The organism is Atlantibacter sp. (assembly GCF_032062175.1).
In the GTDB taxonomy this organism is placed as follows: domain Bacteria; phylum Pseudomonadota; class Gammaproteobacteria; order Enterobacterales; family Enterobacteriaceae; genus Atlantibacter.
Map to the genome: position 1 here is coordinate 1 of NZ_DAMBQK010000009.1, position 57,671 is coordinate 57,671.

At 54.5% G+C, this 57,671-nt stretch carries 57 protein-coding genes and 1 tRNA gene (1 of these 58 running past the window's edge); 40 read left to right on the plus strand and 18 right to left on the minus strand.

What is annotated here, in order from left to right; all coding sequences use genetic code 11:
• Positions 1–85: 85 nt before the first annotated feature.
• On the minus strand, positions 86–1,126 hold the full coding sequence (locus RT120_RS10150; protein ID WP_312982321.1) for an oxidoreductase: 1,041 nt from the start codon (positions 1,124–1,126) through the stop codon (positions 86–88).
• Between the two features lie 583 nt (positions 1,127–1,709).
• Between RT120_RS10150 and ydgT the strand changes: the two genes are divergently transcribed.
• From ydgT to gstA, 11 genes are all read left to right on the plus strand, one after another.
• Positions 1,710–1,925, plus strand: coding sequence for a transcription modulator YdgT (ydgT, locus tag RT120_RS10155; RefSeq protein ID WP_312982324.1), 216 nt, complete (start codon positions 1,710–1,712; stop codon positions 1,923–1,925).
• A 93-nt stretch (positions 1,926–2,018) separates the two neighbouring features.
• Positions 2,019–2,459 (plus strand): DUF2569 domain-containing protein, encoded by a 441-nt coding sequence (locus RT120_RS10160; RefSeq protein ID WP_312982325.1) that lies wholly within the window; start codon positions 2,019–2,021, stop codon positions 2,457–2,459.
• Between the two features lie 77 nt (positions 2,460–2,536).
• Positions 2,537–3,121, plus strand: a complete 585-nt coding sequence (gene rsxA / locus RT120_RS10165; RefSeq protein ID WP_312982326.1) for an electron transport complex subunit RsxA — start codon at positions 2,537–2,539, stop codon at positions 3,119–3,121.
• Entirely contained in the window at positions 3,118–3,696 is a 579-nt protein-coding gene (rsxB, locus tag RT120_RS10170) for an electron transport complex subunit RsxB (RefSeq protein WP_312982328.1), read from the plus strand. Before rsxA ends, rsxB begins: the two co-directional genes overlap by 4 nt.
• Positions 3,689–5,833: an electron transport complex subunit RsxC gene (gene rsxC, locus RT120_RS10175; RefSeq protein WP_312982330.1), complete on the plus strand. Its 2,145-nt coding sequence runs from the start codon at positions 3,689–3,691 to the stop codon at positions 5,831–5,833. The genes rsxB and rsxC overlap by 8 nt, the downstream gene beginning before the upstream one ends.
• Positions 5,834–6,886 (plus strand): electron transport complex subunit RsxD, encoded by a 1,053-nt coding sequence (gene rsxD, locus RT120_RS10180; protein ID WP_312982331.1) that lies wholly within the window; start codon positions 5,834–5,836, stop codon positions 6,884–6,886.
• 9 nt (positions 6,887–6,895) lie between these two features.
• Positions 6,896–7,519: an electron transport complex subunit RsxG gene (gene rsxG, locus RT120_RS10185; protein WP_312982333.1), complete on the plus strand. Its 624-nt coding sequence runs from the start codon at positions 6,896–6,898 to the stop codon at positions 7,517–7,519.
• Positions 7,519–8,208: an electron transport complex subunit E gene (locus RT120_RS10190; RefSeq protein WP_312982336.1), complete on the plus strand. Its 690-nt coding sequence runs from the start codon at positions 7,519–7,521 to the stop codon at positions 8,206–8,208. The genes rsxG and RT120_RS10190 overlap by 1 nt, the downstream gene beginning before the upstream one ends.
• The gene (gene nth, locus RT120_RS10195; protein WP_312982338.1) at positions 8,205–8,840 is read left to right on the plus strand and encodes an endonuclease III; all 636 of its coding nucleotides are present in this window, start codon (positions 8,205–8,207) and stop codon (positions 8,838–8,840) included. The genes RT120_RS10190 and nth overlap by 4 nt, the downstream gene beginning before the upstream one ends.
• A gap of 575 nt (positions 8,841–9,415) precedes the next feature.
• Positions 9,416–10,921, plus strand: a complete 1,506-nt coding sequence (dtpA, locus tag RT120_RS10200; RefSeq protein WP_312982340.1) for a dipeptide/tripeptide permease DtpA — start codon at positions 9,416–9,418, stop codon at positions 10,919–10,921.
• Between the two features lie 146 nt (positions 10,922–11,067).
• Positions 11,068–11,673, plus strand: a complete 606-nt coding sequence (gstA, locus tag RT120_RS10205; RefSeq protein WP_312982343.1) for a glutathione transferase GstA — start codon at positions 11,068–11,070, stop codon at positions 11,671–11,673.
• Positions 11,674–11,714: 41 nt separating this feature from the next.
• Here the strand turns inward: gstA and pdxY are convergent, their stop codons facing one another.
• The 5 genes from pdxY to anmK form a co-directional block, all read right to left on the minus strand.
• Positions 11,715–12,575 (minus strand): pyridoxal kinase PdxY, encoded by an 861-nt coding sequence (gene pdxY / locus RT120_RS10210; protein WP_312982345.1) that lies wholly within the window; start codon positions 12,573–12,575, stop codon positions 11,715–11,717.
• Positions 12,576–12,665: 90 nt separating this feature from the next.
• On the minus strand, positions 12,666–13,940 hold the full coding sequence (gene tyrS / locus RT120_RS10215; protein ID WP_312982346.1) for a tyrosine--tRNA ligase: 1,275 nt from the start codon (positions 13,938–13,940) through the stop codon (positions 12,666–12,668).
• Positions 13,941–14,196: 256 nt separating this feature from the next.
• Complete coding sequence (gene pdxH, locus RT120_RS10220; RefSeq protein ID WP_312982348.1) at positions 14,197–14,853, minus strand: pyridoxamine 5'-phosphate oxidase; 657 nt, start codon at positions 14,851–14,853, stop codon at positions 14,197–14,199.
• Positions 14,854–14,910: 57 nt separating this feature from the next.
• Positions 14,911–15,234: a C-type lysozyme inhibitor gene (gene mliC / locus RT120_RS10225; protein ID WP_312982351.1), complete on the minus strand. Its 324-nt coding sequence runs from the start codon at positions 15,232–15,234 to the stop codon at positions 14,911–14,913.
• 89 nt (positions 15,235–15,323) lie between these two features.
• Positions 15,324–16,448, minus strand: a complete 1,125-nt coding sequence (gene anmK / locus RT120_RS10230; RefSeq protein WP_312982353.1) for an anhydro-N-acetylmuramic acid kinase — start codon at positions 16,446–16,448, stop codon at positions 15,324–15,326.
• 276 nt (positions 16,449–16,724) lie between these two features.
• Here anmK and slyB point away from each other — a divergent pair, with 276 nt between their 5' ends.
• Together slyB and RT120_RS10240 are read left to right on the plus strand one after the other, a co-directional pair.
• Positions 16,725–17,192, plus strand: coding sequence for an outer membrane lipoprotein SlyB (gene slyB, locus RT120_RS10235; RefSeq protein WP_312982356.1), 468 nt, complete (start codon positions 16,725–16,727; stop codon positions 17,190–17,192).
• 307 nt (positions 17,193–17,499) lie between these two features.
• On the plus strand, positions 17,500–18,861 hold the full coding sequence (locus tag RT120_RS10240; RefSeq protein ID WP_312982357.1) for a GGDEF domain-containing protein: 1,362 nt from the start codon (positions 17,500–17,502) through the stop codon (positions 18,859–18,861).
• A 48-nt stretch (positions 18,862–18,909) separates the two neighbouring features.
• Here RT120_RS10240 and slyA read toward each other — a convergent pair whose 3' ends face one another.
• Entirely contained in the window at positions 18,910–19,350 is a 441-nt protein-coding gene (gene slyA / locus RT120_RS10245; protein WP_312982359.1) for a transcriptional regulator SlyA, read from the minus strand.
• A gap of 203 nt (positions 19,351–19,553) precedes the next feature.
• Here slyA and RT120_RS10250 point away from each other — a divergent pair, with 203 nt between their 5' ends.
• From RT120_RS10250 to RT120_RS10260, 3 genes are read left to right on the plus strand one after another with little or no spacing between them, the layout of a single operon-like run.
• Complete coding sequence (locus RT120_RS10250) at positions 19,554–19,769, plus strand: DUF1656 domain-containing protein (protein WP_312982567.1); 216 nt, start codon at positions 19,554–19,556, stop codon at positions 19,767–19,769.
• Positions 19,766–20,623: an HlyD family secretion protein gene (locus tag RT120_RS10255; protein WP_312982361.1), complete on the plus strand. Its 858-nt coding sequence runs from the start codon at positions 19,766–19,768 to the stop codon at positions 20,621–20,623. The genes RT120_RS10250 and RT120_RS10255 overlap by 4 nt, the downstream gene beginning before the upstream one ends.
• 3 nt (positions 20,624–20,626) lie before the next feature.
• A complete protein-coding gene (locus RT120_RS10260) occupies positions 20,627–22,663 on the plus strand; it encodes an FUSC family protein (protein WP_312982362.1) in 2,037 nt (678 codons plus the stop codon).
• Here the strand turns inward: RT120_RS10260 and sodC are convergent.
• From sodC to RT120_RS10275, 3 genes are all read right to left on the minus strand, one after another.
• Positions 22,653–23,174, minus strand: a complete 522-nt coding sequence (sodC, locus tag RT120_RS10265) for a superoxide dismutase [Cu-Zn] SodC (RefSeq protein ID WP_312982364.1) — start codon at positions 23,172–23,174, stop codon at positions 22,653–22,655. The two genes, RT120_RS10260 and sodC, sit on opposite strands and share 11 nt — an antisense overlap.
• An 80-nt stretch (positions 23,175–23,254) precedes the next feature.
• Entirely contained in the window at positions 23,255–24,151 is an 897-nt protein-coding gene (locus RT120_RS10270) for an aldo/keto reductase family oxidoreductase (RefSeq protein WP_312982366.1), read from the minus strand.
• 51 nt (positions 24,152–24,202) lie between these two features.
• Positions 24,203–24,442, minus strand: coding sequence for a DUF1289 domain-containing protein (locus RT120_RS10275; RefSeq protein WP_312982368.1), 240 nt, complete (start codon positions 24,440–24,442; stop codon positions 24,203–24,205).
• 154 nt (positions 24,443–24,596) lie between these two features.
• Here RT120_RS10275 and RT120_RS10280 point away from each other — a divergent pair, with 154 nt between their 5' ends.
• The 4 genes from RT120_RS10280 to rnt all read left to right on the plus strand — a co-directional run bounded on the left by RT120_RS10280 (position 24,597) and on the right by rnt (position 27,580).
• Positions 24,597–25,193, plus strand: coding sequence for a TetR/AcrR family transcriptional regulator (locus tag RT120_RS10280; protein ID WP_312982369.1), 597 nt, complete (start codon positions 24,597–24,599; stop codon positions 25,191–25,193).
• A gap of 54 nt (positions 25,194–25,247) precedes the next feature.
• A complete protein-coding gene (locus tag RT120_RS10285; RefSeq protein WP_312982371.1) occupies positions 25,248–26,351 on the plus strand; it encodes an alkene reductase in 1,104 nt (367 codons plus the stop codon).
• Positions 26,352–26,425: 74 nt separating this feature from the next.
• Complete coding sequence (gloA, locus tag RT120_RS10290) at positions 26,426–26,833, plus strand: lactoylglutathione lyase (protein WP_002433542.1); 408 nt, start codon at positions 26,426–26,428, stop codon at positions 26,831–26,833.
• Between the two features lie 96 nt (positions 26,834–26,929).
• Positions 26,930–27,580 (plus strand): ribonuclease T, encoded by a 651-nt coding sequence (gene rnt / locus RT120_RS10295; protein ID WP_312982372.1) that lies wholly within the window; start codon positions 26,930–26,932, stop codon positions 27,578–27,580.
• A 44-nt stretch (positions 27,581–27,624) separates the two neighbouring features.
• Here the strand turns inward: rnt and RT120_RS10300 are convergent, their stop codons facing one another.
• On the minus strand, positions 27,625–27,966 hold the full coding sequence (locus RT120_RS10300) for a Grx4 family monothiol glutaredoxin (protein WP_125293445.1): 342 nt from the start codon (positions 27,964–27,966) through the stop codon (positions 27,625–27,627).
• Positions 27,967–28,298: 332 nt separating this feature from the next.
• Here RT120_RS10300 and RT120_RS10305 point away from each other — a divergent pair, with 332 nt between their 5' ends.
• Together RT120_RS10305 and sodB are read left to right on the plus strand one after the other, a co-directional pair.
• Positions 28,299–29,147, plus strand: a complete 849-nt coding sequence (locus RT120_RS10305) for a C40 family peptidase (RefSeq protein ID WP_312982569.1) — start codon at positions 28,299–28,301, stop codon at positions 29,145–29,147.
• 119 nt (positions 29,148–29,266) lie between these two features.
• Entirely contained in the window at positions 29,267–29,848 is a 582-nt protein-coding gene (gene sodB, locus RT120_RS10310; protein WP_312982373.1) for a superoxide dismutase [Fe], read from the plus strand.
• A gap of 36 nt (positions 29,849–29,884) precedes the next feature.
• On the opposite strand, the gene RT120_RS10315 is transcribed toward sodB, so the two are convergent.
• Together RT120_RS10315 and RT120_RS10320 are read right to left on the minus strand one after the other, a co-directional pair.
• Complete coding sequence (locus RT120_RS10315; protein ID WP_312982375.1) at positions 29,885–31,051, minus strand: MFS transporter; 1,167 nt, start codon at positions 31,049–31,051, stop codon at positions 29,885–29,887.
• Between the two features lie 245 nt (positions 31,052–31,296).
• Positions 31,297–31,386: a YnhF family membrane protein gene (locus RT120_RS10320; protein WP_125293449.1), complete on the minus strand. Its 90-nt coding sequence runs from the start codon at positions 31,384–31,386 to the stop codon at positions 31,297–31,299.
• A 287-nt stretch (positions 31,387–31,673) separates the two neighbouring features.
• Here RT120_RS10320 and purR point away from each other — a divergent pair, with 287 nt between their 5' ends.
• Entirely contained in the window at positions 31,674–32,699 is a 1,026-nt protein-coding gene (purR, locus tag RT120_RS10325) for an HTH-type transcriptional repressor PurR (RefSeq protein WP_312982377.1), read from the plus strand.
• Positions 32,700–32,714: 15 nt separating this feature from the next.
• Here purR and punR read toward each other — a convergent pair whose 3' ends face one another.
• Positions 32,715–33,626 carry a DNA-binding transcriptional activator PunR gene (gene punR, locus RT120_RS10330; RefSeq protein WP_312982380.1) on the minus strand — a complete coding sequence of 304 codons (912 nt, stop codon included), beginning with the start codon at positions 33,624–33,626 and terminating at the stop codon, positions 32,715–32,717.
• A 123-nt stretch (positions 33,627–33,749) separates the two neighbouring features.
• Here punR and punC point away from each other — a divergent pair, with 123 nt between their 5' ends.
• On the plus strand, positions 33,750–34,952 hold the full coding sequence (gene punC / locus RT120_RS10335) for a purine nucleoside transporter PunC (protein ID WP_312982383.1): 1,203 nt from the start codon (positions 33,750–33,752) through the stop codon (positions 34,950–34,952).
• Between the two features lie 251 nt (positions 34,953–35,203).
• Positions 35,204–36,352: a cyclopropane fatty acyl phospholipid synthase gene (cfa, locus tag RT120_RS10340; RefSeq protein WP_312982385.1), complete on the plus strand. Its 1,149-nt coding sequence runs from the start codon at positions 35,204–35,206 to the stop codon at positions 36,350–36,352.
• A gap of 33 nt (positions 36,353–36,385) precedes the next feature.
• Here cfa and RT120_RS10345 read toward each other — a convergent pair whose 3' ends face one another.
• Positions 36,386–37,021, minus strand: coding sequence for a riboflavin synthase subunit alpha (locus RT120_RS10345; protein ID WP_312982387.1), 636 nt, complete (start codon positions 37,019–37,021; stop codon positions 36,386–36,388).
• A 220-nt stretch (positions 37,022–37,241) separates the two neighbouring features.
• On the opposite strand from RT120_RS10345, the gene mdtK reads away from it, so the two are divergent.
• Entirely contained in the window at positions 37,242–38,615 is a 1,374-nt protein-coding gene (gene mdtK, locus RT120_RS10350) for an MdtK family multidrug efflux MATE transporter (protein WP_312982389.1), read from the plus strand.
• A 175-nt stretch (positions 38,616–38,790) separates the two neighbouring features.
• A tRNA-Val gene (locus RT120_RS10355) sits at positions 38,791–38,867 on the plus strand.
• 35 nt (positions 38,868–38,902) lie between these two features.
• Here the strand turns inward: RT120_RS10355 and RT120_RS10360 are convergent.
• The 3 genes from RT120_RS10360 to RT120_RS10370 are packed head-to-tail and all read right to left on the minus strand — an operon-like array spanning position 38,903 to position 41,850.
• Positions 38,903–39,424: a hypothetical protein gene (locus tag RT120_RS10360; protein WP_312982392.1), complete on the minus strand. Its 522-nt coding sequence runs from the start codon at positions 39,422–39,424 to the stop codon at positions 38,903–38,905.
• Between the two features lie 46 nt (positions 39,425–39,470).
• On the minus strand, positions 39,471–40,256 hold the full coding sequence (locus RT120_RS10365; protein WP_312982396.1) for a general secretion pathway protein GspB: 786 nt from the start codon (positions 40,254–40,256) through the stop codon (positions 39,471–39,473).
• Between the two features lie 10 nt (positions 40,257–40,266).
• On the minus strand, positions 40,267–41,850 hold the full coding sequence (locus RT120_RS10370) for a peptidoglycan-binding domain-containing protein (RefSeq protein ID WP_312982399.1): 1,584 nt from the start codon (positions 41,848–41,850) through the stop codon (positions 40,267–40,269).
• Positions 41,851–42,585: 735 nt separating this feature from the next.
• Between RT120_RS10370 and gspD the strand changes: the two genes are divergently transcribed.
• The 13 genes from gspD to RT120_RS10435 form a co-directional block, all read left to right on the plus strand.
• Positions 42,586–44,565: a type II secretion system secretin GspD gene (gspD, locus tag RT120_RS10375; RefSeq protein ID WP_312982571.1), complete on the plus strand. Its 1,980-nt coding sequence runs from the start codon at positions 42,586–42,588 to the stop codon at positions 44,563–44,565.
• Positions 44,566–44,580: 15 nt separating this feature from the next.
• Positions 44,581–46,062, plus strand: a complete 1,482-nt coding sequence (gene gspE, locus RT120_RS10380; RefSeq protein WP_312982401.1) for a type II secretion system ATPase GspE — start codon at positions 44,581–44,583, stop codon at positions 46,060–46,062.
• On the plus strand, positions 46,062–47,267 hold the full coding sequence (gene gspF / locus RT120_RS10385) for a type II secretion system inner membrane protein GspF (RefSeq protein WP_312982403.1): 1,206 nt from the start codon (positions 46,062–46,064) through the stop codon (positions 47,265–47,267). Before gspE ends, gspF begins: the two co-directional genes overlap by 1 nt.
• 8 nt (positions 47,268–47,275) lie before the next feature.
• A complete protein-coding gene (gene gspG / locus RT120_RS10390; protein ID WP_312982406.1) occupies positions 47,276–47,752 on the plus strand; it encodes a type II secretion system major pseudopilin GspG in 477 nt (158 codons plus the stop codon).
• Positions 47,749–48,252: a GspH/FimT family pseudopilin gene (locus RT120_RS10395; RefSeq protein WP_312982409.1), complete on the plus strand. Its 504-nt coding sequence runs from the start codon at positions 47,749–47,751 to the stop codon at positions 48,250–48,252. The genes gspG and RT120_RS10395 overlap by 4 nt, the downstream gene beginning before the upstream one ends.
• Before the next feature lie 2 nt (positions 48,253–48,254).
• On the plus strand, positions 48,255–48,629 hold the full coding sequence (gspI, locus tag RT120_RS10400; protein WP_312982412.1) for a type II secretion system minor pseudopilin GspI: 375 nt from the start codon (positions 48,255–48,257) through the stop codon (positions 48,627–48,629).
• Positions 48,622–49,365: a type II secretion system minor pseudopilin GspJ gene (gspJ, locus tag RT120_RS10405; RefSeq protein WP_312982416.1), complete on the plus strand. Its 744-nt coding sequence runs from the start codon at positions 48,622–48,624 to the stop codon at positions 49,363–49,365. Before gspI ends, gspJ begins: the two co-directional genes overlap by 8 nt.
• A complete protein-coding gene (gene gspK / locus RT120_RS10410; protein ID WP_312982418.1) occupies positions 49,362–50,420 on the plus strand; it encodes a type II secretion system minor pseudopilin GspK in 1,059 nt (352 codons plus the stop codon). Before gspJ ends, gspK begins: the two co-directional genes overlap by 4 nt.
• A 13-nt stretch (positions 50,421–50,433) precedes the next feature.
• On the plus strand, positions 50,434–51,600 hold the full coding sequence (gene gspL, locus RT120_RS10415; RefSeq protein WP_312982421.1) for a type II secretion system protein GspL: 1,167 nt from the start codon (positions 50,434–50,436) through the stop codon (positions 51,598–51,600).
• On the plus strand, positions 51,597–52,076 hold the full coding sequence (gspM, locus tag RT120_RS10420; RefSeq protein WP_312982423.1) for a type II secretion system protein GspM: 480 nt from the start codon (positions 51,597–51,599) through the stop codon (positions 52,074–52,076). The genes gspL and gspM overlap by 4 nt, the downstream gene beginning before the upstream one ends.
• On the plus strand, positions 52,073–52,876 hold the full coding sequence (locus RT120_RS10425) for an A24 family peptidase (protein WP_312982425.1): 804 nt from the start codon (positions 52,073–52,075) through the stop codon (positions 52,874–52,876). The genes gspM and RT120_RS10425 overlap by 4 nt, the downstream gene beginning before the upstream one ends.
• A 217-nt stretch (positions 52,877–53,093) precedes the next feature.
• The gene (locus tag RT120_RS10430; protein WP_312982426.1) at positions 53,094–55,820 is read left to right on the plus strand and encodes a glycosyl hydrolase family 18 protein; all 2,727 of its coding nucleotides are present in this window, start codon (positions 53,094–53,096) and stop codon (positions 55,818–55,820) included.
• Between the two features lie 224 nt (positions 55,821–56,044).
• Positions 56,045–57,671, plus strand: partial view of a PKD domain-containing protein gene (locus RT120_RS10435; RefSeq protein ID WP_312982427.1) — the 5' portion only. 980 nt of this gene lie beyond the right edge of the window; only the first 1,627 of its 2,607 coding nucleotides appear in the window; the start codon lies at positions 56,045–56,047; its stop codon lies beyond the right edge, outside the window.

Sequence of the window (57,671 nt, forward strand, 5' to 3'; positions counted from 1 at the left end):
TTTTTGCACAACTGCCGGATCGGTCAACCGATCCTTAACTGATCGGCATTACGCCGAACGGCGCGTTTTTTATGGGTGATGCCAATCAGGTCAGGCAAAGCGTTGAGCGATGTTTGGCGGATTCAATCCCCAGTTCAATCAACTCCATGACGCGGATCGCCTGGCTGGCTGGCACAGGGTTTTCGCCCTGGCCGTTGAGCGCATCGCGGATCGCCGCATAGTATGCTGGATAGTTGCCCGGTACTGTCAGTAACGTTTGCGCATTCAGTTCATCGCCGGAAGCCAGCGTCAGGACGCCGTCGCGCATATCGTAGCCCCAGTCTTCTTGCGGCAGACGCTCACCCGCTTTCAGACGGTCTTCCTGCGGGTCGAGCCCAAATTTCACATAGCTGCCACGGGTGCCGTGAACGATATAACGCGCCGACTCCGCCGCCGCCAGCATGGTGCCATGCAGCACAACGCGGCGTTGCGGATAGGCCAGCACCGCATGGAAGTAGTCGGTAGTTTGCGCATCAGGACGCAGCTGCGCCATATCGACAGTAATACTGACAGGCACGCCAAACAGCACCAGCGCCTGGTCGATAAGGTGCGGCCCCAAATCGTACCAAATGCCGCTACCCGGGCCCGCCTGCTCGCGCCAGCGATTGCGAACCTGCGGACGGTAGCGATCAAAGTGAGATTCGAAATAGCTGACTTCGCCCAGTTTGCCCTCGGCAATCAGGCCCTTCAGGGTCAGAAAGTCGCTATCCCAGCGGCGGTTATGAAACACCGACAGCACCAGGCCACGGCTTTTGGCCAGCGCTTCCAGTTCACGGGCTTGTGACAATGTCACGGTAAAGGGTTTATCCACCACCACGTGTTTACCCGCTTCCATCGCGGCGCGGGCCAGCGGGAAGTGCGTATCGTTGGGCGTGGGAATCACAATGAGATCGATCTCAGGATTGTTGAAAAGCTGTTTAGGGTCGGAGACTACGGTTACGCCAGGCCAGTCAGCATGCACTTTCGTTGCGTCGCTACTTGAAACCGCCGCCAGGGTCATACCCGGCGTGCCGACAATCAGCGGGGCATGGAACGTTTTACTGGCATAGCCATATCCAATTAATCCAACACGGACGTTGTCGCTCATTTACATTCCTCTCGTCTATGGACAACGGTATTTCACACCATTCGCCATCCGGTAACAACTGCTAATACCGTTTACTCTGAGAGTGTAGCCTGTCCGGAACGCCTCAAACGTACCGCCGCAGGAACGTGGATTTTTAGCCAGGAAGGCAATACGGTAATAAGAATATCCTCCTTTCCTGCGCTATTTAAAGTTTTACCGATAGCAACGATTTGCGAAATTAACGCCAAAGTCATTTATCATTAATGTATGCATCAGGATTAAATAGCCGTCCCGCACCATTTAGTCAGTATTCTTTTTTAACTCCCGTTTACTTCCGGCAGCAGACTCAACGCCGACGGAATACAGTGCTGCCTCGTTCAGTCAAAAAAGTTTCTATTACTATCATGCGCTTATTGCCAGAAAAGCCTAACAAGGTTAATCTGACATGGTACGCGTTGCGCAGTGCCTTTTACGCTTTCCCGAAGAAAAGTCTTAAATACATGATATACGCCTGCCGATGACGGAATGTGACTCGACTTCGTTTTATTATTGACGTGTGCCATCACGGGACTATTTCAAATTATATTTAAGGACAGGACCGACCATGACCGTTCAGGATTATTTATTTAAATTTCGTAAAATCAATTCGCTTGAAAGCCTGGAAAAATTGTTTGATCACCTCAACTATTCCCTTGCCGATAATGAGGAGATTATCAACATGTACCGGGCAGCCGATCACCGCCGCGCGGAAATTGTCTCGGGTGGGCGATTATTTGACCTCGGCCAGGTGCCCAAGACCGTCTGGCGCTTCGTTCAATAAGCCTGAGTAGCTTTTAGCGCGAAAATCCTTATAATTCTTGCGCTGAAATTCACACAGTGAATAGTGCTAACGATATACCCCGCCGGAGGTAATATGACCGCCACGCCTGCAATGCGTATCGGGGGATGGCTACTTGCCCCTCTCGCCTGGCTTCTGCTGACTTTATTGAGCACGTCATTAGTCGTGGTAATGTATTTTACCGCGCTGCTCTCGCCGGAAACGCGCCAGGCCTTAGGCCAGCAAGCCGGACAGGACGCCCTGTGGGTGTATGTCTCGCTGATATCGGCGGTAGTAATGTGGAGTTATACCCTGTGGCTGACTATTGGGTTTTTTAAGCGCCAGTCGAAAGTGCCAAAGCACTATATTATCTGGCTACTTATTTCGGTGTTGCTGGTGCTGAAATCCTTCGCGTTTTCACCGGTGTCAGATGGCGCGATTGTACGCCAGTTGGTGTTTCAACTGATCGCCGCTGCGCTGTTTGTTCCCTATTTTAAACGCGCGGAGCGCGTAAAACTGACTTTCGTCAATCCTTAATAACCTTACAGATTCTCTGTTGTCGCCATGTGATCCATGTCCGATAATAGGCGGCTATTTTTGTTTCAGGTCGGATAATGACTGATTACTTGCTGTTATTTGTTGGTACTGTGCTGGTCAATAACTTCGTGCTGGTGAAGTTTCTTGGCCTGTGCCCGTTTATGGGGGTTTCCAAAAAACTGGAGACCGCCATTGGTATGGGCCTGGCGACCACGTTCGTGATGACCCTGGCGTCGGTTTGCGCCTGGCTTATCGACAACTTTATTTTGATCCCCCTCGACCTTATTTATCTGCGTACCCTCGCCTTCATTCTGGTGATTGCGGTCGTGGTGCAGTTTACTGAGATGGTGGTACGCAAAACCAGCCCGGCGCTGTATCGCCTGCTGGGTATATTCCTGCCGTTGATTACCACCAACTGCGCGGTGTTAGGGGTCGCGTTGCTGAATATCAACCTCGGCCATAACTTTCTCCAGTCTGCGCTTTACGGCTTTTCAGCGGCGGTCGGGTTCTCCTTTGTTATGGTGCTGTTTGCGGCGATTCGCGAACGGCTGGCGGTTGCCGATGTGCCTGCACCGTTTCGCGGCAATGCCATCGCGCTGATCACCGCCGGGCTGATGTCGCTGGCGTTTATGGGCTTTAGCGGGCTGGTAAAAGTGTCATGAGTACCGTCTGGATCGCCATTTTATCCCTGAGCGCGCTGGGCCTGGTGTTTGGCCTGCTGCTGGGTTTTGCTTCCCGCCGTTTTGCCGTGGAAGAAGACCCGATTGTCGACAAAATCGATGCGATTTTGCCCCAGAGCCAGTGCGGCCAGTGCGGATACCCGGGCTGTCGTCCTTATGCCGAAGCGGTAGGTAATCAGGGTGAAAACATCAACCGCTGCGCCCCCGGCGGCGAGGCGGTGATGCACAAGATCGCGACCTTATTGAACGTCGAGCCGCAGCCCATCGGTGGCGATGATGCCGCCCCGGAACCGGTGCGGATGCTGGCCGTAATCGACGAAAACAACTGTATCGGCTGCACCAAATGTATTCAGGCATGCCCGGTTGACGCCATTGTGGGCGCCACCCGCGCGATGCATACCGTAATGAGCGACCTGTGTACCGGATGCAATCTCTGCGTTGACCCGTGCCCGACACGCTGTATTGAATTGCGGCCTGTCACCACCACGACGGAAAACTGGAAATGGAATCTGGACAGTATTCCGGTTCGAATCATTCCTGTGGAACAACATGCTTAAGTTATTTTCTGCTTTCAGAAAAGAAAAAATCTGGGATTTCGATGGCGGCATTCATCCGCCTGAAATGAAAACCCAGTCCAGCGGCACCCCGCTGCGCCACGTGCCGTTACCTGGCCGTTTTGTTATCCCGTTGAAGCAGCATATCGGCGCTGAGGGCGAACTGTGCGTTCAGCCTGGCGATCGCGTGCTACGCGGTCAGCCGCTGACCCGCGGTTGGGGCCGAATGTTGCCGGTACATGCGCCGACGTCCGGTACCGTGGTAGCGATTGCGCCGCACAGCACCGCCCACCCTTCCGCACTGGCGGAACTCAGCGTGATTATCGAGCCTGACGGCGACGACCGCTGGATCGATCGCGACGGCTGGCAGGATTATCAACAGCGCACCCGCGAAGCGTTAATCGAGCGAATCCACCAGTTTGGCGTAGCCGGCCTGGGCGGCGCGGGCTTCCCTACCGGCGTCAAGCTACAGGGCGGCGGCGATAAAATCGAAACCCTGATCATTAACGCGGCGGAATGCGAGCCGTACATCACGGCGGATGACCGTCTGATGCAGGAGTGCGCGGCGCAAATTGTTGAAGGCATTCGCATTCTGGCGTGGATCCTTAAACCGCGTGAAGTGTTGATCGGTGTAGAAGATAACAAACCTCAGGCGATTTCCATGCTGCGGGCGGTACTGAGTCAGGAGCACGGCATCTCCCTGCGTGTGATCCCTACCAAGTACCCGTCCGGCGGCGCAAAGCAACTAACCCAGATCCTGACCGGCAAACAGGTGCCCCACGGCGGCCGTTCATCCGACATCGGCGTGCTGATGCACAACGTCGGCACGGCTTATGCGGTTAAACGCGCGGTTATCGACGGCGAGCCGCTGACGGAACGCGTAGTGACCCTGACGGGCGAATCCATTTCACGGCCCGGCAACGTTTGGGCGCGTCTCGGTACGCCGGTGCGCCACTTGCTGGAGTTTGGCGGTTTCTGCCCAACCAGCGAACAACTGGTGATTATGGGCGGCCCGCTGATGGGCTTTACCCTGCCCTGGCTTGATGTCCCGGTGGTGAAAATCACCAACTGCCTGCTGGCCCCGTCCAGTCATGAAATGGGCGAGCAGCAGGAAGAACAGCACTGTATTCGATGCAGCGCCTGCGCCGACGCCTGCCCGGCCGATCTTCTCCCTCAGCAGCTTTACTGGTTCAGTAAAGGGCAGCAACACGACAAAGCGACTGCGCACAATCTCTCTGACTGTATCGAGTGCGGTGCCTGCGCCTGGGTCTGCCCGAGTAACATTCCGCTGGTGCAATATTTCCGCCAGGAGAAAGCAGAGATCCGCGCCGTGCAGTTGGAAGAACAGCGTGCCGCCGAGGCGAAAGCGCGCTTCGAGGCCCGTCAACAGCGGCTGGAGCGTGAAAAAGCCGCTCGTCTGGAAAGGCATAAGAAAGCCGCCGTACAGCCTGACGCGCAGGATCAGGATGCTATTCAAGCCGCGCTGGCACGGGTACGTGATAAGAAAACGACGGATGCCATCGTGGTTCGGGCCAACAGCGAGCCGGATAATCAGGCCGTGATTGCCGCCCGTGAAGCCCGCAAAGCGCAGGCGCGCGCGCGCCAGGCAGAAAAAGCGGCGTCTTCGGTGACAGAGCCCGCGAACGATGCGCCCACCGATCCCCGTAAAGCGGCGGTTGAAGCCGCTATCGCTCGCGCCAAGGCCCGTAAACAGGCTGCGGCAGAGCCGGTAGAAGAAACCGCCAGTGAAGCGCCGGTTGACCCGCGTAAAGCGGCGGTTGAAGCCGCTATCGCTCGCGCCAAAGCCCGTAAACAGGCTGCGGCAGAGTCGGTGGAGCAACCCGCCAGCGACGCCCCGGCAGATCCGCGTAAAGCGGCGGTTGAAGCCGCTATCGCTCGCGCCAAAGCCCGTAAACAGGCTGCGGCAGAGCCGGTGGAGCAACCCGCCAGCGACGCCCCGGCAGATCCGCGTAAGGCGGCGGTTGAAGCCGCCATTGCCCGCGCTAAAGCCCGTAAGCAGGCCGCTCAAACAGAATCCGCCAATGACGAGCCGGTCGACCCGCGTAAAGCGGCGGTCGCTGCGGCAATTGCCCGCGCGCAGGCTAAAAAAGCCGCTCAGCAGGTTGTGAACGAGGATTAAATGGTTTTCAGAATCGCAAGCTCCCCTTATACCCATAATAAGCGCCAGACGTCGCGCATCATGATGCTGGTCTCGCTGGCGCTGCTGCCCGGTATTGCGGTGCAGTGGTACTACTTCGGTTGGGGATCGTTAATTCAGCTACTCCTCGCTATCGTCAGCGCGCTGGCAGCAGAAGGCCTGGTGTGCAAACTGCGCAAACAGCCGCTCTCAGGCATGCTGGGGGATAACTCGGCGCTGCTGACCGGGCTGCTGCTGGGTATCAGTATTCCCCCGCTTGCGCCCTGGTGGATGGTGATCCTGGGCACGGTCTTCGCCATTATTATCGCCAAGCAACTGTACGGCGGGCTGGGGCACAATCCGTTTAACCCGGCGATGATTGGTTACGTGGTGTTGCTGATCTCTTTCCCGGTGCAGATGACCACCTGGCTGCCTCCGCAGAGCATCGCGGCGCTACAACCGGATTTTCTTGATACCCTGCGGCTGATTTTTACCAGCCATACCGCCAGCGGCGACACGCTCGCCCAGTTGAAGCTGGGGATCGATGGCGTTAGCCAGGCAACGCCGCTGGACACCTTCAAAACCGGCCTGCGCGCAGGCAGTGACGCAGTACAGTTAATGCAAACACCCATGCTGAGTGGCGTGCTGGGCGGGCCTGGCTGGCAGTGGGTCAATGTGGCCTTTCTGGCAGGCGGCCTGTTCTTATTAGCGAAGAACTTGATTCGCTGGCATATCCCGGTGAGTTTCCTGGTGTCGCTGCTGGTTTGCTCACTACTCGGCTGGCTGATTGCGCCGGAGCAATTTGCTTCACCGCTCGTGCATCTGTTCTCTGGCGCGACCATGCTTGGCGCGTTCTTTATCCTTACCGATCCGGTGACCGCCTCCACCACTAACCGTGGGCGGCTGATCTTCGGGGCGCTGGCTGGCGTACTGGTCTGGCTTATCCGCAGCTACGGCGGCTATCCTGATGGTGTGGCTTTTGCCACCCTGCTGGCAAACATCACCGTGCCGCTTATCGACTATTACACCCGCCCGCGGGTTTACGGGCATCGCTAAGGAGCGCTTATGCTGAAAACCATGCGAAAACATGGCGTGACGCTGGCGCTGTTTGCCGCGTTCTCTACCGGCCTGACCGCCGCGATTAATGAATTGACCAAAAATACCATTGCCCACCAGGCGGCCGTGGTGCAGCAGGCGCTGTTCGACCAGGTGTTCCCGACGGATAAATACGATAACGAGCTGCAACAGAGCTGTTTCTGGGTTAACGATCCGGCGCTCGGCAAGGGCGAGCATCGTGTTTATGTGGCGCGCCAGGGTGATAAACCGGTAGGCGTGGTCATGGAAGCCACCGCCCCTGACGGCTATTCCGGGGCAATCCAACTGCTGGTTGGCAGTGATTTCCAGGGCACCGTCTGGGGCAGTCGCGTGACGGAACATCACGAAACGCCGGGCCTGGGCGATAAAATTGAATTGCGCATCAGCGACTGGATCACCACGCTGAGCAATAAACATATTCAGGGCGCGGACGATGCCAGCTTTGCGGTGAAGAAAGACGGTGGCCAGTTTGACCAGTTTACCGGTGCGACCATTACGCCGCGCGCGGTCGTGAATGCCGTTAAGCGCGCCGGGCTGTTTGCCGAAACGCTGTCTAATAAGCTATCCGCTTTACCGGCCTGTGGAGAACCCTAATGAGCCAGATTAAAGAGGTTGTGGTACAGGGGTTGTGGAAAAACAATTCCGCGCTGGTGCAGTTACTGGGGCTGTGTCCGCTGCTGGCAGTCACGTCTACCGCCACCAACGCGTTGGGCCTCGGTCTTGCCACCACGCTGGTATTAACGCTGACCAACACCGCTATTTCCGCCCTGCGCCGCTGGATGCCAGCGGAAGTGCGCATCCCGATTTACGTGATGATTATTGCGTCGGTGGTGAGCGCGGTGCAGATGCTGATTAACGCCTATGCATTTGGTCTTTATCAGTCATTGGGGATTTTTATTCCGCTGATCGTGACCAACTGTATTGTGATCGGCCGCGCCGAAGCGTTCGCTGCGCGCAACAGCGTGGCGATTTCCGCACTCGATGGCTTTGCTATCGGCCTGGGGGCCACCAGCGCGATGTTTGTGTTGGGGTCGATCAGGGAAATCATCGGCAACGGTACGCTGTTTGACGGCGCAGACCAGCTGCTGGGTAGCTGGGCAAAGGTATTGCGCATTGAGATTTTTCATACCGACACGCCTTTTTTGCTGGCGATGCTGCCGCCCGGCGCATTTATCGGGCTGGGCTTAATGCTGGCGGTGAAGTACCTGATTGACGAGAAAATGAAAACCCGTCGCGCCGCACAGCGCGTTGTGGTCGACGCGAGTGCTGAGAAAGCGTTATGAACAAAGCGAAACGTCTGGAAATACTCTCGCGCTTGCGCGAACACAATCCGCATCCGACGACTGAACTGAATTTCGGTTCACCGTTTGAATTGCTCATTGCAGTGCTGCTTTCTGCCCAGGCGACAGACGTCAGCGTCAATAAAGCCACCGCCCGGCTTTATCCGGTCGCGAATACGCCCCAGGCGATGCTGGCGCTTGGCGTAGATGGCGTCAAAGAGTACATCAAAACCATTGGCCTGTTTAACAGCAAAGCCGAGAACGTGATTAAAACCTGCCGCCTGCTGATTGAAAAACATCACGGCGAGGTGCCGGAGGATCGCGACGCGCTGGAGGCCCTGCCCGGCGTAGGCCGTAAAACCGCCAATGTGGTGCTCAACACCGCTTTCGGCTGGCCAACCATCGCGGTAGATACTCATATTTTTCGGGTCTGCAACCGTACCGAATTTGCACCAGGCAAAAATGTTGAACAGGTCGAAGACAAGCTATTAAAAGTGGTCCCTGCTGAATTCAAAGTAGATTGCCATCACTGGTTGATCCTGCATGGCCGCTATACCTGCATTGCGCGTAAACCGCGCTGCGGCTCCTGCATTATTGAAGATCTGTGTGAATACAAAGAGAAAGTGTACGCCTGACGCCGTTGCCTGCCGCCACCGGCAGGCTCGCACCCCGCATAATGCACCGCAATTTCACTGTATCAATGTGATAATTCACCAGAACCAATCGCCCTCTCCGGTCAATCGTTCTTTTTCGTCCAGAAATTTCTATAAAATTGTGACAAAGATCGCATCGATAACATGGTGTTAAAGATGTGTGATTTTTTCCTTAATTTTTCAACGGCAATGTTATTTTTTGACTCCATGACCCAACACATTAAACCAGCTTTTGTTTATCAACTGGACGTTATCACCGGATATGCAACTGGAAAGCAGAATATATCACCATTAAGGCTTTTTCAGCGGCGTTAAGCAGATATTTGAACTGTTAATTTTAGCGTACTGAAATTTAACTCTGGATGCGGTTTAAACGAGGCGGTTATTATTCTGCCCACAAGATATGTAACAGAGTATTGCAAAGCCCTTGTCTGAGAGACCAGGATAGTGAACATTACCCGCCGTTTCCCCTCCTTATAACAACAAGCGACTGCCCGCAATGGCATCACGCTGAGTTTTTTCCCCCATTAATAGGGGACGTAAAAAAAGAGGTATATGTGTCGACTGCAAACAATAAACCAACCGAAAGCGTCAGCCTGAACGCTTTTAAACAACCGAAATCGTTCTATCTGATCTTTTCCATAGAATTATGGGAGCGTTTTGGTTTTTACGGCCTGCAAGGGATCATGGCCGTCTACTTGGTAAAACAGCTGGGTATGTCCGAAGCGGATTCCATCACCCTTTTCTCCTCCTTCAGCGCCCTGGTGTATGGCCTGGTGTCTATCGGCGGTTGGCTGGGTGATAAAGTACTGGGTACTAAACGCGTTATCCTGTTAGGCGCGATTGTGCTGGCGATTGGTTATGCGCTGGTTGCGTGGTCCGGCCATGATGCCACTATCGTTTATATCGGTATGGCAACCATTGCCGTCGGTAATGGCCTGTTTAAAGCCAACCCGTCTTCCCTGCTCTCAACCTGCTATGCGAAGGATGACCCGCGTCTTGATGGCGCATTCACCATGTACTACATGGCGATTAACATCGGTTCGTTCTTCTCTATGCTGGCAACGCCGTGGCTCGCCGCTCAGTATGGCTGGAGCGTAGCGTTCGCGCTGAGCGTGGTGGGTATGCTGATCACCGTGGTGAACTTCCTGTTCTGCCGCGCATGGGTGAAAGACTACGGCTCCCAGCCGGACTTCCAGCCGCTGCACTTTGGCAAACTGCTGGCTACTCTCGTTGGCGTGGTGGTGTTGATCACTATCGCAACCTGGCTGCTGCACAACCAGGGTATTGCACGCATGGCGCTGGGCTTCATCGCCCTGGGTATCGTGTTTATCTTCGGTAAAGAAGCCTTTGCGATGCAAGGTGCGGCACGCCGTAAAATGATTGTGGCATTTATTCTGATGCTGGAAGCGATTGTGTTCTTCGTGCTGTACAGCCAAATGCCGACCTCGCTGAACTTCTTCGCGATCCGTAACGTAGAACACGCGATCCTGGGTGTTTCTTTCGAACCGGAACAGTACCAGGCGCTGAACCCGTTCTGGATCATGATTGGTAGCCCGATTCTGGCCGCTATCTACAACAAGATGGGCGACCGCCTACCGATGCCGCACAAATTCGCCATCGGTATGGTGATGTGTTCTGGCGCCTTCCTGATCCTGCCGGTAGGGATTAAATTCGCCAGCGACGCCGGTATCGTGTCCGTTAACTGGCTGATTGCCAGCTATGCGCTGCAAAGCTTCGGTGAGCTGATGATCTCCGGCCTGGGCCTGGCGATGGTTGCACAACTGGTTCCGCAACGCCTGATGGGCTTTATCATGGGTAGCTGGTTCCTGACCACCGCAGGCGCAAACCTGATCGGCGGTTACGTGGCTAACATGATGGCCGTACCGGAAAACGTGACCGACCCGCTGCAATCACTGGAAGTGTATGGCCGCGTGTTTATGCAAATCGGTATCGCGACGGCAGTGATTGCGGTGATCATGATCCTGACCGCGCCGAAACTGAACCGCATGACTCAGGACGATGAAAAAGCCCTGAAAGCGACCGATACCGCTACGGCGTAACCCTCCTCGCTTGATAAAAGCTCGCTTCGGCGGGCTTTTTTTTTGACATTACCGGTCACACAATTTTCGTCAAAACGCCTGAATCCTAACGCGTTACTGTGTAGTATCAGTAAATCGTGATCCCCCAATGCGTTAAGGAAATGTCCATGAAACTGTTTTATAAACCCGGCGCGTGTTCCCTCTCTCCGCATATTGCACTGCGTGAGGCTGGCCTCGATTTCACCCTGGAGAAAGTCGACTTAGTCAGCAAGAAGACCGAACATGGCACCGACTATCTGGAAATCAACCCGAAAGGCCAGGTACCGGCATTGCAGCTTGAAGAGGGTTCGCTGCTGACCGAAGGCGTCGCTATTGTGCAGTTTATCGCGGATAAAGTGCCGGATCGCCAGCTGCTCGCGCCCGCTGGCAGCATGACCCGTTATCACACCCTGGAATGGTTGAACTATATCGCCACCGAGCTGCATAAAGGCTTTACGCCGCTGTTCCGCCCGGACACTCCGGAAGAATTTAAACCCATCGCCCGTAAGGCGCTGGAGAAGAAGTTCCAGTACATTGATGACGAACTGGCTGATAAACAGTGGCTACTGGGGCTACGCTTCACCGTCGCGGATGCCTATCTGTTTACCGTGCTGCGCTGGGCCTACGCCATCAAGCTGGATATGAGCGCGTTTTCGCATATCGCCAATTATATGGAACGCGTGAAAGCGCGTCCGGGCGTGGCGGCAGCGCTGGCTGCGGAAGGGATTGAATAACACAGCATGATGCCTCCGCCAGGAGGCATCATTTTATGAAGTTAGATAGCGCTGGCAGTAAAATGAAGATCGGGTTTAGCAATCACATCCTGCGCGGCAACCACCTGCAACTCATACTCTTTCATCTCTTTGGTCATAGCCATCACGCCATACACTGCTGCCGTCACGTGCTCCAGCGCTTCGCGTAGCGACGCGCCCTGCAACAGTTTCACTAACAGCAAACCGCTGGTTACATCGCCGACACCTACCGGCTGGCGCGCGCCAAAATCCACCAGCGGGCGGCTGATATGTAGCGCATCGTCGGCGGTGACCAGCAGCATCTCGAATTTATCCAGCCGGTAACCGGCGCGCGCCAGATGTTTGACCAGCACGATTTTCGGGCCCTGCGCGATCAGTTCACGCGCGGCGCTGACGGCCTCATCAACCGTATTGACCGCATGTCCGGTCAGGATCTCAAGCTCAATTAAATTCGGCGCGATGATGTCGCTGGCGGGCATGGCGTAACGGGTATGAAACTCCGCCACGCCAGGAGCGACGATACAGCCTTTTTCGGGATGGCCCATGACCGGATCGCAGAAATACAGGGCGGCTGGATTAGCGGCTTTAACCTGGAGGACGATATCGAGAATCTGCTCGCCCTGCTCCGCCGACCCTAAATAACCGCTAAGTATCGCATCGCAGCGCTGGAGTTGGCCGATATCGGCGATGCCCTGAACAATGTCGGTAAGATGGTTTGCCGGCATGACGCAACCGGTCCATTGTCCATACTGGGTGTGATTCGAAAACTGAACGGTATTCAGCGGCCAGACGTTAGCGCCAAGTCGACGCATCGGGAATTCTGCGGCGCTGTTACCGGCATGACCGAACACCACATGGGATTGAATGGCGAGGACGTTTTTCATCTCTATTTCCAGTGACTTTTCTGGCTACAACAGGCGTTATTCAGGCGAAATAAAAGGGCGTGGTTTCCCACGCCCTTCAACATCAAATGATTACTTCCAGCAAACAAGGCAGTAATTCTTTTTGCCGCGACGTAATAAGGTATAGCGGCCAAACAGCTTATCGGCCTCGCTGAAGGTGTATTCCGGGTCAGACTGTTTTTCACCGTTAATGGTGACTGCGTTAGAAGCGATGGTTTTACGCGCCTGGCCGCGGGACGGTTGGAGGTCAGAGTCGACCAGCGCCTGCTGTAAATCCGCGCCTGACGCCAGCTCAACCATCGGTACGCCGTCCTGCGCCAGTTGTTCAAAATCCGCTTCGCTCAGAGAGCTTAGATTGCCGTTGAACAGGCTTTCGGTAATGCGTTTCGCTGCAACCAGACCTTCTTCGCCATGCACCAGACGGGTGACTTCATCTGCCAGGACATACTGCGCACGTGGGGCTTTGCCGCTGGTTTTGTCTTCTTCTTCCAGCGCGTTGATGGCGTCAATATCCATGAAGGTGAAGAATTTCAGGAAGCGGTAAACGTCAGCGTCTGCGGTGTTAATCCAGAACTGGTAGAATTTGTACGGGCTGGTTTTCTTCGGATCCAACCACACTGCGCCGCCTTCGGTCTTACCAAACTTGGTGCCGTCGGCTTTAGTGATCAGCGGAACCGTCAGGCCGAACACCTGGTTCTGATGCAGACGGCGGGTCAGGTCGATACCCGAGGTGATGTTACCCCACTGGTCGGAACCACCGATTTGTAACGCAACGCCGTGCAGTTCGTTCAGGCAGGCGAAGTCGTAACCCTGTAGCAGGTTATAGGAGAACTCGGTGAAGGAAATGCCTACGTCGTCGCGGTTAAGACGCTGCTTAACGGCTTCTTTGTTAATCATCTGGTTAACAGAGAAGTGCTTGCCGATATCGCGCAGGAAGGTCAGAACATTCATGTTGCCGAACCAGTCATAGTTGTTGGCGGCAATCGCAGCGTTTTCACCGCAGTTGAAATCCAGGAACGGGGCAACCTGTTTACGGATTTTGTCCACCCACTCCTGCACCGTATCTTCGGTATTCAGTTTACGTTCCGCGGCTTTAAAGCTCGGATCGCCAATCAGACCGGTTGCGCCACCCACCAGCGCGACCGGCTTGTGCCCTGCCTGCTGGAAACGCTTCAGGCACAGCAGAGGAACCAGATGGCCCAAATGCAAGCTATCGGCGGTCGGATCGAAGCCGCAATAGAGTGCAATTGGCCCTTGCGCCAGTCGCTCTGCTAACGCTTCCTCGTCCGTCACCTGGGCCACAAGGCCCCGCTCTTGCAATTGTTTAATCAAATTGCTGGTTGCCATCAATTTCTCCATGTATTTACGACTGCACCTGTGCCGGTACACGGCTCTTCGCCCACTGGCGAAAAATAAAAGGATTCATATACCCTAAATAATTCGCGTTGCAGAAAGGCGGCAAGTGAAGGATTCCCGGGAGCTTACAAAAGTAAGCGATTGGGATGAGTGAACGCAGCCAACGCATCTGCAACGCGAAGTATGACGGGTATAGAATAAAGCGCTCGCAACGGGAGTACCAGCGCTTAAAGAATAAAACCGATACTCAGGGTGCCAGCCTGTCTATTTTCCAGGCATCGGCATCACGCTGGTATAAAAAACGGTCGTGCAGACGGTGTTCGCCGCCCTGCCAGAATTCCATCTGCTCAATGGAAACGCGGAAACCACCCCAGAAACTGGGCAACGGGATCTCGCCCTGCTGGAATTTCTGTTTCAGTTCGAGGAATTTACTTTCCAGAATACCGCGCGCGGAAATACGGCTGGACTGCTTTGACACCCACGCGCCGATTTGGCTGTCGCGCGGACGGCTGTGGAAATACTTCATGACGTCCAGCGTCGACAGGCGTTCGGCTTTGCCAATCACCATCACCTGGCGCTCCAGCATATGCCAGGGGAACAGCAGGCTAATATTGGGGTTGTGCTCGATCTGGTGCGCTTTACGGCTGCCGAGGTTGGTGTAAAACACCATACCGCGCTCGTCAAAATGCTTCAGTAACACAATGCGTTGGTAAGGCTGGTTATTTTCATCAACCGTGGCGACCACCATGGCGGTAGGGTCCGCCAGTTTGGCTTCGCAGGCCTGGCCAAGCCACTTTTCAAACAGCGCTAAGGGTTGCTCGGGCAAATCATGACGACGTAAACCGCCTTTGGTGTATTCGCGGCGTAAATGCGCGATCTGTTGCAGGGCATCGTTGTCAGACATAGTGATTCTTAGAGGAGTTTTCGGGTGGCGTTATTGTGCGCCCCACCCGATAAAATCTCAACGCTTAGGGTTTTGCAATTGGCAGTTATTCAACACGATGCGATCTTTGTCGTAAACCGTTGCGCTATCACCCTTAGACCAGAAGACATAAATGCCATCGGTATAGCGCGCGCCGGACGCGGAGAGTCCCTGTTTCAGCGTGAGCGGCTTATCATCGTAAACGAAGCTCACTTCCTGGCGGGTATTGTTGAGGTTGACCGTCAGCGGTTTTTCATCGCACTGATATTCAAGCGTATCGGTATGCATGCGCTCGACGAAGTTGTTGTAAGTTGAGCAACCCGCCAGCAGCGTGGGGAGTAAAACGACAAGTAATTTTTTCATGGGCGTATCCTGAATAAAGCTGTTCCCTGGAGAGACGAGTTCTCCACGTAACGATCAGTCTACCGTTTACGCCCATTGCACAACTTCAGTTAACTCTGATAGTTCAGGACATTGGCAGGAAAAACCGCCCCTAATACCGTCGCTTTTGAGGCACCGGTCACAGAAGGCAAATTCCCCGGTAAACCATTAAGGGTACGCCAGGCGAGCCAGGCAAAGGCCAGCGCCTCCATGTCGTCGCCGCTGATGCCCGCGTCATCGGTCGTGGTCACTTCCGTTCCCGGCAGCAGGCTGGACAAGCGCGACATGACCAGCGGGTTTCGGCCGCCGCCCCCGCACACCAGTACCCGCTCGCAGCCGCCGCACAGCAAAATTTGTTCGGAGATGGTCACTGCCGTCAGCTCAGCCAGCGTTGCCTGCACATCCTGCGCTTTTACGCCGGGGAAATTTGCCAGATGGCGTTCCAGCCAGCCGTAGTTAAAGTATTCTCGACCGGTGCTCTTCGGCGCAGGCGCGGAAAAATAAGGATCGCTGAGCATTTGCTGTAATAAAGGAAGGATTACGCTGCCGCTGCTCGCCCATTGGGCATCTTTATCAAAGGCTTTACCGCGCTGACGCCAAATCCAGGCATCCATCAGCATATTACCCGGCCCGGTGTCATAGCCTTTTACCGGCGCGCCGGGAAACAGCATCGAGATATTAGCGATGCCGCCGATATTCAGCACCATACGTTTTTCAGTAGGATGCGCCAGCAGCGCATGGTGAAACGCGGGCACCAGCGGCGCGCCTTGCCCGCCAAGTGCAATATCCCGGCGCCGAAAATCGCCGACCACGGTCACGCCAGTGCGGGCGGCAATCTGGTTGTTGTCACCGATTTGCAGGGTGTGTGGCGCAGCGCCCTGTGGTTCATGCCACACAGTTTGCCCGTGGCAACCAATCGCCACGATATCCTCGGGGCGCAGTTTTTCCTGCTGCATCAATGCCTGGACCGCATCGGCAAACAGGCGGCCCAGCCGGGTGTCCAGTTGACCAAATTGAGAGAGCGTCAACTGCTGGCCCTGACACACTGCCAGCACGGCCTCTTTCAGCTCGTGCGGAATGGGCCAGGAAAGACTTGCCTGCTGGGCAACCATATTTTCGTCAATCGTCGCCAGTACCACGTCCACACCGTCGAGGCTGGTTCCTGACATCACTCCGATATATCGACCCGATTTCATACTCAATCCTTTTATGCCGCCAGAGCCCACAACTGAACCATAACCACTCTGATTTCGCCACGTTTAATTAGCAACGTAACGTCCGTGGCCTGTAAAGAAACGTTTAAATCGTGTCTGGCGCTACAGCAATGCGGATGTTTAGCTACGGTTAATGAAGATTCTTATATTATTTTTTTATCAAGGCTCCACAATAGTGTGAAATCACCGGATGGAGTATCTTATAATTTGCCATAAGGATGCTCATTTTGAGCGTAGCGTGGTGAACAGGAGATTTACATGATTTCACGAGTTCTGATGGTTTCGCTGGTGGGCTTTACACTGGCTGGTTGTGTGAATAACGATAGCCTTTCAGGCGATGTCTATAGCGCGTCGGAAGCGAAGCAGGTCCAGCGTGTGACCTATGGCACCGTAGTAAACGTTCGTCCGGTGCAGATTCAGGGCGGTGATGACAACAACGCTATCGGCGCTATCGGCGGCGCAGTGTTGGGTGGCTTCCTGGGTAATACTATCGGCGGCGGCACCGGTCGTTCGCTGGCGACCGCTGCGGGCGCAGTGGCAGGCGGCGTAGCTGGCCAGGGTGTACAGGGTTCAATGAACAAAACCCAGGGCGTCGAGCTGGAAATCCGCAAAGATGATGGCGATACCATCATGGTTGTCCAGAAACAGGGTGCAACCAAATTCGCTGCCGGTCAGCGTGTGGTTATGGCCAATAAAGGCAGCCAGGTCACCGTTTCTCCGCGTTAATGTTTATTCAGAGAGCGGCTTTTTTAGCCGCTCTTTTGTATTCTTTTTACCCTTCTTGACGTTTCCTGGTTTTAATTCAGATAAAGTCGGATAAAAACTTCTCCCACATTCAGTAAAGCTAACGCAATTTAAGGAATGAATATGCGATTAACATGCTTACACTGTTTATCAGGCGACTGTTGTTTAACATCACATTTCTTTAGACTTTTATTAACAGAAGCTTTTCATTAAGGTAGATTTAACGCTTTAAGGTTAAATAAACTGTTTATCGCTGTTACGCTTATTGTCCCCACGCAAGGCATCGAAAATGTTTAAAAGAATGATGACGCCCTTCACAAAAAAATTAATTTTTACGCTTTTTAGCCTTTTCTTTTTTCTGGTTCTACATCTTTTATTTACTCATCACTTTACGTACCCAACACAATTATCCCCGGTACTTTACCCTGGCTTAACAATATTATTAATGGTGCTGCATTTACTGATCGCTTGTTTATTATTTATGCGCGTTTATTGTGACAGCAAGCGATTTTATCTGGTGGCTATCGCCTCAGGCTTTATGGGCTCCGCGCTGATCATGACCGGTACGCTCGCCAGTTTCCCGGCCTGGTTTACAAGCCGTGCTGCCGGGAGCGGCAACTACAATGATGCAGCCATTTTTATGATGTTCCGCCATATCCTTCTGGCATCAATGTGCACGTGTACCGCGCTGTTTTATACGCTGCGCGCACGTATTGACGGAAAGATGGCCCGTCTGATGTGTTTTTTGTTGGTCACTGGCGCCACCCTGATGCTTATGGCGTTGGGCTATCTTTATTCCAGCTACAATCCTTTACTTTCAATAAGCTTAATTGATGAGTATTCGTTAAGCTGGCAAGCATTATGGCAGAATAAAATCGCTTATTTTATGATTGCAATGTGGTTTGCTTCACTCGCGCTGATCGTTCATTTCAGTCATTTGAAAACGTTATTGTGGATAGGCATTGCCGTTTTATGTGTGAGCGCCATTGGAACGCTGATTATTATGTTGTCTGACTCACACACTAACAGTCTGGCATGGTTTTACTCACGGATCTTTGAAACGGTTTCATCGCTAATAATTTTACTGGTACTGTTATGCGATGTATTTCAACTTTACCAGCGCTCTTACCAGAAATACCAAATTTCCTATCATAATTCCCTGCACGATACATTAAGCGGCCTGTATAATCGTCGCTTCTTATTTGAACATGCCCAGCATGCGCTAAAAAGCGCCAGCGCCGAAAAACCGGTTTCATTCGTATTATGCGATGTTGACTATTTTAAGCGTATTAACGATCGCTACGGCCATCTTCAGGGCGATAAAGTCATTCATTTTGTCGGCCAGCTTTTGTTGAATGCAGTGCGTAGCCATGATATCGCCGCCAGAACGGGAGGTGAAGAGTTTGTGTTACTGCTCAACGGCACCAGCAACATAAACGCGATGAATATTGCGCACCGTATCAAATCGCAAATTGCGCAGCAGGATGTCCGTAGTAGCAATGGCGCACTTCCCGAACCTGTCACCCTGAGCATGGGGGTCTATACCGTTACCCAGGGAAATTGCACGATTGAGGAGTGCCTGGAACGCGCCGATAAAGCCATGTACCGCGCCAAAAAGGAAGGCCGAAACCGGGTGGTGAATTATCACTAAAAAGAAAAGGCCTCGTGGATACGAGGCCTGTGGATACGAGGCCTTTGATTAATCCTGTCCGTGAAGCCTGATGATGTTATTTTCAATCCGGCCGATAAGATTTATTAACAGTTCAAGCTCCTGCTGGCTGATGCCGCCGAGGATTTCGCCCCGGGTTTTGCGTATCACATCTTCCATTTCAGTGATGATGGGCGCGGCTTTTTCAGTCAGTTTGATGCGTTTAGCGCGTCTGTCGTTGGCACAGGTGTGACGGGCGATCAACCCCTTCTCTTCCAGTTGATCCAGCGTACGCACCAGCGAGGGCTGTTCGATGCCGATCGCTTTAGCCAGTTGTATTTGCGATTGATCTGGCGGCAACTCATGAATGTTATGCAATGTTACCCAGTGGGTTTGCGTCAACTCCAGAGGTTTCAGGCGATGGTCAATCAGAGCACGCCATATGCGTACCAGCCGCGCCAGATCAGAACCGAGTGGCGATTCCAATTTCATCTCCTTATAATTAGCTTGCTAACTTATTATACTGATTTTAAACTTAGTGTGCAGCATTTATATGTCTAAAACAAATTACTGATTTTCCAGTCGCTTCGTGCAAAGTCTATAATTTGATTCTACAACCTGTCAGGGAAACAGCGTGTTATGGCCGTTATGATTAGGGTTAATCCGAAGTGAAACTGTTAACTTTGCCGTCCGGCATGCCGCTACAGGATGTGGTGGTCGGCGCTTCTGTCTATTTCCCCCCCATTTTTAAAGCCGTGTTTATCGGCCTGTTCATCTGGCTTGTCGTGCATCGCTTAGTGCGTAACTGGCTCTATTCAGGCGCGGTCTGGCACCCCACCCTTATGGATTTATCGCTGTTTGTCCTGTCGGTATGCGGCGGGATGTTTCTTCTGACTACAGGGCTGTTTTGATGATGAAGACCGTGAAGTACTTTTCCACGCTGATCGTACTGGCGGCGGCGATACTGGCTGGCTGGTGGCTTTGGAACTATTACATGCAATCCCCCTGGACACGCGACGGGAAAGTGCGCGCCGAACTGGTGGACATTACGCCCCAGGTCGGCGGCACCATCACGCAAATCGACGTGCGGGATAACCAGTTCGTCAAAGCTGGCGCACCGCTGTTTACCATTGACGCCACGCCGTTCCATATTGCGGTTCTCAACGCCGAAGCGCAGCTGGCTCATTCACAGTCCGACCTGGCAAAAGCGCAGAATGAAGCCAGCCGCCGCCAGCATCTGCCTCACAACTACATTTCAGCCGAAGAGCTAGACAGCGCCAATATCAATGTGAAAGCCATGCAGGCTGCGGTGAACGTGGCAAAGGCCTCGCTGGAACAGGCGCAATGGCAATTATCCCAAACGAAGGTCACCGCCCCGGTTGACGGATGGGTCACAAATCTCTCTGTTCGCGTCGGGAACTACGCCGCCACGGGCACGCCGGTATTCGCCTTAATCGACAGCCACTCCTTTTACGTTGTCGGCTATTTCGAAGAGACTAAGCTGCGTCATATAGCGCCGGGCGCGGCAGCCAGGATCACCCTGCTCAGCAACAATACGCCCCTGACCGGCCGCGTTGAGAGCATCGGCCGGGCGATCTACGATCAAAGCGTGGAAACGGACAGCGGGCTGGTGCCCGACGTGAAGCCCAACGTGCCCTGGGTGAGGCTTGCCCAACGGGTGCCGGTACGTTTTGAACTGGAAAATGTACCGGATAACGCGCTGTTAGTTTCCGGCACCACCTGCACCATCGCTATCGAGCAATAATCCATGAATCTCGGCTGGCTTGACTGGCAACGCGCGCCCTGGGGTAAAGCAACTGGCAACCAATGGCGCTATGCCCTGCGAAACGCGATTGCCATGTGCCTGGCGCTGAGCATCGCTTATGCGCTCGATCTGGATGAGCCCTACTGGGCCATGACCTCTGCCGCCGTGGTGAGTTTCCCAACTCCCGGCGGCGTAATCAGTAAAAGTTTGGGGCGCGTGGTGGGCAGCCTGATTGGGGCCAGCGCATCGCTGATTATCGCCGGAAGCACGCTTAACGATCCGTGGTTTTTTTCGCTTTCTATGGCGGGCTGGCTGGCGCTCTGTACCTGGACGTCAAGCCATTTTCATAATAACGCCGCCTATGCCGCCCAGCTTGCCGGTTATACCGCCGCGATTATCGCCTTTACCATGGTGAACACCGTGGAAACCACCCAGCTCTGGGATATTGCCCAGGCCAGGGTCTGCGAGGTGTTGATCGGCATTGCCTGTGGCGGCTTTATGATGATGGTCCTGCCCAGCACGTCCGACGGCACCACACTGCTGGTTTCCCTGAAAACGCTGCACGCACGGCTGCTGGAACATGCCAGTTTGCTCTGGCAGCCGGAAACCACCGACGCGATGCGTACCGCCCACCAGGGAATGATTGGCCAAATCCTGACGTTAAACATATTGCGTATCCAGGCATTCTGGAGTCATTACCGGTTTCGCCAGAACAACAACCTGCTCAATGCGATCCTGCATCAGCAGCTCAGGCTGACCAGCACGATTTCTGGCCTGCGCCGGTTACTCATTAACTGGCAAACTATGCCGCCGCACATCGCCGCACTTCAGAGCGATATCCTGGTAGAACTGGCCCGTCAGCAGCCGGACCGTTATCGCATTGCCCGCCTACTGGCGCTGTGCCTGCCGGATAAAAGCAATGATTACCGGCATCTCGCGTACTGGCAGCGCCTGCGCTATTTTTGCCATACCTATTTACGTGTCAATCATCAACTGGTGGCGCTGGAAAACGATCGCGCCGGTATCGACGTTCCTGCGCCGAAAACCGCCTCGCTAACCCGGCACGCTGATATCGCCGAAGCCCTGTGGAATGCGCTGCGTACTTTTTGCGTAATCACCCTGGGCTGCGCCTGGACAATCACGGCGCAATGGGATGCCGGAAGCTCCGCACTGACCATGATCGCCATTTGTTGCGTACTCTACTCCGCATCGCCCTCCCCACATCAGTCGTTATCCCTGTTGATGCGCACGCTGATATTGCTGTCGCTGTTTAGCTTTGCGGTAAAATTTGGCCTGATGGTACGGGTTACTGAGCTGTGGGAATTCCTGTTATTTCTGTTTCCGCTGCTGACCACCATGCAGTTAATGAAGCTCCAGCAGCCAAAATTCGCCGGCTTGTGGGGGCAACTGATTGTCTTTATGGGTTCATTTATCGCAGTAACCAACCCACCGGTTTATGAGTTCGGTGATTTTCTTAACGATAATCTGGCGAAAATCATCGGCGTCGGCCTCGCCTGGATGGCGTTCGCTGTCCTGAAGCCCGGTTCAGACACCCGCAAAGGCCGCCGTCATATTCGCGCGCTGCGCAGAGGCTTTATCGATCAACTGAGCCGCAAACCTGAATACAGCGAAAGTGAATTCGAATCGCTGGTTTACCATCACGTACATCAGTTAAGCCAGGCGAAAGAGGAAACCGCACGCCGCTGGCTATTGCGTTGGGGCGTGGTGTTGCTCAACTGTTCCCACGTGGTATGGGCGCTACGCGCCTGGGAAGCGCGTTCCGATCCGCTCTCGCAGGTGCGGGATATCTGCATCAGTACGTTAAGAAATGTGATGAGCGAGCGCGGTATTCAGAAAAAACCGCTCGGCGTGGCGTTAAATGAATTGCAGCGTTATGCTGATGTACTGGCGAAGCGCGACGATCCGGCTGCGGTGGAGTTGGCGGCGCTGATTTGGCGCCTGTACTGTTCGCTTAAACAGCTGGAGCAAGCGCCGGCAGCGGATAATCCAACTGACGGCGCACCGGCGACTATTTTATAACGCCGCAGGCAAAACGTGCCCCGCCACCGCCAAGTGGCTCGGGCTTGTCAGACATGTTATCGCCGCCAACATGGATCATCAGCGCTTTGCCTTTGACGTCATCTAACGATTTCAGGCGTGGTGCGGTTACCGCCTCTTTCGCGTTGCCGTCTTTATCCACTAACAGTACAGGGAGATCCCCTAAGTGGCCTGCGCCTTCAGGACCTTGGTGTTTACCGGTGGTCTGTGGGTCGAGGTGGCCACCCGCCGCTTCTGCTGCTGACGGTTTACCGTCTTTCATCGCCGGTTCACAGCTGCCTTTGGCGTGGATATGGAAACCGCGCTCACCGGGCGGCAGCGCTTTAAGATCGGGGGTGAATTTCAGGCCGTTGTCCGTCTCTTCGATTTCTACTTCACCAATAGACTGACCAATGCCCTGAGGCGTAACCAGATGCATCTCAACGTCTTCACTGGCTGCCTGGGCTGCGCCGCAGGCAAACAGGACTGCCATTGCCAGACTGATCTTTTTCATCGTGCCTCCTGATTCATGAATTTGCCTGTTAAGTCTAGATCACAGGCGAGATTCGAACCGGGAGGCCGTGATTTTAGGAATTACGGTACATCGTAACCGAGCGCCGCCTTACGGATGCGGAACCACTGCTGGCGGGTCATCTCCAGCGACAGCGCATGGATTGCCGAGCGCACCCGTTCGATTTTGCCGGAACCGATAATCGGCAGCGGCTGCGACGGCAGGCGCATCACCCACGCATACACCACTTGTTCAATAGTTTGCGCGCCGATTTCCTGCGCCACTTGCTGTAATTCATCGCGCAGCGGCTGGAAGGTCTCATCGTTAAACAGACGGCCGCCGCCGAGGCATGACCAGGCCATCGGTCGAATGCGCAACTGCTGAAGCTGGTCCAGCGTACCGTCCAGCAGCAACGGCTGGTGAACCGGAGAAATTTCCACCTGGTTAGTCGCCAGGGTAAACGGCAGGCGCGATTGCAGCAGCGAGAACTGGGCCGGGGTAAAGTTCGACACGCCGAAGTGGCGCACCTTACCGGCCTGATGAAGCTGTAAAAAAGCTTCTGCCACTTCATCTGCATCCATCAGCGGGTCCGGGCGGTGGATCAGCAGCAAATCAATACGCTCTGTGGCGAGATTCTTGAGCGAGGCCTCGGCGCTCTCGACAATATGCGTGCGGTCAGTGATGTAGTGGCCGATTTTATTCTCGGCTTTCGCCGTTGTGGCGATACCGCATTTGGTGACAATCTCCATTCTGTCGCGCAGTTGTGGTGCCAGTTTCAACGCTTCGCCAAACGCCGCTTCGCACTGGTAACCGCCGTAAATGTCTGCGTGGTCAACAGTAGTGATCCCCAAATCGAGATGTTGTTCGATAAAGCTGACCAGCTCCTGCGCCGACATATTCCAGTCCATCAGCCGCCAGTAACCCATCACCAGACGTGAAAATTCCGGGCCTTGCGGCGCAAGGGTAATACGCTGAACCATCTTAATTTCCTCGACGAATAAATGAATGCTGAGTATACGTGACTGTGGAAACTAGAAAAGTGAAGGTTGTTGCGGTTCATCATCCTGCGGAGTTTTACTGGCGCGCAGCTTACGCAACCAGCGCTGACGGCACAGGCGTAACACGTCCTGCTTCTGGGCGTCGCTAAAGGATTGCCAGTTAAAGCGTTCGTCCCGGCTGCGCATACAGCCCCGGCAAAAGCCTTTTTCATCAGACTGGCAAACCCCGCGACACGGGCTTTGGATCGGGAAAAACTCGAGTTGCTCGGCCACAGGCCCTCCGGGAAGAACGCATTGCTGTAATTGAAGCCTGTGATAGCGGTTGTTGCAAGCCACGCGAATTTTTCTGTGACAACGTCACCGAAAAAATCCCGTATTGACGAATAAAGGTTTGCATTAGACCGATCGGTCTACTACAGTCATCGCCATGAACAAGATAGCTGAACACGATACCCGCGAACATATCCTTGCCACCGGCGAGCAACTTTGCCTGCACCGGGGCTTTGTGGGCATGGGGCTGAGCGAACTGTTAAAAACGGCTGAAGTGCCGAAAGGCTCGTTCTATCACTACTTCCGCTCTAAAGAGGCGTTTGGCGTGGCGATGCTAGAGCGTTATTACACGGCGTATCATCAGCGCCTGACGCAGCACTTCTCTGCGCCCGGCACCAACGCCCGCGAAAAGCTGCTGGCGCATTATCAGCAAACGTTGCAGCAGTTTTGCCAGCACGACCAGATTAACGGTTGCCTGACGGTGAAGCTTTCTGCCGAAGTGTGCGATCTGTCGGAAGATATGCGTATCGCGCTGGAGAGTGGCGCGGCGAAAATTGTTGCTCTACTGGCAGAAAATCTGGCGCAGGGTGTAAAAGAAGGCAGCCTGGCGTTAACCCAGGACGCCGTTTCCGCCGCTAACGTGCTTTACGCGCTGTGGCTGGGTGCCAGCTTGCAGGCCAAAATTTCGCGCAGTGCGCTGCCCTTAGAGAGCGCGCTGATGCATGTACAATCACTGCTCTCAGCACCTGAGTAACAGGTGCTTTTTATTTCAAACGTTGCTAGACGACCGGTCTACTCAGGAGTTTATATGTCATCAGAAAAACTGTTTACCCCATTAAAAGTGGGCGCTGTCACCGCGCCGAACCGCGTGTTTATGGCTCCGCTGACCCGTCTGCGCAGCATTGAGCCGGGCGATATCCCGACCGCCATGATGGTGGAGTATTACCGCCAGCGCGCCAGCTCCGGTCTGATCATCAGTGAAGCGACCCAAATTTCCGCTCAGGCTAAAGGTTATGCGGGTGCGCCAGGCCTGCACAGCGATGAACAGATCGCCGCCTGGAAGAAAATCACCGCCGCCGTTCATGAACGCGATGGCCGTATCGCGGTACAGCTGTGGCACACCGGGCGTATCTCCCACGCCAGCCTTCAACCAGGTGGCGAAGCGCCGGTCGCTCCTTCGGCGATCCGTGCGGAAACCCGCACTTCTTTACGTGATGAGCAGGGTCACGCTATCCGCGTTGACACCTCAACGCCACGCGCGCTGGAAACAGCAGAGATCCCAGGTATCGTGAATGACTTCCGCCAGGCGGTCATCAATGCCCGCGTAGCCGGGTTCGATCTGGTGGAACTGCACGCCGCCCACGGCTATCTGCTGCACCAGTTCCTGTCCCCGGCCTCTAACCAGCGCACCGACGCCTGGGGCGGCAGCATCGAAAACCGCACCCGTTTAGTGCTTGACGTGGTGGATTCGGTCAGCGATGCCTGGGCGTCCGATCGCATCGGCATCCGTATTTCACCGCTGGGTCCGTTCAACGGCCTCGACAACGGCGAAGACCAGGAAGAAGCCGCGCTGTATCTGATTGGCGAACTGGCGAAGCGTAACCTGGCCTACCTGCATATTTCCGAACCAGACTGGGCAGGCGGCAAGCCTTACTCCGATGAATTCCGCGCTAAAGTGCGCCAGCAGTATCCAGGCGTGATCGTTGGCGCAGGGGCTTACACGGCAGAAAAAGCCGAAGCGTTGATTTCCAAAGGCTATATCGATGCCGTGGCGTTTGGCCGCGTTTATATCGCTAACCCGGATCTGGTAGAGCGCCTACAGCATAAAGCGGAACTGAACGCGCAGAAACCGGAGCTGTTCTACGGCGGCGGCGCGGAAGGCTATATCGACTACCCGACGCTGCAATCGTAATTGATAGCGGCGACGCATCGCCGCTATACTAAAATTCTCTTGATGGCTAAAAACTTACCGATAACGAGGATGTTATGCGTTTACTTCACACCATGTTACGCGTTGGCGATTTGCAACGTTCTATCGATTTCTACACCAAAGTGCTGGGCATGACCCTGCTGCGCACCAGCGAAAACGAAGAGTACAAGTACTCTCTGGCCTTCGTGGGCTACGGTCCGGAAAGTGAAGAAGCGGTTATCGAGCTGACTTACAACTGGGGTGTGGACAGCTATGAACTCGGCACTGCATACGGCCACATCGCGTTAAGCGTTGATAACGCGGCTGAAGCCTGCGAACGCATTCGCGCTAACGGCGGCAATGTCACTCGTGAAGCGGGCCCGGTTAAAGGCGGCACCACGGTTATCGCCTTCGTTGAAGATCCAGACGGTTACAAAATCGAACTGATCGAAGCCAAAGACGCCGGCAAAGGCCTCGGCAACTGATTACCTGGCGGGCGCTAACTGCGCCCGTCCTGCTGCAACTCCTCCCTTTTTTTGCCATAATACGCGCTGCTTTTATTCCCCAACATAGAGACGCTGATGTCCGACAACGTTCAACTTACCGGTCTGTGCGACCGTTTTCGTGGTTTTTATCCCGTCGTGATTGATGTGGAAACTGCCGGATTCAACGCTAAAACCGACGCCCTGCTGGAAATTGCAGCCGTCACGCTAAAAATGGACGAACAGGGCTGGCTCGGTATCGACGAGACGCTGCACTTCCATGTCGAACCCTTCGAAGGTGCCCTGCTACAACCCGAAGCGCTGGCCTTTAACGGCATCGATCCCCATAACCCGCTGCGCGGCGCGGTCAGCGAATACGATGCGCTACACGCCATTTTTAAAATGGTACGCAAAGGCATTAAAGATCGCGGCTGCAACCGGGCGATTATGGTGGCGCACAACGCCACGTTCGATCACGGTTTTTTGATGGCGGCGGCGGAACGCGCCTCGCTGAAGCGCAACCCTTTCCACCCGTTTGTCACCTTTGATACCGCGGCGTTAAGCGGCCTGGCATTAGGGCAAACCGTGCTGGCGAAAGCCTGCCTGGCGGCGGGTATCCCGTTTGACAGCACCCAGGCGCACTCGGCGCTGTACGACACCGAACAAACGGCGCTGCTGTTCTGTGAAATCGTTAACCGCTGGAAGCGGCTCGGCGGCTGGCCTGTGCCGCCGCTACAGGCCGACGAATAAACAAAAAAAGCGACCTCTGGTCGCTTTTTTTATGCTTGCGCGAATTATTCCGCGTCAGATTCTTTGTGTTTCTCAGCCGTTTCTTTGATCAGCTGTTGCAGTTCGCCGCGCTGATACATTTCGATAATGATATCGCAGCCGCCGACCAGTTCGCCGTCTACCCACAGTTGGGGGAATGTCGGCCAGTTAGCGTATTTCGGTAGCTCGGCGCGGATGTCCGGGTTCTGCAGAATATCAACGTAAGCAAAACGTTCGCCGCAAGCAGACAGCGCCTGCACGGCCTGAGCGGAGAAACCGCAGCTCGGCAGTTTCGGAGAGCCCTTCATATACAGCAGGATTGGGTTTTCAGCGATTTGGCGTTCAATTTTTTCGATTGTGGTGCTCATTGTCTTGCTTCCTCAAGCTTCTCAGGCAAACAGCCTGTATTTTACTGGTTATCAGGGAACCGTGTAAATCGGGTAGATACAACGCCACAGTCCCGGTAAACATGTGGCAAGAATAACATTTTCACCACGTAAAGCCTTACTCTTTCACTCAACTATTGTGCAAATAACCATCATGCAATTCGCCAGTTGGTTATTTTATTTGCGCCCGGTACCAAAACAGCGTTTTGGGATAATAACTCTCTTACCTTAGAGCAATTTTATAGATTAGAATCGACGGGTTTTTGGAAATCACCCGCTGGCATGATTGTCAGCTTAGTTCAGGGGAACGCTCAGTGGCGCGGATGAATAAAGTTTCGCTTACGCTTTGTGCTCTATTTTTTGCCTCTTTAAGCTTTACGCCATTAGCTCAGGCGTCGGAGAACGCACGTCCCTCAGCCGTGCATAAGCAAGTCACCAAGACCAAGACCAAGACCAAGACCAAGACCAGCAGCAAAAAGACCACGACCAGCAAGACCGCAGCAAAGAAAAAAACCACGAAAACACCAGCAGCAAAGACCGCGAAAGCAACCAGCGCTAAAAAAATCACCTCCGGTAAAAAAACTACCACCTCTTCCAAAACCGTAGCCAAAAATCGTCGGGTAGCTCAACCTGTGACCGCCGCTGCGGACGTCGTCAAACAGACCTGTACCACATCCCGAAAGACCGGCAAGAAAAAGTGCGTGACGGCAAAAGCCAGCAAGCCGACCAGCATTGCCGAAGCGCATAAAATGCGGGTGCAGAAAGCGCAGCAAACCGCTATGAATAAACTGATGGGCCAGATTGGTAAACCCTACCGCTGGGGCGGCTCTTCGCCACGTACCGGTTTTGATTGCAGCGGGCTGATTTATTACGCCTATAAAGATCTGGTGAAGTTCCGCATTCCGCGTACCGCCAATGAAATGTACCACCTGCGCGATGCCTCGCCGGTGAACGTGGCGGAACTGGAAAGCGGCGACCTGGTGTTCTTCCGCACCCGTGGCCGCGGCACCGCCGACCACGTGGGCGTGTACGTCGGCAACGGGAAATTTATCCAGTCGCCGCGCTCTGGTCGCGATATTGAAATTACGTCTCTCAGCGAAGATTACTGGCAGCGCCATTACGTGGGTGCACGCCGCGTAATGACGTCAAAAACTATTCGTTAATCCTCCCCCTGCCTGGCTAACAGGCAGGTAACTTCATCTTTTGCTTACCCTTTTGATTTGCTACCCTAAAGCCACACTAAATTTGTGGAATTTAGTGAAACATAATAAGGAGTGAAGCAATGTCGTTCGAATTACCTGCATTACCGTATGCCAAAGAGGCCCTCGCGCCGCATATCTCCGCTGAAACCCTGGAGTACCACTACGGCAAGCACCATCAGGCCTATGTCACCAATCTGAATAACCTGATCAAAGGCACCGCGTTTGAAGGAAAATCACTGGAAGAGATCGTGCGCAGAGCTGAAGGTGGGGTTTTCAATAACGCTGCACAGGTGTGGAACCACACCTTCTACTGGCACTGCCTGGCACCTCAGGCGGGCGGCGAGCCGACCGGCGCGCTGGCTGACGCCATCAACAAGGCGTTTGGCAGCTTTGCGGAATTTAAAGCGCAATTTACCGATGCGGCTATTAAGAACTTTGGTTCTGGCTGGACATGGCTGGTGAAAAAACCCGACGGCGCGCTGGCGATTGTCTCAACCTCTAACGCAGGGACACCGCTGACCAGCGACGCTAAACCGCTGCTGACGGTGGACGTGTGGGAACATGCTTACTACATCGATTACCGCAACGCCCGCCCGCAGTATCTGGAGCACTTCTGGGCGCTGGTAAACTGGGAGTTTGCGGCGAAAAACTTCGCCGCCTAAGCCCCATCACGGAGAAGGTCGCCCTTCTCCGTTTTTTTATTCCGCCGCACACAGCGTCTCGCGTTCACGTCTTGAAGACAGCACCACCAGCGCCAGCCCGACCGCCGCAATCATTGCGCCCATCACCGGCACCATGCTGAACCCTAACCCCGCCTGGATCACCGCGCCGCCTGCCGCCGCGCCCAGCGCATTGCCCAGGTTAAACGCCCCGATATTTACCGATGACGACAGTCCCGGCGCTTCGCTGGCAACGCGCATTACGCGCATCTGCAACGGCGGCACCACCGCAAAGGTCGCCGCGCCCCATACCACCATGCTCAGCGCCGCGCCAAATTCACTGCGCGCCAGCCACGGAATAGCGGCCATAATCACGATCAGCAGCAGTAAAAAGCCTTTCAGGGTGCCGGTCACGGATTTATCCGCCAGTCGGCCACCCAGCCAGTTGCCGAGGGAAAAACCGACGCCAATCAGCACCAGCATCGCGGTAACAAACAGCGGCGTGGCGTGGGTAACGTGCTGCAATACCGGCGAAATATAGGTATAGAGCGTAAACATCGCCCCCGCGCCTAAGACGGTGGTTAACAGTGCGCTGACCACCTGCGGACGCATCAGTACCGATAACTCTTTTTTCACGTCCGGGCGTTCGCCTGCGCCGCCTTTCGGCAGCGAGAACCACAGGCTAACCATCGAAATCACACCGAGGCCCGCCGTCGCCAGGAACGACATCCGCCAGCCGATAGTCTCGCCGAGCCATGTGGCAGCAGGCACGCCGCCGATATTGGCAATCGTCAGGCCCATAAACATCGTGGCGACCGCGCTGGCCTGTTTATGCTTCGGCACTACGCTTGCCGCGACCACCGACCCCAGGCCAAAAAACGCGCCGTGGTTCAGGCTGGTGATAATGCGTGAGACCATTAAAGTGGCGTAATCCGGCGCGATGGCGGAAAGCACATTGCCGAGGGTGAAAATCGCCATCAGGAAGATCAGCGCGCTGCGCCGTGCGCGATGAGACAAAAGCAGCGTCATCAGCGGCGCGCCAACCATCACCCCCACCGCATAGGCGCTGATGAGCATTCCGGCTGCGGGGATCGAGACATCGACACCTTTGGCGATGACGGGCAACAGCCCCATCGGTGAAAACTCAGTCGTGCCGATCCCAAACGCGCCGATAGCCAGCGCCAGCAACGGATAATTTATTTTCATAGGTGAATTCCAGAAATCGTGTCGCTTCACGTGTGTTTACTACACGGCGACCTGTCGCAAAAAAGAAGCAAAGAGTGACATTTGTCACATCAGAAAGGAAGTAACCATTTTGGCAAAAGATTTTTGCGCAAATGTGAATAATGAAGTGAAACAGAGGTGGGAGCCAGGAAAGGGAACCAAACACCAAAAAATAGCCATTTTCTGGTGTTTGTAATTGCCAAACGCGGTCGAAATGCAATTTCTGTTTAGTTCAGTACCGCAACTAAACCGGTTGCCACAATCAGTCCCAGCACGATAACGGTCGTCACCAGAGAAAATTTCAGGTCTGTGCTCATTTTTGCTCTCCTTGTTACCCACATTAAAAGTGTGTGCAGATCATTTTTGCATAAATTCAGACAAAATTACCACGGGATTTAAGCTGATATGCGTTTTCCCTCTTCCCCTTTTGCGCAAGATCAGACAAAATCCGTCGCTACCTTATTTTTCACCAGCCATTGACCCCCTCCTTTTAATGTCGCAATCCCCGACATACTGCAACCGAAATGTTGCGGACCGAGGTTGGCATAGGCAAACGTTTAACCTGTGATGAACAGGGGCTCGGAGAGGGTCTGGAGTAACAAGAATGGCAACAATAAAAGATGTCGCTAAACGCGCAAACGTTTCCACTACAACTGTGTCGCATGTGATTAACAAAACCCGCTTTGTTGCGGAAGAAACGCGCAATGCAGTTTGGGCAGCCATCAAGGAATTGCACTATTCCCCGAGCGCCGTGGCGCGCAGTTTAAAAGTTAATCACACCAAGTCTATCGGTTTGCTGGCGACCAGCAGCGAAGCGCCCTATTTTGCTGAAATTATCGAAGCCGTGGAAAACAGTTGTTTCACCAAAGGCTATACGCTGATCCTCGGTAACGCCCATAACAACCAGGAAAAACAGCGCGCCTATCTGTCGATGATGGCGCAAAAGCGCGTCGACGGTTTACTGGTGATGTGCTCCGAATACCCGGAATCCCTGCTGTCGATGCTGGAAGAGTATCGCCATATTCCGATGGTGGTGATGGACTGGGGCGAATCCAAAGCCGACTTCACCGACTCGGTGATCGATAACGCTTTCCAGGGCGGTTATATGGCCGGGCGCTACCTGATTGAGCGCGGCCACCGCGAAATCGGCGTGATCCCCGGTCCGCTGGAACGTAACACCGGCGCGGGCCGTCTGGCCGGTTTCCTGAAAGCGCTGGAAGAAGTGCAAATCAGCGTGCCGGAAAACTGGATTGTGCAGGGTGATTTCGAGCCGGAATCAGGTTATCGCGCCATGCAGCAGATCCTCTCACAGCAGCCGCGCCCTACTGCGGTGTTCTGCGGCGGCGATGTGATGGCGATGGGCGCGATTTGCGCCGCCGATGAGATGGGCCTGCGGGTGCCGCAGGATATTTCGGTGATCGGTTATGACAATGTGCGCAACGCGCGCTATTTCAGCCCGGCGCTGACCACCATTCATCAGCCAAAAGATTCCCTGGGCGAAACCGCGTTTAATATGCTGCTCGACCGCATCGTGAATAAGCGTGAAGAGTCACAAACCATCGAAGTGCATCCGCGCCTGATTGAACGCCGCTCCGTCGCGGACGGTCCGTTCCGCGATTACCGCCGTTAATCTTCCTGGAGCCGGTTATTCCGGCTCCATCAACCACTCCCGGTTCAGCGTTTCGCTATCGCCCAGATAATCCAGCAGCCACAGCAGCGCAGGCGAAGTATCGGTCTGCTTCCAGGTGAGGCAGCACGGGGAGTCCGGGAACGGGTCGTCCAGTTCCAGCTTTTTCCAGCGCCCTGCCACCACCGGGTCGTGCGCCACATGCGCAGGCACCATGCCGACGCACAAGCCGTTGTTTAAACACGCCACCGCTGTCGCCCAGTCTGGCACCACTACGCGGCGCTGATTATCCAGCAGCCAGGTGGTGCGCTTGGGCAACGAGCGCGAGGTATCTTCCAGTACCAGCGACGGCCACTGGCGCAGTTGGTCATCGCTGAGCGGTGTTGGTTCCGCCGCCAGCGGATGGCTGGCGCTCACCACACACTGCCAGCTTAGCGGCCCCATATCGCGAAACGCGAACCGTCCGCCCACCGGGATCGCCTGGGTCGCGCCAATCGCCAGCTCGACGCGCCCGTCCGACAGCGCATCCCACACGCCGTTAAACACTTCCTGGGCGACAATCAGTTCCACATCGTCGAAATGGCGATAGAAATCGAGGATTAGCTGGCGGGTGCGCGTCGGTTTGACGATATTATCGACCGCAATAGAGAGCTGCCCGCGCCAACCGTTGGCGATCTGCTGGCATTGCTGGCGCGTGACCATCATTTTTCTGATAACAGAACGGCCCTCTTTTAAAAACCACGCCCCGGCAGGCGTCAGCTCCACTTCCCGGTGACGGCGGATAAATAGCGGAACCGCCAGCCATTCTTCCAGTTGTTTAACGGTATAGCTCACCGCCGACGGCACCCGGTGCAGTTCCTGCGCCGCCGCGCTGAAGCTGCCGTTACGCGCCACCGCATCAACCACTTCCAGTGAATATTCAGACCACATGTTCTGCCTGCAAAAAATTTGAAAGGAACGTGCAAATATTAACGTTTCACAAGGACGATTGCACTTTTGTACACTCCTGCGTCCGTAATAAGCGTTATCAGATCAAAAAAGAAGAGAATTACCATGCGTCCTTCACGAGGTTTTTTAGTGTGGCTGGCAGGGTTAAGCGTTCTGGGCTTCCTGGCTACCGATATGTATCTACCGGCGTTTGCCGCCATTCAACAGGATTTGGGCACTGAGGCGTCCGCCGTCAGCGCCAGCCTGAGTTTGTTCCTGGCCGGGTTTGCCGTTGCGCAACTGGCGTGGGGGCCATTGTCTGACCGCTATGGTCGTAAACCGATTTTACTGGCTGGCCTGAGCATTTTCGCCGTGGGCTGTCTGGGCATGCTGTGGGTAGACAATGCCGCCATGCTGCTGGCGCTGCGCTTTGTCCAGGCGGTAGGCGTCTGTGCCGCTGCCGTAACCTGGCAGGCGCTGGTCACCGATTATTATCCGGCGACCCGCACCAACCGCATTTTCGCCACCATTATGCCGCTGGTGGCGCTGTCGCCTGCTCTCGCCCCGCTGTTAGGCAGCTGGCTGCTGCATCATTTCGACTGGAAAGTGATTTTCCTGGTGCTGTTTGCCGTCACCCTGGTATTGATGATCCCGGCGCTGCGCCTGAAACCGCGCGCGCCGTCGCACCATGCCGATGCGCCGTCGCTCAGCTTCATGACGTTGCTGCGTTCCAAAACCTACCGTGGCAACGTGCTGATTTACGCGGGCTGCTCCGCCAGCTTCTTCGCCTGGCTCACCGGCTCGCCGTTTATCCTTAATGACATGGGTTACGGACCGACGGCCATCGGCCTGAGCTATGTGCCGCAAACCATCGCGTTTCTGATTGGCGGTTACGGCTGTCGCAGCGCGTTGAAAAAATGGCACGGCCCGCAGATGCTGCCGTGGCTGTTGATCCTGTTTGCGCTGAGCGTGGTCGGCACCTGGGGCGCAGGGCTAATGCCGAATGCCAGCCTGACGCTGGTGCTGATCCCGTTCTGCCTGATGGCGGCGGTGAACGGCGCAATTTATCCCATCGTGGTGGCATCTGCCCTGCAACCGTTCCCCCAGGCGACCGGCCGTGCCGCCGCGCTGCAAAACACCTTGCAGCTGGGCTTGTGCTTTATTGCCAGCCTGGCAGTGTCCTGGTTGGTCTCTTCCGCACCATTGCTCTCTACCACCAGCGTGATGCTGTCTACCGTGCTGATTGTCGCTCTGGGCTATCGCATGCAGGCCACTGACCGCGCAACCGCGCGGCTGCGTGAGCCTGCAACCTCATCGCAAAGCGTCTGATCCGCCTTGCAAATTTAATTAGACTGCTAATCATTTTTTATTGAACGTCTGTTGGGTGAGTTCTATACTGATTGGCAGTCTTTTAAAAATAAAAGTCTCTACGGATTTTCATTTAGCACCACGGACGGCCTTTAAGGTAAGGGCCTTCTCCCTTCCTCTGTTCTCGTCGGATTTCAGGCTCGCGGATTATCCCGCGATTTCTCGACGCCCTGCATTCAGGGCGATGTTCACCGCACAGTGATGGAGAAGCTATGAGTTCATCGTGTATAGAAGAAGTCGAGCTACGGGACAATCAGTGGTTCCGTATTGTTAATGACCTGCTGAGCAAAGCGGGTGTCGCCATTAATGGCCCTTCTCCCACCGATCTCCAGGTCAAAAATCCCGATTTTTATAAACGCGTATTGCAACAGGGATCGCTCGGTCTCGGCGAAAGCTATATGGACGGCTGGTGGGAGTGCGAACGGCTGGACCAGTTTTTTACCAACGTGATTAAAGCGGGCCTGGAAAACCAACTGCCGACCCATTTTAAAGATACCTTGCGGGTGTTGAGCGCGCGGATCTTCAATCTTCAGACGCAAAAACGCGCCTGGAGGGTGGGTAAAGAGCACTACGATTTAGGCAACGATCTGTTCAGCCTGATGCTGGACGGGCAGATGCAATACTCCTGCGGCTACTGGAAAACGGCTGACAATCTCGCCGACGCCCAGCGCGATAAACTGCGGCTGGTGTGTGAAAAACTCCAGTTAGAACCGGGGATGCGTTTACTGGATATCGGTTGCGGCTGGGGCGGCATGGCGGAGTTCGCCGCGCGGGAATATGGCGTCTCGGTGACCGGTGTGACCATCTCCGCCGAGCAGCAGAAAATGGCGCGGGACCGCTGCCAGGGGCTGGACGTCACTATCCTGTTGCAGGATTATCGCGAACTGGACGATCGCTTTGACCGTATCGTTTCGGTAGGCATGTTTGAACACGTCGGCCCGAAAAACTATGCCACCTATTTCGAGGTGGTGAACCGTAATCTTAAACCCGACGGGATTTTCTTATTACATACCATCGGCTCGCGCAAAACGGATAACAACGTCGACCCGTGGATCGATAAGTATATTTTCCCCAACGGCTGCCTGCCTTCTGTGCGCCATATCGCCGACGCCAGCGCCCGCCATTTTGTGATGGAGGACTGGCACAATTTCGGTGCAGATTACGATAAAACCCTGATGGCCTGGCATGCGCGGTTTATGGAAGCGTGGCCATCGCTTGCGGACAATTATTCAGAACGTTTTAAACGCATGTTCAGCTATTACCTGAACGCCTGCGCCGGGGCGTTTCGCGCCCGGGATCTGCAACTCTGGCAGGTGGTATTTAGCCGTGGGATCGAAAACGGTTTACGCGTGGCGCGCTAAACAAAACCCCGGTTTCCCGGGGTTTTTTGTGGCTTATGCGTCAGGGATTATCGCGGCCGCGTCACGCGCCGCCAGTACGCGTTCTACCGTATCCACCACCGCCTGGGTTTGCGGATCGATTTCAATATTAACCCGCTGGCCGAGCTTTTTATTTCCTAGCGTGGTGCGCTGAAGCGTCTCGGGAATTAAATAGACGCAGAAGCGGGTGGCGGTCACCTCGCCTACCGTCAGGCTAATACCATCGATGCCAATAAATCCTTTATGCAGGATATACTTCATCAGGGTGGCGTCCTGCGGCTTAAACCAGATTTGGCGGTTATTTTCCGAGGTTAATATTTTGGATACTTCCGCCGTGGTCATAATATGGCCAGACATCAAATGTCCGCCAATTTCATCACTGAATTTCGCGGCGCGTTCGATATTCACCTTATCGCCGACGGCCAGCTCGCCCAAATTAGTGATTCGCAGGGTTTCTTTCATTAAATCAAAGCTTACCTGGTTGCCATCAATCTGCGTGACAGTCAGGCAACAGCCGTTGTGCGCGACCGATGCGCCGGTTTCAAGGCCCGGCAGCAGCGACGGCGGTAATTCCACCACATGGGTGCGGAAATTCGGTTTTTCATCAATGGCGATAATTTTCGCCACGCCCTGGACAATACCGGTAAACATAAGGCTAACTCCTGAATAACAGTAAACTGGCGAGGTGCCATTCACATAATGCATGCACAATAACAGGTGAAAATTGCGCATGCCAGTAGGTTGCACAATTCACTGGCTTAATAATGAACTCCCGCTACAATAGTCTGACTATTCCCCTGCAACCTCTTCTTGCTGCCACGTTTGGCGGCTTTCTGTTTTGTCAAATAACAACAATATAAAAGGTGTTCTCGTGCAGAAGTATTTTGTCGAAGCGCGTCAGTTATTAGCCCTGGCGATCCCGGTGATCCTCGCGCAAATCGCCCAAACCTCCATGGGGTTCGTCGATACGGTCATGGCCGGTGGTTACAGCGCCACCGATATGGCCGCCGTCGCCATTGGTACGTCTGTGTGGCTGCCCGCCATTCTGTTTGGTCACGGACTGCTGTTGGCGCTCACGCCGGTTATCGCCCAGCTTAACGGTTCAGGGCGGCGCGACCGGGTGGCGCATCAAATTCAGCAGGGTTTTTGGCTGGCAGGAATGGTGTCACTGTTGGTGATGTTCGTATTGTGGAATGCCGGTTACATCATTCATGCCATGCACGATATCGATCCGCTGATGGCGGATAAAGCCGTTGGCTACCTGCGGGCGCTGCTGTGGGGCGCGCCGGGCTACCTGTTCTTTCAGGTGATGCGTAACCAGTGCGAAGGGCTGGCAAAAACCAAACCCGGTATGGTGATGGGCTTTATCGGCCTGCTGGTTAATATCCCGGTGAACTACATCTTTATTTACGGTCATTTCGGCATGCCGGAACTGGGCGGCGTCGGCTGCGGCGTAGCGACGGCGTCGGTGTACTGGGTGATGTTTATCGCCATGCGTTCTTACGTCACCCGCGCCCGTTCAATGCGCGATATCCACAGTACGTCAGGCTTCCAGAAACCGGACTGGGCGGTGCTTAAGCGCCTGACCCAACTGGGCCTGCCCATCGCGCTGGCGCTGTTTTTCGAAGTGACGCTGTTTGCCGTGGTAGCGCTGCTGGTATCGCCACTGGGGATTGTTAACGTGGCCGGGCACCAGATCGCGCTTAACTTCAGCTCGCTGATGTTCGTTTTACCGCTGTCACTCGGCGCGGCGGTGACAATCCGCGTGGGTTACCGTCTGGGTCAGGGGTCGACGCTGGAGGCGCAAACCGCAGCCAGGACCGGGCTGGGTGTGGGCGTCTGCATGGCGGTGTTCACCGCCCTGTTTACCGTGATTTTCCGCGAGCCTATCGCCCTGCTGTATAACGATAATCCAGCGGTTATCACGCTCGCCACCCAGTTGATGCTGCTGGCGGCGATTTATCAGATTTCCGACTCAATCCAGGTGATCGGCAGCGGCATTCTGCGTGGCTATAAAGATACCCGCTCGATTTTCTTTATTACGTTCACCGCCTATTGGGTGCTGGGGCTGCCGAGCGGCTACATTCTGGCTCTGACCGACTGGGTAGTCGAGCCGATGGGTCCGGCGGGTTTCTGGATGGGCTTTATTATCGGCCTGACCTCGGCGGCGATCCTGATGATGCTGCGGATGCGCTTCCTGCAACGCCAGCCGTCGTCGGTGATATTGCACCGCGCAGCGCGCTAACCGTTAAGGGCGTCTTCGGATGCCCTTTTTCATTTCACGCTAAGGCGCTGATTACTTTCTCCCCGTTTTGCGCAGTTGCTCAGCAATCGCGTGAAATGTGGAAGAAAATTGCCATTTTCCCCTTGCAAGCCTCCAGGGGTGCCGCTAATATTCGTCTCCGCTGTCACACAGTAATGCGTTCATAGCTCAGTTGGTTAGAGCACCACCTTGACATGGTGGGGGTCGTTGGTTCGAGTCCAATCGAACGCACCATTTCGTTCAGTTCCGTTTCACCGGTTTATTCGCTTTCAAACCACTCCACATTCCCTGGCAAGACTGATATCGCCCGTTACGCTTCCCTGCACGCGAAAATGACGCCAGAACCAAAGTCGCTTCCACGGCGTTAAAGATTCGTCAGTCCGGGCGTACCGCTTGCGCGGCATAGTGCCTATCAGGACCACATCGTCCTGCGCATGGCTCAATAGTTTTCGTAGCGATCCCTGGCGGAGCAGATCCCGGCCCTGGCATACCCAGTACGTCGCTATGCCCTGACGGCTGACGTTCTCAATTAACGCCAGTGTGCCGTCCTCAAGCATGAGGATAACCGGCAGCATCTCATTGCCCCAACTCAGGCCATGACGTTTTACGCAGTTCAGCTCCAGCCCCATTAACACAGCCAGTCGCTCAAGCAATTTGTCGCGCTGGGTCATGTTTTCCATGCACAACTGCTGCCGGATGGTGGCGATATTTAAGGTCAGACCAAACGTTGACGCACTTCGCGCCAACAATCTTAGCCAGGACTCGGCTTCATTGACGGATATTGTCATCATTTATCCTTGTGGATATGCGTATTCAACCGGTCAAGGACGGCAACCGCTAGGGTTTCCAGTCCTTAAGCGAAGGTAACGAGTAGGGTTTCCCGTCGATTTTTACAATCAGTTGATCGGTGGTGATTTTGCTGATCACCACATTCTTCGCCAGGCTATCGCCCTCCTGGTAAAGATGGTTGTTGAGTTTGACGCGGCTTTTACTGCCGTCTGATGAGTACATATGTGACTGATATTTTAGATACGGCAGACGTTGGCGCATGACATCCGGCGGATCGTCAGTACGCTGTTCGCTGCCATTCTCGGCATCGCGCGTGGCGGCCGGGACAGCTTCATCCATGACACCCTGCGGCACCGCAGAGTTATATTCGCGGCTCTGTTCGCGTAGTGCCATCGCCAGTTTTTCTCTCAGTTTTGCCGAAATTTCATCTGAACTGCCGTCCGGCGGTGACATCAACGCGCTTTCCTGGAACGTGGGGGCGTCATTTTCAGGCGGTGTATTAAGCGGCTTCAGCAACGGGGAAGCGGCGAACAGCGCGTTTTTGAGATCGCTGACATCACCCTGGGTCACCGGCAGCGCTTTGGTGGTATAGACATAATGCACATCGGAGACCTGAGTTTCCGGCTGCGCCGCGTGGATAACCGGCGGCGGTGGCGGGTTGCGCAGATCCCAGTAAAGATGCAAATAACTGCCGCCCACCGCGGCGGCAATCCCGCCAATGCCGAATGCCAGCAGCAACAGGCTATAGCTTTTCCAGGCCCGTGGGCCACTGGCCAGACGAACCCCACGGTTAGTTTGCAGACTTTCATACGCCGCAGTGCGGATATTGGACATGTTCAGCCCCCTATTGTTTGACGGCTACCGCTGCCAGCTCGGTTGCAGTGTCCTGTGGTTTAGTTTCCTGGGTCTGGACTTTTTGCAATTGCAGGGTATGGCCGGAGGCGTCTTTATCACGGATAAGCCCAGGCGATTCGCCGGAGGCGATAAGCAGCTTCATCAGCGTGCTCTCACCGATTTGTCCGTCAACTTTTATCCCCTTTTTGCGCTGGAATTCTTTGATGTTGTCTACCAGCGCGGCAGACCATCCGGGCGCGCTATTTTTAGGTTTCATCAACGCCCGGCTGAGCATTTTATTGAGCCAGGCAATTTCACTGGCGTCGCTTTTCGCATCCACTTTGCTATTGCCTTGCGGGGTCAGGCGATACAGTAAGACGTAATTCCCGGTAGCGGCGCGTTTGAACCAGTCGCGCGAGACTTGCCAGGTTTTGTTGCCCATCAGTAAATCCATATCTGCCGGTCCGCTGCGTACCACGCTGGCATATCCCACCTGTTCACCCACGCGCAGCTCCGCAAGCCAGGGATACCCGTTTTTCTCAAGAGCGGACACCGGGCTCTCTCCGCGCTTGCACTGCAACTTCGCCCGCCCGGCCTCTTCGCAAAACGCCTCTTCGAGCGGAACGTCATATCCCCATACCCGGAAGAGCTGGCGCATCGCTGCGACGGGTTGATCTAACGCGTCCTCAATTTTATCGAGGGGTTTGGCCGTAGGCTCGGGCGGCTGTTGCGCCCAACTTGCAGGGAGTGGCAATAAGGGCGACGTGTGCGGCAATACATGCCAGCCCGCCGCGATAAAAGCGCCCAACCACAGCACGCTGGCGGCCATGCCGAGCGCGTAGTGGCGTTTTTCAAGGGTGAGTTCTTTTAGCGCACCCCTCAAGTGGCGCGGTTTGATACAGGTACTGCGTTCAGCAAAAGCGGCCAGCAAGGTAAAATCAGCCACTTTGCTAATCAGAGAAAGCTTGCCATGACACCGTGAGTAGATTTTGCGAATTTGCCAGTCAGAAAACAGCAACGCTTCCCGACCATTCCATTGATGCTGATAAGCGAACCAACGGCGGACCTCATGATAATGAGGCGCCCGGACCGTTATAGAGGTATTGACTTCCGCCAACATGCCTGGCGTTGTTTTTAGTGTTTCCGCGAGCGATTTACTGCCTGCCAACAATATGACAATGTCAGCGCCCTGATTACGCGCTTTATCAAGGTGCTTACGTAAAATACGTTTATGTACGAGCGTAAAATTATCGACAATATGTAATATCAGTAAATAACGGCTGTCCCACATGCTATTTTTATCTGTGAAACCGATACAGTCTGCAATTTTTTTGTCGAAATCTTTCGCCGAAAGGTTATGGGTTAATTCCACCAGGCAGCCTGGCAATTCACTGTGCAGGCGTAACCGCGCTATTAGCGCCGAGATAATCGCTTCATCGTCGCCATACAGCCCGATGCTGTCTGATTCGTTGCAGGCATGCGCCAGCATAAGCTCAACGCCCGCAAAGTAATTTATATAACTGCGCTGCTTCGCCTCCTGAAACAGGAGTTCTTTGAAGGGTGCCTCGGCGAAACCGAAATGTGTGAGATACATATTTCTTTTACTCCACATTTATCATTTGGAATGAAACAAATATGAATTCCATTTCGAAAACCGCGCTGAAACATCCATTGAATAGGCTTTCTGCACCCGCCTTTCTTTTATTAATGAAAGTAGTGCGGAATTTTTTCGATCGTTTTTAAACGACACTTACAGCTATAGGTTGAATGCCCGGCAATGTCAAGAAATGTCACTTTATTTAAAATCCGTTTAAAATCACACATGTATATAAATAGCTACTTTCTTTCTTGTTTGATTTAATGGCGCAAAATGCATAAGTCGAAATAACAAAAAAGCTGTCTCCCCTCAGATAACAAACGGTTTTTCCCTGATGTATAAGCCTGCGTTACGCAGTCGGCGGACATTTTTTTCATTATCAAATAAAATTTTTAATCATTCAGGCGAAGCAGCCTGTTTTACATTCGCTTAGCGTCGATTAATTTAGCTACCCATTTCATCGGTAACGCTAAAACAAAAAATAAATTAGCACGCGAATTAAAATAAAATGACGGGTACTTTTATCTAAAAAAATAACCTTGCTTTTACCTGTGAATAACCAAAAATATTATATTTAATAAATCAGCGAGATAAGATCCAAAGTTAATATTTGCGAAAATTTATTTCTAGACATTCCAAAACTCTTGAACTAAAAAATCTTTACATTCCCCTGACACAGCGCCGCCCAATATGAACGATAAATTCAGACGGATAACCCTGCTCTGCGTGGGTATGCTTTTCTGCACTTCAACGACTTCCGCAGCTGACTTTAGTGCCAGTTTTAAAAATACTGACATTCATGAATTTATTGATATCGCCGGAAAGAACCTGAATAAAACGATACTTGTCGACCCTTCGGTTCAGGGAACAATTTCAGTACGAACTTACGATTTATTGACCCAGGAACAATATTACCAGTTTTTCCTGAGCGTCCTGGACTTATATGGTTTTACGGCGATACCGATGGATAACGGCATGTTGAAAGTGGTTCGCTCATCAGTCGCCAAAACGTCGGGTGTCCCCATCGCTGATAGCCAGAATCCCGGTAAAGGTGATGAGATTATTACCCGCGTGGTGCAAATGGTGAACGTGCCGGTCAGGGATCTGGCACCGTTGCTGCGTCAACTCAACGATGCGTCCGGCATCGGTAACGTGGTCAATTACGAACCGTCGAACGTCCTGCTGCTTACCGGGAAGGCATCCGTGATTAACCGGCTGGTGGATCTGGTTAAACGCGTGGATGCCTCGGGGGCACAGCAGCGAGAAACCATTTCGCTGCGCTACGGGACCGCAAAAGAAATTGCCGACATGCTCAACAATCTCACCAACGAAGAGCAAAAAGGCCAGAGCGCCCCCCAGCTCGCCGCCAAAGTGGTGGCGGATAACCGTACCAATACGCTGATCATCAGCGGCTCGCAGTCGGCACGCGAGCGCACCCGCCGCCTGATAACCCAGCTCGATCGTTACGAAGTCAGTGAAGGGAAAACCCGCGTTTTCTATCTGAAATATGCCAACGCCACCAAAATCGCCAACGTGCTAAACGGCATAGGCGACAAAATCCAGGGCGACCAGGCCAAAGGCGGCGCGCCGGGTAAAACCCCCGCCAGCCCCGGCGCCAGCGCCAGCGGCGGCGGCAACGATCTCAACATCACCGCCGACGATCAAAACAACGCGCTGGTGATCAGCGCCCAGCCCGATGTGATGCAGTCTCTTGAACAGGTTATCGCCCGGCTCGATATTCGCCGCGCCCAGGTGCTGGTCGAAGCGATTATCGTTGAAGTACAAAACGGCGAGGGAATGAATCTCGGGATCCAATGGATGACCGAACACGGTATATCGCAGTTTACCGGCACCGGCATGGGGATTAACCGGGTGAAAATGGGTCTGGATCAGCGTGACATTGATGGCCGTCTGACCGTCACCAACCCGCTCACCAGCGTGCTGAACAGCTATAACGGGATTGCCACCGGCTTCTTTAACGGCGATTTCGGCGTGCTGCTCACCGCTATTGCGTCTGACACCAAAAACGACATCTTGTCGACTCCCAGCGTTGTGACGCTGGATAACAAAGAAGCGTCTTTCAACGTCGGCCAGGATGTGCCGGTGCTGTCCGGCTCCCAGGCCAGTACCACCGGGGATAATGTGTTTAATACCGTGGAACGCAAAACAATCGGTACCAAATTGAAAGTTACGCCGCTGATTAATGATGACAACTCGGTCCAGCTCAAAATCGAACAGGAAGTTTCCAGCGTCGATGCGACAACCACCAATAGCGCCCTTGGCCCCACCTTCAATACCCGAACCATCAACAACGAAGTGCTGGTCCGGGATGGACAGACCGTGGTACTGGGCGGGCTGGTGGAAGATTTAACCGCCCAAACGGTACAAAAAGTTCCCCTGCTGGGTGATATCCCTCTGATTGGTCAACTGTTTCGCTACACCAGTAATACCAAGGGCAAACGCAACCTGATGGTATTTATCCGTCCAACCGTGCTGCGCAACGATGTCGATTACCGCAACTCATCGCGGTCTAAATACAACTACTCCAGAGATGAGCAACTGAATCGTCAGGAAGAGAAAAAGCTCGGCATTCTGCCACCCAACGATCCGAAAACGCTGCCGCTTTACCCGGAAGGGACATCGCCCGCCGTCGTACCGAGCTCGACCGTTGCCCCAACGACCCCGAAAGGTCGTAACCCGTTCCGTAATTAAACCCGGGAGCGATTTATGGACTCGACCAGTAAAGCTTTTTGCTCTTATGGCTATGCCCGGGAAAACGGCATTGTCATGGCTGATGAACAGATCTATATCCGCGAGCACACGCCCCTGAGCGCGCTGCTGGAAATGCAGCGCATGATACAGCGCCCGTTTGCACCGGTGATCCTGACGCCAGAAGCCTTTGACGAGATCCTGGCGCGTATCTGGCAGCAAAGTACCGGCATGTCTCAGCAAATCATGGAGGACATGGATGCGGATATCGACCTGATGGCCCTGACCGAGGAGATCCCGGATAACGAAGATCTGCTGGAAAACGACGAAAATTCCCCGGTCATCCGGCTGATTAACGCCATTCTTGGCGAAGCGGTAAAAGAAAACGCGTCCGATATCCATATCGAAACTTTCGAGAAAACCCTCAGCATCCGCTTTCGCGTGGACGGCGTGCTGCAATCGATATTGCAGCACGCGCGCAAGCTGGCTCCGCTGCTGGTGTCCCGTATTAAAGTGATGTCCAAACTGGATATCGCCGAAAAACGGCTTCCACAGGATGGCCGTATTTCCCTGCGCATTGGCAAACGCGCCATTGATGTGCGCGTCTCGACCATCCCGTCGCAGTATGGCGAACGCGTGGTTATGCGTCTGCTGGATAAATCCAAAATGCAGATGAACCTGACGCAGCTCGGGTTATCGGAAGAAGACCTGCACTATATGCAGGAATTTATCGCCAAACCCCACGGGATCATTCTGGTCACCGGTCCGACCGGTTCGGGGAAAAGTACCACCCTGTACGCGGTGCTCTCCTCTCTCGATCGCAACCAGCGCAACATCCTCACCGTTGAAGATCCAATTGAATATGAGCTGGAAGGCGTCGGCCAAACCCAGGTCAACCCGCGCGTGGATATGACCTTTGCCCGTGGCCTGCGCGCCATTCTGCGCCAGGACCCCGATGTGGTGATGGTTGGGGAAATCCGCGACAGCGAAACGGCGCAAATCGCGGTTCAGGCTTCGCTCACCGGCCACCTGGTAATGTCGACCCTGCACACCAACAGCGCCACCGGCGCAATTACCCGCCTGCGGGATATGGGGCTGGAGTCGTTTTTAATCGGATCGTCGCTGCTCGGCGTCGTGGCCCAACGCCTGGTACGGCGGCTGTGCCAGCACTGTAAACAGCCGGTAGAACTGACGCCACAGGAAGCCGAAATGTTCGATTTTATGCCCTACCCGCCGAAACAGGTTTGGGCGGCGCAAGGGTGCGAAAAGTGCCGTAACAACGGCTATGCAGGCCGCGCCGGCATCCACGAACTTCTGGTGATGGATGCCGAACTGCGGCGCGCCATAAACGATAACCAGGATGAGATGACCATGGAGCCGATCCTGCGCAAAAGCACCCGTAGCCTGCGCCAGAACGGCTTACTGAAAGTGGTGCAAGGGATCACCTCGCTGGATGAAGTGCTGCGCGTGACCACCACCGGCCAGGGAGACGACGAGTAATGGCCTGGTATGCCTGGCGAGCCACGACGCCGAATGGCAAATCCGAGCGCGGCACAATGCAGGCCGACACGCCGCGCCAGGTGCGCCAGCATCTGCGCGAACAGGGCATGACGCCGGTCAGCATAGAAGAAACCGCCGCGCCGGGAGCCGGTAAGGCCGCGCGCGGGAAGAAGTTCTCCAGCAATTCGCTGGCGCTGTTTACCCGCCAGCTGGCGACGCTTACTAATGCCGCCTTGCCGCTGGAAAGCGCGTTGCGGGTCATCGCCCGGCAAACGGAAGATAAAAAATTCGCCCAGGCGCTGGTATCGGTGCACGAAAAAGTGGTTGAAGGGCATTCACTGTCGGAAGCGCTAGCGGAATATCCGCAAACTTTCGACAACTTATATCGCACCCTGGTGACCGCAGGTGAAAAAACCGGTCATCTCGGCAGCGTGCTGGATAAGCTGGCGGACTATAACGAAATCCGCCAGCAGATGAAGAGTAAATTAACGCAGGCGATGGTCTACCCGATTACGCTGACTATTGTTGCCATTACCGTTATCAGTATTTTGCTGGTTGCCGTTGTGCCGCAGGTTGTGGGCCAGTTTGTGCAAATGAAACAGGAACTGCCATTTACTACCCGCACCTTAATTGTGGTGAGTGATTTTTTAACCGCTTACGGGCTGTATATTCTGGTGGCGATAGTGGGAGCAATTATTGGCTTTCGATTCTGGCTTAAAAAAGGCAATAACCGAATGCGCTATCACCGCTGGCAGGTGAAATCCTCCCCATTACAGAAACTGGTGCGGGCGATTAACAGCGCCCGATATATACGCACCCTGAGCATATTACAGGCCAGCGGCGTGCCGTTATTAGAAGCGATGATCATTTCCGTTGATGGCCTGGAGAATTTATTTGTCCGCGAACGGTTATTAGAGGCCGCCGATAAAGTCCGCCAGGGGGCAACATTAAATTCTTCGTTAGAACAAACCCAGCTATTTCCGCCGATGATGCTGTATATGGTGGCGTCCGGCGAGGAGAGCGGCGAACTGGGCCCACTGATGGAGCGGGCCGCCGATAACCAGGACAAAGGATTGCAGCACCGCATCACCCTGACGCTGGCGATCTTCGAACCGGTGCTGGTGATTACAATGGCAAGTGTCGTGTTATTTATCGTGATGTCGATTCTGCAACCGATATTGCAACTTAACAATATGGTGGGATGAGAAACGCTATGAAAATATCAATGAACGCCGCTCGGGAATTACGTCATCAACGTGGCTTCACCCTGCTGGAAATAATGGTCGTTATCGTTATCCTGGGCATTCTGGCCAGTATGGTGGTGCCCAATTTAATGAGCAACAAAGAGCGCGCAGATAAACAAAAAGCGGTCAGCGATATTATCGCCTTAGAAAACGCGCTCGATATGTACAAACTGGATAATCACCGCTACCCGACGACCGAACAGGGATTAAATGCCTTAGTCACCAAACCGGAATTATCTCCGGTGCCGGATAACTATCGCTCGGACGGTTATATCAAACGTCTGCCGCAAGACCCCTGGGGCAATGACTATTTAATTGTTAGCCCCGGCGAACATGGTCCGATCGATGTCTTTTCTTCCGGCCCGGATGCCGAACCGAATACCCCGGATGATGTGACTAACTGGACCCTGGATAAAAAACCGGGCGATGGGCAGGAACAAAAATGATCGCCACGCGACAACGGGGGTTCACCTTATTAGAGGTGATGCTGGCCGTCATGATCTTCGCCAGCAGCGCGCTGCTGGTGGTGATGACCATCCCGGATCGCAGCGGGCCTGGCGTGTTCGGGCAGCAATTTAAAACGCTGCTGGAATACGCATCATCACGGGCCGTGATGGAGGGCAACATCATCGGGATGGTGATGACTGACCGGGAGTTTCTGCTGGTTGAGCTTAATCACAACGATGTGCCGACGGACCAGGCCGCCGCCTGGCGTCCGCTGGATGCAGGACGCGTCACTACCCGGGGCGAGTTCCCGGACAATGTGCGGATTGCGCTGGTGCCGCAACGCCTTGCGGAATCCCTGGCGTCGCCGCCGCAGATCCTGTTTTTACCGGATGGCGAGGCCAGCGCCTTTACGCTGTCGCTCAGCGCTATCGGGGAACAGCAAGGCTTTGATGTTGTGTCAAAGGGCGCAATGCCGATCACCCTGGTCAATAAGGAATAACTATGGCGCACCGTGAATCTGGAATGACATTGCTGGAAGTCATGGTTGCGCTGGCTATTTTTTCCACCGCCGCACTGGCGTTGATGAACACCATCAGCGTGAGCACCAATTATACCGGGCGGCTTGGCGATGTATTACGGGCGAGTTGGGTAGCGGAAAATATCATTGCCGAGGCACATCTGTCCTCGAATAAATTCACCCAGGAGCCGCAGCAAGATACGGTCACTATGGGCGGACAGGCGTGGCGCTGGCAGGCGCAAATGGTGAAAGACGAAGCCGGTAAACCCACTAATCAGGTCTCGGTTTACCCGCCGGAAGAGAATGCAAGTGCGCTGGTGACGTTATCGGATGCATCCGTCTGGAGCAGCGATGAATAGCAGGGTTCGCCGCCAACAGGGCTTCACATTGTTGGAAGTCATGATTGCCCTGATGGTCTTTGCGATGATCAGCATGATGGCCTGGCAAATTATCCACGGGGCCATGGAAAACGCCGCGTTTACCGATAAGCAGACGGCGAACCTGAGCCAGTTGCAACTGACCTACAGCCGGCTTGAACGCGACATGACGCAAATGGTGCCTCGCCCGGTTCATGGTGACGATAGCGCGTTTCATCAGCAGCAGCAGGCGATTGCCTTTACCACCCAGGACAACCTGGCCGCATTTGGACGCCCCGCAGAGCCGGACATTTTACGCGTTACCTGGCTGCTGGATAAGAACACGCTGTGGCGGGAATTCTCCCCTGCCCTTGATATGGCCTCGGCTACCCAGGGCACGCGGGTGCCGGTGCTGGAACATGTGAAAGCCGTGCAATGGCGCTTTTTCCAGGACGGATGGCGGCCCAACTGGGAAAGCAAAACCGACATCCCGCAGGGCGTTGAGCTGACCCTGACTATGGAAAACGACGAGCAGTGGCGCTGGGTGTTTGTCGCCACCGACGGATGGCCGCCGTTGACCACCAACGCAGGCAGCGAAGACGCTGCGGCGAACCCGGAACAGCCAAACGCCGAACCCGATACGCAAGACGGCACTGCCGCACCCGCTGACAACAAGGCGCAAGCCCCGTCAGGCGCAGCAGGACAAACACCCGCACAACCACAAGGAGGCACGCAATGAGCAAAACTCGTGAACAACGTCAGCGCGGCGTCGCGTTGCTGGTGGTGCTGATCCTGTTAGTGCTGATGTCGGTGATGGCCGCGCGGATAAGCCAGCAATTTACCGGCAATCTGCAACGTATTCAGTACCAGATCAGCCAGCAGAAGCTGCGCTGGGCCATTCTCAGCGCCGACAGCCAGATTCGTCGCGCGCTGGAGAAAGACATGGCGGATCCGCAGAAAGCCGGAGCCTTCAAGCAGCTCTGGGACGAAACGCTGGAAACCGACGTTGACGGCGCGGTGGTGAAGAGCGAAGTGGTTGACGGGCAAAATTGTTTCAACGTCAATTCCCTACTCCCTTCGCCAGAGCGCGCTGCGGCAACTCCGACCGCCACAGCCAACGCCACACCGGACAACGCCGACCCCAATGCCGGTTTGTCTGAGGAAGAACAGCGCAAAAAAGTGGTGGAATACCTGCTCAACAGTACCGGGATTAACCCGATGACCGCCGAGACGCTCTACAAACAGCTCAGCGATTATCTGGGAATTGAAAATAGCGATCCCACTGCCAGCGCCATTGATTACACCCAGGCCTACGCCGCCCAAAAACCGCCGCGCGTGCCAGCGCGTCAGATGATGTACTCCATCAGCGAGATAAAACTGTTGCCCGATTTCCCGATCGGTTATTACCCGCGCGTGGCAAAGCTGTTCTGTGCGCTGCCGACCACCCAAACCGCGGTAAATGTGAATACCCTCGGGCGCGACCAGGCTCCGCTGCTTTCTGCCCTGTTCTTCGGCAATCTGACGCCGGAAGACGTGATGCGCCTTATCGATCAGCGCCCGGAAACCGGTTGGGAAACCGTGGACAGCTTTAAAGAGCAACTCGAAAAACAGTTTCCGGTGAAAAGCCAGTCGGTAAATTTGGGCTCATATATCACCACCACCAGCCATTTTTTTACCGTGTACCACATCGGTAAAACGGACTCGTTAACGCTGCGTAGCGCTGACGGCCTGTATATCAACGCAGAGGCGGGCAACCAGATGCTGTGGTCCCGCCGTTATCGCCTTGTCGATTAAAAGGAATGCGCCAATGAAAGAAGCATTACTCATCAGGCCAGGCTCGAAACCCGACGATATTGTCTGGTGGTGCGTTCCCGGTTCGCCGGACGAACCCGCGCAACTGAATGGCTGGGCGCAGTTAAGCGCGTTGTCACAACACCCGCTCGCCAAATCGGTATGCCTGCTGATCCCCGCCAGCGAAGCGATCTTCCGTGAATTTACGCTGGTGAAAAAAGGGCCGTTCAGCCAGACGCCACAGTACAGTTGGCTGGCTGAAGAGACGCTGATGGGTGATGTGGAAGATCTGCACTGGACCCCGGTGCGCAAAGTGGGCAATCAGGTGGTGGCGGTGGCCGTTAACGCCACCCAACTCCAGCGCTGGATCGACGCCTGTCACGATGCGGGTTTAGAGGTCATCAAAGCCGTGCCGGACGCGTTGTTGCTGCCGCTGAATAATGACGGGGTAACCTTTGTGGCGCTGGAAGATGAATGGTGGATCCGGCAAAGCGAAACGCAGGCAACGGTGATTGCCGCGCCGTTGTTACCCGTCGTGTTTGAGCGCCTGGGTGAAGGCAATCACCAGTGCTACGGCGAAATGCCCGCTAACTTCAGCACGGCGGTGGAAGCGAATCCCTGGCAGCATCCGCTGCTGCTGATCCAACCGGAACTGCGTGCGAAGAAACTGAATATGCTGCACGGCCCGTTCGGCCAGCAGGCAGATTTAAAAGACGAAATACGCCGCTGGCGCAAACCGCTGATCGGCACCGTGGTGCTGGCGCTGCTGCTCAGTTTGCTGCCGCAACTCGCCAATTTCTGGCAGATCAAAACCCGCCAGAACGAAGCGGAGCAATCGGTCCAGGCGACATTTGCCGACTATTTTCCGCGTGCGAACTTCACAACCAATTTGAAGTACCACTTTACCCAGCAGCTTAAAAACCCGCCGCGCGATTTCTTTTTCGACATCGCCCAGCTGGATCGCACAAAGAGCGCATTTACCGACATTCAGATGGGCGTCATTCGCTACGAGAATGCCCAACGGATTTTCACCGTTGATGTCACCGCCCCCAGCAAAGCGCGCGTTGAGGCGTTTGTGAACCAGGCCAAACCCACCTTCATCTTTGAAATTGAGGGCGGTAACGACAACGCGGCGGATAAAACCTTCTCTGCGGTTCTGAAAAGTCAGGCAGGTAAAAAATGAAACAGAAACTCAGCGCCTGGTTTAACGCCCGTAACGGGCGAGAAAAGATGATGGTGATGCTGATGTTTTTCGCCTTCATCTGGGTGGTGATTTTTTACGGCATCTGGCAACCGCTGCAAGGCACGATTGATGAAGGAAAAGCCGCGATCGATCGCGCCAACAGCACCCAAACCTGGATGCAGCAGCAGGTGGTGGAAAACGATTTACGCGTGCAGCGCCTGCGGGTCGCCAACCCGCAACAGGCCATCACCGACAGCCTGAAGCAGAGCAACATCCCGCACACGCCGCCTGCGGTGCAGGGGCAAAAAGCGACGGTAACCCTGGAGCCCGTGTCGTTTGCCGCGTTTTATCAGTGGTACGTCGTGCTCAACCGCACGTCGGGCGTCCAGTTAGATACCGTGCAAATGACGCCGCTGGGTAAAGATGACAGCGCGTTAAAAATTGAATTGACGTTGTTTTGGGGGAAAGCGCCATGAATACGCCCCAGCAACTTTTTATGATGATGCGCGAAGAGTACACGCTGCTGTTTTTTGCCCAATCCATGTTGGTGGGCGCAATCATCGGCAGCTTTCTGGGCATGGTGATTTCCCGGGGGCCGGGGCTGGCGCAAAGTGAAACTGGCGTTATTTATCAATTGTCGTTTCCGGCTTCACACTGTCATCACTGCCAACACGCCTTGCACTGGTGGGAAAATATTCCCGTGGCGAGTTGGTTTTTATTACGCGGACGCTGCCATTCCTGTGGTGAACCTATTCCCCACTGGATCCCTGGCGTGGAAATAATAAGCGCCCTACTGTTCGCGGTCATTGCTTTACTCTTTCACCGGCCGCTGGATATTTTCGCGGGCTGGTTACTGGTGAGTTTTCTTATCATATTAAGCGTGATGGACTGGAAATATTTTTTATTACCCGACATGTTCACCCTGCCGCTTTTATGGATGGGATTGTTATTTAATACTGCCACCGGTTCTGTGGCGCTGAGCGATGCGATTATCGGCGCAGCCGCAGGGTATCTTTCTTTATGGACGATATATTGGATCTTCCGTTTGCTGATGAAAAAAGAAGCGCTTGGCTACGGCGACTTTAAGCTACTGGCTGCGCTCGGGGGCTGGCTTGGCTGGCAGGCGATCCCCTATATCTGCATCATCGCCAGTTGTACCGGGTTGCTGTTCGCCGCCGGCTGCAAACGGGGTGACACACCGTCTCTTTTTCCCTTCGGGAGTTATTTAAGCTTTGCCGGATTATGGGTTTTTATTTTCTACCACTACACCGGTTGAATGATGCGTTAATGTTTAAAGTCTTTTTTCAACGGAACTACAGCGGGCAAATTAAGTATTCGCATCGGGCCGTACTTTTATTTGCAAAACCCTCACTTATTACAGGAGAGCGCGGTCACAATAAATATTCTCACTCAGTTTAATGGTGTGCTCATGCTTTCTCTGTTAATCGCAGATAAAGGCAGGCAAGTGACTTATCTGAATATGGGGCTCACGAATGAAACGAATGAAACGTAAATTGCTGGCAATTGCGATTGCCTCGATTACTTTACCCGCCTGGGCAGCTTTACCGGCTAAGCCCACGCTGGGATACGGTAATGACAAATATGCGCTGGTACAGGTAGACGATTCCGCCACCGCCTATAACCAACTGGTCAAGATTAATAACTCGGTCAACGTTGTCGTTGAATGGAACGTCTGGAGCGGTGATACCGGCACCAGTGCCAAAGTGTTGATGAACGGCAAAACCGTGTGGACGGGTTCAGCGGGAGCCAGCGGTAAAGCCACGTTCGCGGTGAATAAAGGGGGGCGGTATCAAACTCAGGTCGAACTGTGTAACGCCAGCGGCTGTACCAAAAGCGACAACAAACTCATTGTGGTTGCCGATACCGACGGCAGCCACCTGACGCCGCTTGCGCCAGCGATGCAGGAGAACAACAAGACGTTTAGCCAGCATCCCGATAAGGTCGTGGGTGCCTATTTCGCTGAATGGGGCGTTTACGGCCGCCAGTATCCTGTGAGCAAAATACCCGCCGCTAACCTCAACCACATTTTGTATGGCTTTGTCGCTATTTGCGGCGGCGACGGGATCAACGACAGTATCAAATCGGTTGGCCAGAGCTTCCAGGCGCTCCAGCGCTCCTGCGAAGGCCGCCAGGACTTCCAGGTCACGCTGCACGACCCCTACGCTGCGGTGCAGATGTCTGACGAGAAACTCGACACCTGGGACGACCCCTACAAAGGCAACTTTAAAAAGCTGATGCAGCTTAAGCTCGCCAACCCCAATCTGAAAGTACTGCCTTCTATCGGCGGCTGGACCCTCTCCGATCCGTTCTTCTTTATGAACGATAAAACCAAACGCGACCGCTTTGTCGCCTCCGTAAAAGAGTTTCTGAAAACCTGGAAGTTCTTCGACGGTGTGGATATCGACTGGGAATTCCCGGGCGGCGGCGGTGAAAACCCCAACCTGGGCGGGCCACAGGACCGGGAAACCTATACCGCCTTGTTGCGGGAACTGCGTACCATGTTGAACGGGCTATCAGCGGAGACGGGTAAAACCTATAAGCTCACCTCGGCAATTGGCGTCGGCAACGATAAACTCGCTAACGTGGATTACCGTACCGCCAGCCAGTATCTCGATAACATCTTTATGATGAGTTACGACTTCTACGGTGCCTGGAGCATGGCCGATCGCGGTCACCAGACCGCTATCTATGCCCCAACCTGGAAGCCGGATACGCAATACACCGCAGATAACGGCCTGAAATTGCTGCTTGAGCAAGGCGTTGATCCGAAAAAACTGGTGCTGGGCGTAGCGATGTATGGCCGCGGCTGGACCGGCGTAAACGGCTATACCAACAACAACCCGTTCACCGGCGGCACCGCGACGGGCCCAGTGAAAGGCACCTGGGAGGAAGGCGTAGTCGATTACCGTCAAATTGTTAATGAGTACCGCAACGGTTCTGGCTGGGAGTACAACTACGACACCACCGCGGAAGCGCCGTACCTGTTTAACAAAACCACGGGCGATCTGATCACTTACGATGATGTTCGCTCAACCACAGCGAAGGGCAAATACGTGCTCGATAAAGGGCTGGCAGGGCTGTTCGCCTGGGAAATCGACGCGGATAACGGCGATATCCTTAACGCGATGAACGAAAGCCTGATGGGTGGCGGAAGCAGCGGCGGAGGCGGCGGCACGCCGACCCCAACGCCGACTAACCAGCCGCCGGTCGCCGTCGCCGTTGACCAGCAGGTCATCGGCCCGGCCCAGGTTACGCTCGATGGTTCCGGCTCTCACGACCCGGAAGGCAGCGCGTTGACCTATGCCTGGACCCAGACGTCTGGCACCACCGTGACGCTGAGCAACAAAAACGCGGCGAAAGCGACCTTCAATGCACCGGCGACCACCACTGACAAAACCTATGGCTTCCAGCTTAAGGTCACCGATACCGGTGGGCTGAGCAACACGGCTGCCATTCAGGTGGTGGATAAAGCGCCTGCCCCGAACCATGCACCTACCGTGAATCCGTTTGAAGCCATCACGCTGCAAGCGGGTCAGGAGTTAAATCTGCATGCACAGGCGCAGGATCAGGACAACGATCCGCTGACCTACCAGTGGAACGTGCCGGGTGAGTTCTCAGCGGAAGGCAACAGTACGCCAAACCTGACGATTACCGCACCCAATGTGACCGCGAGCCAGTCGTTTAGCATTTCGGTCAGCGTCAGCGACGGTAAAACCAGTACCCAACAGTCGGTTAGCGTAACCGTGACGCCGCGTGAGAACGATGAGCCGTTACCGTCACCGGATCCGACCCCAGGCCCGTCACCGGAACCGACCCCGGAACCGGAACCGACGCCTGATGACGGCACCGGCGGCGGGGGTAGCGCAGGCGGCAGTTGCGCCGCACCAACCGATGCGAACGCCAGCAAGTACCCGGCCTGGTCAGCCAGCAAGGTGTACAACGGCGGCGAAACCGTCAGCTACCAAAACCTCGTCTGGAAAGCGAAATACTGGACGCAAAACAACGCGCCTGGGTTTGACGCCGATCAGTGGCAGTTGGTGAGCCAGGTGAAAATGTCCTGGAGACCAGACGTCGTGTATAACGGCGGCGAATCCACGGATTACGCAGGCTTCCAGTGGAAAGCCAAATGGTGGACAAAAGGTGATGAGCCAGGCAAAGCCGATGTGTGGGTGAAAGGAGGTGCCTCTGACTGTAAATAACCAGACACAAGGGCGTGTTGCGCCACGACACGCACGCCCGAATGTTGGTAATGCCGCCGCGACGTAGCCTGCGCGTCGGCAGAGGTTATGACGAGTCAGAGTACGGGCGGCGCAGTGGAGGTTTCACTGCGTCGCTCGCCCGCCCCGTCAGCACCTCGCCTCAGGCATGCGCTCTGATACCCATGCCTTGCTCATTCACAGAGTAAAACCATGAAGGTCATCCTATGAAAAGAAAAGCTCTAGCCACAGCCATCAGCGTATTTTGCCTGTGCAGTATGGCCGCTCCCGCCTTTGCTCTGGAAGCATGGAGCGGGCAGGAAGGCGGCGATACTTATCAGGTGATTTTTGCCGGTAATGTATATAGCAACGAATGGTGGGTGGGTGCCAGCAACTGCCCCACTTCTGACGATCCCAGTAATCCGTGGCGGCAACAGCGTGCCGCGACCGCCCAGGAGATAAGCCAGTACGGCAACCCGTCAAACTGTGATATTTCCAACGGCGCGCCGGCGGCTAAACTCCCCGAATTCAACAGCGCGCAAAGCTATGCCAAAGATGACAAAGTGGCGGTGGGCGGCGTGAGTTATAAAGCGCTGACCAACATCGGCGCGTCGACGTTTGCCCCGGGCCAGCCAAATCCGTGGATGGCTTATGTTCCTGTACCGCAGTGGGAACCCAACAAAATTTACGATGGCGGCGATATCGTGCTGATTAACGGGCAGGGCTATAAGTCTTTGTTCTACAACATCGGCGTCGATCCTTCTAAAGAGGAAAACCAGAACCCGACCGGCGATAATGCCCAACCGTGGCAGCCGCTCGGCACCCTAAAAGTCTGGACCGACCAGGAAGTCACCAATGCGCAGAACATGGATATGCAAAAGCTCTACCCTGCCGGATCGCTGGTGAAATATCAGGGGATGCCCTACGTTTCGCTGGCCAATGTTCAGCAGGTGCGGCCCAGCGATCCGTCGCCCTGGGGCATCTATATTGACTGGGCGGGAACCAAAGAGCGCGTAGGTACGCCGAAATATGAATGGCCTGCCCATGTGTATGCGCCCTATGTCGACTTTACGCTCAACACCATCCCGGACCTTGCTTCGCTGGCGTTGAGCAAGAAGATCACTCACTACACCATGGCGTTTGTCGTCGCCAAAGATGCGAACACCTGTTTGCCGACCTGGGGTACGGCTTACAACATCAATGACTATACCCAGTACAGCAAAATCAAGGCGCTACGTGAGGCGGGCGGGGATATTCAGGTGTCTATCGGCGGTGCCAACAACTCGCCCCTGGCTGCTGCCTGTAAGAACGTCAATGATCTCCAGACCCACTATTACGATATAGTCGATAACCTGAACCTGAAAGTGCTCGACTTTGATATTGAAGGGAACTGGGTTGCCGATCATGAATCTATCCAGCGCCGTAATGAAGCGCTGAAAATCGTTCAGGAACGCTGGAAAAAAGAGGGACGTAAAGTGGGGCTGCTGTTTACCCTGCCGATCCTGCCCACCGGGTTAACCCCGGAAGGCATCTACGTGTTGGAAGACGCCAAAGCCAAAGGCGTTGAGCTCACCGGCATTAACGTGATGACCATGGACTACGGCAATTCGGTTTGCCAGTCGTCCGGTAAAGAGGGCCAGAATATTCACGGTAAATGCGCGACGTCCGCCGTGGATAACCTGTTCCAGCAGGTCAAAAAAATCTGGCCTGAGAAGAGTGACAGTGAAGTGAACGGTATGTTGGGCACCACGCCGATGATTGGCTATAACGACGTGCAGGGCGAAACCTTTTATCTCTCCGATGCCCGTATGGTGATGCAACAGGCGCAGGATCGCAAAATCGGTATGATCGGCA

Coding starts and splice junctions, on each gene's coding strand:
- RT120_RS10260 (WP_312982362.1), top strand. CDS start 20,627: ATGAATCTCGGCTGGCTTGACTGGCAACGCGCGCCCTGGGGTAAAGCA.
- gspF (WP_312982403.1), top strand. CDS start 46,062: ATGGCCTGGTATGCCTGGCGAGCCACGACGCCGAATGGCAAATCCGAG.
- gspG (WP_312982406.1), top strand. CDS start 47,276: ATGAAAATATCAATGAACGCCGCTCGGGAATTACGTCATCAACGTGGC.
- nth (WP_312982338.1), top strand. CDS start 8,205: ATGAACAAAGCGAAACGTCTGGAAATACTCTCGCGCTTGCGCGAACAC.
- RT120_RS10345 (WP_312982387.1), bottom strand. CDS start 37,021: ATGTTTACCGGTATTGTCCAGGGCGTGGCGAAAATTATCGCCATTGAT.
- slyA (WP_312982359.1), bottom strand. CDS start 19,350: ATGAAATTGGAATCGCCACTCGGTTCTGATCTGGCGCGGCTGGTACGC.
- RT120_RS10300 (WP_125293445.1), bottom strand. CDS start 27,966: ATGAGCACCACAATCGAAAAAATTGAACGCCAAATCGCTGAAAACCCA.
- gstA (WP_312982343.1), top strand. CDS start 11,068: ATGAAACTGTTTTATAAACCCGGCGCGTGTTCCCTCTCTCCGCATATT.
- tyrS (WP_312982346.1), bottom strand. CDS start 13,940: ATGGCAACCAGCAATTTGATTAAACAATTGCAAGAGCGGGGCCTTGTG.
- slyB (WP_312982356.1), top strand. CDS start 16,725: ATGATTTCACGAGTTCTGATGGTTTCGCTGGTGGGCTTTACACTGGCT.
- RT120_RS10365 (WP_312982396.1), bottom strand. CDS start 40,256: ATGTCCAATATCCGCACTGCGGCGTATGAAAGTCTGCAAACTAACCGT.
- gspD (WP_312982571.1), top strand. CDS start 42,586: ATGCTTTTCTGCACTTCAACGACTTCCGCAGCTGACTTTAGTGCCAGT.
- gspJ (WP_312982416.1), top strand. CDS start 48,622: ATGAATAGCAGGGTTCGCCGCCAACAGGGCTTCACATTGTTGGAAGTC.
- ydgT (WP_312982324.1), top strand. CDS start 1,710: ATGACCGTTCAGGATTATTTATTTAAATTTCGTAAAATCAATTCGCTT.
- RT120_RS10250 (WP_312982567.1), top strand. CDS start 19,554: ATGCCGCTACAGGATGTGGTGGTCGGCGCTTCTGTCTATTTCCCCCCC.
- mliC (WP_312982351.1), bottom strand. CDS start 15,234: ATGAAAAAATTACTTGTCGTTTTACTCCCCACGCTGCTGGCGGGTTGC.
- pdxH (WP_312982348.1), bottom strand. CDS start 14,853: ATGTCTGACAACGATGCCCTGCAACAGATCGCGCATTTACGCCGCGAA.
- RT120_RS10270 (WP_312982366.1), bottom strand. CDS start 24,151: ATGGTTCAGCGTATTACCCTTGCGCCGCAAGGCCCGGAATTTTCACGT.
- punC (WP_312982383.1), top strand. CDS start 33,750: ATGCGTCCTTCACGAGGTTTTTTAGTGTGGCTGGCAGGGTTAAGCGTT.
- RT120_RS10160 (WP_312982325.1), top strand. CDS start 2,019: ATGACCGCCACGCCTGCAATGCGTATCGGGGGATGGCTACTTGCCCCT.
- gspK (WP_312982418.1), top strand. CDS start 49,362: ATGAGCAAAACTCGTGAACAACGTCAGCGCGGCGTCGCGTTGCTGGTG.
- anmK (WP_312982353.1), bottom strand. CDS start 16,448: ATGAAATCGGGTCGATATATCGGAGTGATGTCAGGAACCAGCCTCGAC.
- RT120_RS10190 (WP_312982336.1), top strand. CDS start 7,519: ATGAGCCAGATTAAAGAGGTTGTGGTACAGGGGTTGTGGAAAAACAAT.
- RT120_RS10430 (WP_312982426.1), top strand. CDS start 53,094: ATGAAACGAATGAAACGTAAATTGCTGGCAATTGCGATTGCCTCGATT.
- sodC (WP_312982364.1), bottom strand. CDS start 23,174: ATGAAAAAGATCAGTCTGGCAATGGCAGTCCTGTTTGCCTGCGGCGCA.
- sodB (WP_312982373.1), top strand. CDS start 29,267: ATGTCGTTCGAATTACCTGCATTACCGTATGCCAAAGAGGCCCTCGCG.
- rnt (WP_312982372.1), top strand. CDS start 26,930: ATGTCCGACAACGTTCAACTTACCGGTCTGTGCGACCGTTTTCGTGGT.
- rsxB (WP_312982328.1), top strand. CDS start 3,118: ATGAGTACCGTCTGGATCGCCATTTTATCCCTGAGCGCGCTGGGCCTG.
- RT120_RS10285 (WP_312982371.1), top strand. CDS start 25,248: ATGTCATCAGAAAAACTGTTTACCCCATTAAAAGTGGGCGCTGTCACC.
- gspL (WP_312982421.1), top strand. CDS start 50,434: ATGAAAGAAGCATTACTCATCAGGCCAGGCTCGAAACCCGACGATATT.
- punR (WP_312982380.1), bottom strand. CDS start 33,626: ATGTGGTCTGAATATTCACTGGAAGTGGTTGATGCGGTGGCGCGTAAC.
- RT120_RS10320 (WP_125293449.1), bottom strand. CDS start 31,386: ATGAGCACAGACCTGAAATTTTCTCTGGTGACGACCGTTATCGTGCTG.
- gspM (WP_312982423.1), top strand. CDS start 51,597: ATGAAACAGAAACTCAGCGCCTGGTTTAACGCCCGTAACGGGCGAGAA.
- cfa (WP_312982385.1), top strand. CDS start 35,204: ATGAGTTCATCGTGTATAGAAGAAGTCGAGCTACGGGACAATCAGTGG.
- rsxG (WP_312982333.1), top strand. CDS start 6,896: ATGCTGAAAACCATGCGAAAACATGGCGTGACGCTGGCGCTGTTTGCC.
- rsxD (WP_312982331.1), top strand. CDS start 5,834: ATGGTTTTCAGAATCGCAAGCTCCCCTTATACCCATAATAAGCGCCAG.
- gloA (WP_002433542.1), top strand. CDS start 26,426: ATGCGTTTACTTCACACCATGTTACGCGTTGGCGATTTGCAACGTTCT.
- RT120_RS10370 (WP_312982399.1), bottom strand. CDS start 41,850: ATGTATCTCACACATTTCGGTTTCGCCGAGGCACCCTTCAAAGAACTC.
- RT120_RS10395 (WP_312982409.1), top strand. CDS start 47,749: ATGATCGCCACGCGACAACGGGGGTTCACCTTATTAGAGGTGATGCTG.
- rsxC (WP_312982330.1), top strand. CDS start 3,689: ATGCTTAAGTTATTTTCTGCTTTCAGAAAAGAAAAAATCTGGGATTTC.
- RT120_RS10360 (WP_312982392.1), bottom strand. CDS start 39,424: ATGATGACAATATCCGTCAATGAAGCCGAGTCCTGGCTAAGATTGTTG.
- gspE (WP_312982401.1), top strand. CDS start 44,581: ATGGACTCGACCAGTAAAGCTTTTTGCTCTTATGGCTATGCCCGGGAA.
- RT120_RS10240 (WP_312982357.1), top strand. CDS start 17,500: ATGTTTAAAAGAATGATGACGCCCTTCACAAAAAAATTAATTTTTACG.
- pdxY (WP_312982345.1), bottom strand. CDS start 12,575: ATGAAAAACGTCCTCGCCATTCAATCCCATGTGGTGTTCGGTCATGCC.
- RT120_RS10150 (WP_312982321.1), bottom strand. CDS start 1,126: ATGAGCGACAACGTCCGTGTTGGATTAATTGGATATGGCTATGCCAGT.
- RT120_RS10280 (WP_312982369.1), top strand. CDS start 24,597: ATGAACAAGATAGCTGAACACGATACCCGCGAACATATCCTTGCCACC.
- gspI (WP_312982412.1), top strand. CDS start 48,255: ATGGCGCACCGTGAATCTGGAATGACATTGCTGGAAGTCATGGTTGCG.
- rsxA (WP_312982326.1), top strand. CDS start 2,537: ATGACTGATTACTTGCTGTTATTTGTTGGTACTGTGCTGGTCAATAAC.
- RT120_RS10425 (WP_312982425.1), top strand. CDS start 52,073: ATGAATACGCCCCAGCAACTTTTTATGATGATGCGCGAAGAGTACACG.
- purR (WP_312982377.1), top strand. CDS start 31,674: ATGGCAACAATAAAAGATGTCGCTAAACGCGCAAACGTTTCCACTACA.
- RT120_RS10315 (WP_312982375.1), bottom strand. CDS start 31,051: ATGAAAATAAATTATCCGTTGCTGGCGCTGGCTATCGGCGCGTTTGGG.